Here is a 57048-nt window from a genome sequence, read left to right on the forward strand (position 1 = left end):
GAGCGTCATGCCGAGTGGCAAGGTCCGTGCGATCGCGCCGGATCTTTCTTCCAGCGCTTTGCCGAGCTCCAGGCCGTTCCAGCCCTGCTGCATCACCACGCCAAGCATAATGGCCGGTTCGCCATTGTGACGGATGAGATAGGTGGCCGGATCTTCATACCCGCGGCGAATCTCTGCAAAATCCGAGAGCTTGAGCGTGCGTCCGCCCGCGACGATCGGCGTGTCGGCGATAGCCTGGATGCTGTCGTAAGCACCATTAAAACGAATGAACACCTGCGGGCCGCGCGTATCGATCGACCCCGCCGGCGTCACGGTATTCTGCCGCTGCAAAGCGGCCGCGATATCCTGTGCCGAAATTCCGAGCGTGGCCAGTTTGGCAAAGGAGAATTCAACAAAGATCTGTTCGGGCCGTTCTCCGAGAATGTTGATCTTCTTTACGCCGGGCACATGCAGAAGGTCCTGCCGGATCACCTCTGCCTGACGCACAAGGTCGCGCATCGGCATGCCCTTGGCCTTTAGAGCATAGAGACCGAAGCTAACGTCGGAATATTCGTCGTTGACAAAGGGACCAAGAACGCCCTGGGGCAGGTCTGGCGCCTCGTCTCCAAGCTTCTTTCGTGCCTGATAGAACTCCTCCTCCACCGCTGTGGGCGGTGTACTGTCCTTCAGCGTGACGGTCAGAAAAGCGTATCCCGGCCGCGTGGTCGTCTCGACGCGGTCATACCATGTGAGCTCCTGGAGGCGCTTCTCAAGAGGCTCGGCGACAAGATCCTGCATCTCGCGCGCTGTCGCGCCCGGCCACACGGCTGTCACGGTCAGTGTCTTGATGGTGAACGAGGGGTCCTCCGCCCGTCCCAGCTTGGCGAAGGCATAGACGCCGGCTGCGGCAAGCAGGACGATGAAGAACAGCGTAACGGCTCTCTCGCGAACCGCGAGCGCGGATAGATTGAAGTTCATTGGTTGGCCGCCTCTGCTTGTTCTGTCGTGGTCCGGACGCTGGCGCCGTCCTGCAGGAGATGCGCTCCAAGAGCGACAATGGGCTCGCCTGCCTTGAGGCTGGAAACCACCGCGACCTCCTCACCCATCTTCTCGACCTTCACCTGGCGGAAGTGGACGGTCGATGTTTTTTCGTCAAAGATCCACACTCCAGTTCGGCTGCCGTCGTCAAAAACAGCGCCGACTGGCACCACCGCATGCGCCTGGCCGGTATCGTTGGAGATTTTGATGGTGACTGTCGCGCCGAGCGGGGCCGAGGCTGCGGCGCCATCCAGAACCCAGCGTGCTTCATAGGTGCGGGTTTGCGGATCGGCGGCATCCGAGATCTGCCGGAGCCGCGCCTTGTCTTGCCGGCTCTCGCTTCCATAGATGCTCGCCTCGGCCTCGTCCCCAATCTGCGGCCGAATGGATTCCGGTAGCCAGACCAGTGCCTCACGAGGCCCGGCCTGGGCGAGCCGGATGACTGTCTGCCCAGCCGCGACAACTTGGCCCGGCTCCCCAAGCGTTTCGACGACGGTGCCATCGGTATCGGCGATCAGCAGTGAGTAAGTCGCCGCGTTTTCGGCGACCCTGGCATCGGCTTCCGCTGCCGCGAGTTGCGCGGTTGCTGTGTCCAACGCAGCCTTTGCTTGCTCGTAACGCTGCGGAGAAGCGGCCGCCAACCCGTTTTTCACCAAGGCGGCGTAGCGTCTCTCGTCAGCTTGCGCCTGGGTCAAGACGGCTTGAGCCGCCGCGACCGCGTTGCGTTTCGCGGTAAGCGCCAGATTAAGATCGGTCTCGTCAATGCGCATCAAGGGCTGACCCGCCTTGACCTGCTGGCCAACGTCAACGTAGCGCTCAATGATCTTGCCGGGCACCCGAAATCCCAGATTACTTTGCACACGGGCGGCAATCGTACCGGTGAAGGTGCGCACAGTGGTATCTGGCCTCTTTGCATCCACCACACTGACGAGCGGCGGCACGACGCGGGGGTCTGCGGCTTGCGCTCTTCCTTCCGAAGATTCGGCAAGGAGAACGAACGCCGTGGCGCCAGCGGCCACCAATATGCCCACAGAGGCGAGGAGAATTTTGCGGTTCATGTCATTTGACCCTTGTTGACGGGTACAGCGGTTAATTTAGATTGCGATCTAACTCTAAATATGTTATAGATGTCAAGTGAAATCTAAATGGAGATCGATATGAGAGTCAGTCGGGCTCAGGCAGAGGCAAATCGCGAAGCAGTGATCAACGCGGCAAGCCGGCTCTTCCGGGAGCATGGATTCGATGGGATTGGGCTGAAAGACCTGATGAAGGGCGCCGGCCTCACCCAGGGCGCGTTCTACAAGCAATTCGCGTCGAAGGACGATCTTGCCGCCCTTGCATCGAGGCGGGCACTGGAAAGCGCCACGAGACGATGGTCGACCGCAGCCGCGGACGCCTCCGATCCGCTGGAAGCTGTCATGGCATTCTATCTCTCCAAGGATCACAAAGGAGAGAAGGCAGAGGGTTGCCCCCTTGTGGCGCTGGGAGCGGATGCTGCTCGGCAAAGCAGAGAGGTCAGGCGTCCGTTTGAGGATGGCATTCGAGCTCACTTCGAGGTGTTGGACGAACTGATGGGTGACGCCGACAGCGCAAGTCCCAGCGATAAGGCGATGGCGATACTGTCTTTGATGGTGGGTGCCGTTACGTTATCCCGCATCATCGAGGACGAGAGCCTGTCGCAAGGCGTGCTCGACGCAGCCAGTGGCGAAGTCAGGCGCATTGCGCATCGCGACGATGTTGCCTGAGAGCCATGTCGGGCTCCAGGCCCCCGACGCTGACATGGGCCGAGATGTGGCTGCCGCTTGTGCAGGATGAGAGCGTCTTAGGTCTTTGAGTAAGCTGCATGTTTGGAGAGCAGGCCCTGACCCATTGTCGGTCGAGACGCCGATTGCATGCCTATTTTAATGCGAATACAGGTGGAAAGCAGATGCGTCGCATCGTTGTCACAGGTATGGGAGCTGTCAGCCCCCTTGGAGCAAATGTCGATATTTCCTGGTCACGCCTTCTCGCGGGCCAAAGCGGTATTCGGCGACTGGGTGACGATGTGGTCGGAGACCTGCCCGCGAAAATAGGAGGCGTGGTCCCCTCACTGGACGAAGACCCTGAAGGAGGCTTCGATCCGGATACGATCATGCCGCCAAAGGATCAACGCAAGGTCGACCGGTTCATCATTTTCGCGCTGGCAGCCGCAGAAGAGGCGCTAACGCAAGCGAACTGGAAGCCGGCGTCGAATGAAGACAGGCTCAGAACAGCGACGATCATCGCGTCCGGCATCGGTGGCTTTCCGGCAATAACCGAGGCCGTCCGCACCGTCGATCAACGCGGGGTGCGCCGCCTCTCGCCCTTCACGATTCCGTCCTTTCTCGTCAATCTCGCAGCCGGGCAAGTCTCAATCCGCCATGGCTTCAAAGGCCCTCTCGGCGCGCCTGTGACGGCATGCGCTGCCGGCGTTCAGGCTATCGGCGATGCCGCCAGGCTTATTCGATCCAATGAAGCCGACATTGCCATATGCGGCGGAACGGAAGCCTGCATGAACATCGTCAGTCTGGGCGGTTTCGCCGCAGCGAGATCGCTGTCGACCGGTTTCAACGAAACGCCGAACAAGGCGTCGCGTCCTTTCGACACGTCGCGTGACGGCTTCGTTATGGGCGAAGGAGCGGGCATACTCGTGATCGAAGCACTGAGCCACGCTCTTGCTCGCGGCGCCACCCCGATTGCCGAACTTGTCGGATACGGCACGACAGCCGACGCCCACCACATCACCTCCGGTCCCGAGGACGGAAGCGGGGCGCGCAGGGCAATGGAGCTTGCCATCGCGCAAGCCGGCGTGGCCCCTCATGACGTCGGTCACCTGAACGCACATGCCACCTCGACACCGGTGGGAGATCTCGGAGAAATCAGGGCTATCAAGGGTCTATTCGGCAACGGAAATTCTGTCGCCGTCAGCGGAACGAAGTCGGCAACAGGACACCTGCTTGGCGCGGCCGGAGGCCTGGAAGCCATCTTCACGATTTTGGCGCTCAAGAACCAGGTCGCGCCACCGACCCTGAATTTGAATACACCGGATTCGGAGGCGAACGGCATCGATTTCGTCGCAAACGAAGCGCGCCGCGTGGACACTGAATACGCGATATCCAACGGCTTCGGTTTTGGAGGGGTCAATGCCAGCGCACTTTTTCGACGCTGGCCGACGGAAAGCAGTCGCCGGACACCCTCCAGCGGGTGATGGTTCATCACCACCTTCGCAGCATCATCAAACCTTTATCTTTGCCCAGGAGCTGGCCTTCCATGAAACCAACGGAGGTTACTATCCAGAACATAACACACCTCAAGCCCAGGATCGCCGTCATTGGCGTCGGTGGCGGCGGAGGTAATGCTGTCAACAATATGATCACACAGAATCTGGTCGGGGTAGAATTCACCGTTGCAAACACCGATGCCCAGGCTCTGTCGACGTCAAAGGCACCGCGGCTTATCCAGCTTGGCCTGGCGGTCACCGAAGGGCTTGGCGCCGGATCTCTGGCCGAGATCGGACAGGCGGCAGCGGAAGAATCGATCGACGAGATTATGGACCACCTGGCCGGAACGCACATGTGTTTTGTCACCGCGGGCATGGGAGGCGGCACTGGAACAGGCGCAGCGCCCGTCATCGCTCGGGCCACGCGGAAGGCGGGCATACTGACGGTCGGTGTCGTCACCATGCCATTCGCCTTCGAGGGTACACATCGAATGCGGACGGCACGGCAGGGGATCGAGCGTCTCAGCGAAAGCACCGACACGGTGATCGTAATTCCCAATCAGAACCTTTTCCGGATAGCCGATGCCAAGACAACCTTCGCCGACGCCTTTGAAATGGCCGATCGCGTTCTTCACGCGGGCGTCAGCTCCGTTGTCGATCTGATCGTCAAAGAAGGGTTGATCAATCTGGATTTCGCTGACGTAAGGTCGGTGATGCGCGATATGGGTCGAGCGGTGATGGGCACGGGCGAAGCGGCGGGGGACAGCCGCGCCAGAGTTGCTGCAGAGGCAGCGATTGCCAATCCGCTTTTCGATGACACGTCGGTCAGAGGAGCGAGGGGACTACTCGTCTCCATCTCCGGCGGGCCGGATATGACGCTTTTTGACGTCGACGAAGCAGCCACACGCGTCCGCGAGGAGGTCGACGCTGACGCAAACATCGTCGTCGGCGCGACTTTTAACGAAACACTTGAAGGGCGACTGAGGGTTTCTGTCGTTGCAACCGGGTTGCGGCAACCGGCAGAAGTGATCTCTCTTTCTGAACGGAGGGCATGACGCTCTTGATATCGCCGGGATGAAGCCGGAAGTCGTGTAGCATCCGGCTTTATTGCATTCGGTCATTGCAAGCGGAAGCTAAATTGTAAGGCCCGACTTTCGATCATTGCTATTGCCGAAGGTTCCAAATCAGACCTTTCGCCGGATCCGAATAACGCGCCGAATTTTTAGATTGCGCCCGAACTCTATATGTGATTTTGATGTCAATCATAATCTATTCTCTCATCCCGGGAATACAAATCATCCGCCGCTGAGCGATATCATGATGGCTAAGCGTGGCCTAGCTCGACATCGGGTGTCAAATTTCGCTAAGGACCAGCCGTGACCAACATGCGCAGCCCGAAAGACACTCCTGCCCTGAAAGTCTTGCCGAGAGCGCCCCTCGGCGTTCTGGATGGCCCGATCACCTCCACGTTGCTCAGGTTGGCATTGCCCACAATGGTGGTTCTTATAGTCCAGACCTTTGTCGGAATTGCAGAAACCTACTTCATCAGCTTTCTTGGCACGGAGGCCTTAGCAGGTGTTACCCTTGTCTTTCCGGTGCTCATGCTGATGCAGATGATGGCGAATGGCGGGATTGGAGGAGGAGTTTCTTCGGCCGTTGCGCGCGCCCTCGGGGCCAATCGCCAAGCCGATGCGGATGCGATTGTCTGGCATTCAATTGTCCTCGCCACGGTTCTTGGAGCCGTCCTCTCAGTCATTGCAATCCTGTTTGGACCGATGCTTTATCGGTCGATGGGCGGGACGGGAGCGACCCTTAAGGCCGCGCTTACCTATTCAGGAATGGTGTTCATAGGCTCCATTCCGATCTGGATCACTGCTCTGCTTCCGGCTGCCCTGCGCGGCGCAGGGAACGTGAATATTCCGGCGCTCGTGATCATCTCTGGCGCCGTTCTTCTGTTCGCCCTGTCGCCAGCTTTGATTTTCGGCTGGGGAACATTTCCGAAGCTCGGCGTTGCAGGCGGCGGTGCGGCAATCTTGATATATTACATCGTCGCAGCATTGGTGCTTTCGCTTTACCTGCGCTCGTCGGGTAGCCCGCTAAAGCTCAGGATCGTTCCACTGCAAGGTCGATTGTTCGCAGATATATTGGGCGTCGGCCTCCCATCCGCTGTTGGCACTGTTCAGGTCAATCTCACGGTCACTTTCGTGACGGCCGCCGTCGGCCACTTCGGCGCTGACGCTATCGCGGGGTTCGGCATTGCGTCGCGCCTTGATTATCTGCAGATCCCTATCATCTTCGGCCTTGGAACCGCCATCGTCACCATGGTCGGCATCAATATCGGAGCCAACCAGATCGAACGGGCGCGCCGCGTGACATGGGTTGGCGCAGCTATTGCTTTTGGCATCACGCAGACCATTGGCATTGTGGCCGCTCTGTTTCCAACGAAATGGATGAGCTTGTTCACATCCGACCCGCATGTACAGGAAATGGGTACCCTCTATCTACGAACGGTGGCTCCAGCCTATGGCGCAGTTGGATTAGGACTGGCACTCTATTTCGCCAGCCAGGGAGCAAAACGCGTGCGTCTCCCGGTCCTCGCGGGAACCGTAAGAATGATTGTGGCCGCTTTTGTCGGATGGGCTTCCGTTATCTGGTTTGGAGCAAGCCTCTCTTCCCTTTTCCAGATCGTGGCAGTTGCGGCCATCGCATACGGAGTGCTCACGGCCATTGCCGTGTTGCCGCGTCGGATGTTTTTCCGCGGCATGAAACTCGACAGTCAAACTGCGGTGTAGAGGCATGAAAGCACCCCTGAAGCATGTGATTGCGGCCATCGCACGAGCATCCACCACCGGCCCTATCCGGCTTTTTTGAAGATCGCACCAAGACAGATGGAATTTCGCCGCTGAGAACCTGCCGCCAACACATGCCACAGCAGTCAGCAAATTTGCCGGTGCTGCTGCGCCTGCGACAGGGAAACCGCTATATCGTCGCGGTTCAAACCACTGAGCGCACTGTCACATCGAAACTGTTCTGGAACGAGCTACAGGCACTGGCGGCAACAGGAATACCCAGTGAATTTTGGCCTTGCGTCAGGACCGAAGTGCTCGCGATGGTTCACAACGACGACCTGCCGCCAGGAGCACTTCTATTTGCCAGGAAAAATAGGCGCGGATATATCCTCAGCGTTGTAGCGTGGCTCGCAAACGGTATCGACCCTGTGATTTATGCATCGGTCGAAGAAGCTATTACGGCCTTGCATGCGAAAGGTGCCCCGAAGAAAGCCGGGGCAATCGCGCCTCGATAACTGCCCGGAAGACTACATCATCAGAAAGGTCCTGGCCATTACGCTGCTCACGCCGGATCTTGCCGCGTCGAGGCTCGCGCGTCACGGCGCATGAAGGCCCAGTCGATCAGTTCCGCCATTGATGGACCCAAGGCAATTCCCATCTCGCTCAGAGCGTACTCGACCCTAGGCGGAACCTGCGGATAAACCGTTCTCGTAACGATGCCATCTTTTTCGAGCTCTTTCAGTTGCTGAATGAGCATCTTCTGGTTCACGCCTTCAACGCGCTTTTCCAGTTCCGAGAAGCGAAGCGGCCCCTTTGCGCCGAAAAGCTGGCAGATGATGACGATCTTCCATTTTCCTTCGAGTACCTGCAGAGCGTCACGCGTCGCCGCAGCCCATATCAATTGCTGCTTGGGGTCGTCACAGCGCCAGTCTCGTTCGACAGCCATACTTACCTCTTGGTATGTTACCCACTTTTTAGTCGGTTCTTGCGGGGTATGGTAGCTACACCTATCATTCGGAGCAAGGCAAGTCCCCGCTCCTTTGGGATGGCTCGTCCCTGAGTTCTTAATGCAAGGAAACGACATGAAAATCGGAATCATCGGCGCAGGCAACATCGGCGCAACCCTGGCTCGCAAGCTGTCCGCAGCGGGTCATGAAATCAAGCTTGCGAACTCCAAGGGGCCTGAATCACTTCGTGAACTTGCTTTAGAGGCGGAAGCGACAGCCACAACCAAGGAAGAAGCAGTAAGGGACGTGGACGTCGTCATTCTTTCAGTGCCGTTCTCAGCCTATCGCGATCTTCGCCACCTGTTCGACAATGTTCCCGAGGATATCATCGTCGTAGACACATCCAATTATTACCCGTTCCGCGATGGAATGATCTCGGAGGTAGACAACGGCAAGGCAGAGGCAGTGTGGGTCAGCGAACAAATCAACCGAACTGTCATCAAGGCTTGGAATGCGGCACTTGCTACGACCCTTGCGGAAAAAGGAGTGGCGCGGTCCCAAACACAACGTATCGCCCTTCCGGTTGCAGGTGATGATCCCAAAAGCAAACTCGTCGTCATGAAGCTGGTCGAGGAAACGGGCTTCGATGCATTCGATGCCGGTTCGCTCACATCATCCTGGCGCCAACAGCCAGGTACACCTGCCTACTGCACTGAGTTGACGGCCGATCAGTTGGAATCAGCGCTCAAACGGGCTGATCAAGCTCGCGCGGCTCGCGACCGCGAAACGTTGATCACGGGTTTCATGGAGGCCGGCGGAAGCTTGACCCATGACGCCATTGTTGCTCGAAACCGCGCCGTCACTGCTTGAGGCACCAGCACCCCAGACCCGGAACCTGCCTTCGTTCACAGTGCGCACAATGGCGGGTAGATGCGAATTTGGGACTTAGTCGACTGGTAAGCTGCGAATGGGCTTCAGCCGATTGCTACGGCACCCCACATGGCCTTTCCCGAAAACGACCATTTCTGGCGAGCGCTCGGATGCTAAGTCTTCCTAGCCTGCATCAACAATGAACATGCGCGCTTCTTGCGCCTCGCCCCGTTCAATCTTGATCGGAGCGTATTCCGCCGACTGGTAGAACGCCAGGGCGTCGGAGACGGTCGCGAACTCGAAGATGCCGGCCATTGGTAATGGTTCGATGTTCCCCTCCAGGACCTGGACCACCGGACCAAAGTGAACAATACGACCGCCCGCAGCTTCCAGCGCCGCCCGGAAGCGCGGTGCCAGTGCGGCCTGCTTGGCCGCATCTTTGATGCGCAGATTGACGTGTACATACGCTGTCATGGAATGCTCCTCAATGGGAAGGAATAATGTTGCATTTCTCGCGCCCCTGTCACATCCGAGAAATGCATGTTCGGATCAGTTGCCATGGAAGACGGGCGGACGGCCTTCCGCTTGCGCGGCCAATCCTTCGATGAAGTCTTCGGTGCGATAGAGTGCGGCATATTGACCGCCAAGCTTCGAAAACGCTTCGGCATCACCAGAATCGACAGCAAAGTGTGCTGACGCGAGGGTCGTCGTCACGCCGAGCGGCGCACATGCTGAAATCTTATTGGCAATCTCAATCGCGCGATCAAAGGCATCTTGGGCCGTCTCGACGATCTCTTGCAGGGTACCCATCCGATACGCGTCTTCGGCAGTCCAATGATCTCCGGTGAGCATGTATCGCATCGCATTGCCCCAGCCGGCTTCGTGCACGAAGCGCACAGTCGATCCGCCACCAGGGAAGCGACCATGTGCGTTTTCATCCTGTCCGAAGTTGGTATCGGCCGCGGCGACCCGGAGGTCGGCAGAAAGAAACAGTTCGTGGGCCAAATTCCAAGTGTCACCATGAACTGCCGCAATCAACGGCTTTCTGCGCAGTGCTGGGCCGTAGTTAAGGGGATTCACGATGCGGGTCAGGCCCGCAAGGGGACCTCCGCTGTTAGCGACGGCCTTATATGCCTCGACATCGATGCCGCGTGAAAATCGCTCACCGTGGCCAAACAAGACCGCCGCTCGTAGCGACGGATCGTGATCATAACCGTAAAGCGCTTTCGCTAACGCCCGAAAGGTTTCTGGATCGATGCGATTTTCAGCGGCGGGGCGATTGAGACCAAGCAGCGCCACTTGGCCGCGGCGTTCGATCGTCAATTTGGTGCCAGATCCGACGCCGACCTCCTCGAGTGTCGTAGTCGTTTGTGCCTGCTGCATAACCTCAGTCGCTTGCGCGAATTGATCACGCTGGGCCGATTCTGCGCCAATGGCAGCGGTGGCCGCGGCGGTCACTGGGATGACGGCAGCTATCGTCGCCGTCGCCTTGATGAGATCGCGACGTCCGATGACAGGTTTGTTCTTCATTCGTTGACTCTCCGAGTTTGACCCTTCAAGCTCATTGGACGGCAGTGGAGGCTTCTTTGCTGCACACTGCTGACGAGGATGACCAAAAACATTGGCAGATACGAATAAGCGCTTGGTCAGTTCACTTGATTTTCCCTTGCTGACGCAAGCCCGTTAATGAAGGAACTCAAGAACCTGCTGCACGAACAGCTTGTGGTGCTGGAAGATGGCGCCATGACCTGTGCTCGGGAAAATGCTTACCCGTGCATTGGGCAGACGTTTTGCGAGCTCGAAAGAGTTCACGGTAGGCACCATGATGTCCTCGTCTCCGTTTGCGATGAAGACCGGATGCTTGATGGTGCTAAGATCGGTTGCTTCACTTGCCCCCCAATTGTCGATGGCAGCGATCTGCGCACCGATCGTCTCATTTCGGGCGGGTACATCGCGATGTTCCGTGCGCTCGTCCAGGCGTGCCAGGAATGAGTCGCCAGCAGCCTGCCCCTCGGCCGACTCGGTGAAAAACAGAAAGTGCTTAGGGTGCTTCCCCGTCTCTCCAGCCTTCTGGAAGGCATTTTGAATCAGAGCCCCAACACCCGATATGCCCTCCCCTCCAGCCGGGCCTGTTCCAGCAAGAATGATCTTGCGAACAAGATCAGGTTCGCGTTGGACGAAGGCCTGAGCAACGAAACCTCCAAGCGAAAAGCCTAAGAGGTCAATCTTCGCTAGCCCCAGCGCGTTCACAAAAGCAACAGCGTCCAGCGCCATCTCCTCGACAGTTGCGGGCGCATCGCCATCAGTTCCGCCCACGCCACGGTTATCGAAAAGAATAACGGGATGGCCGGCAGCAATTCCGTCAATCAACCGCGGATCCCAGTCATCCATAACGCCAGTCAGGTGATGAAGGAAAAGAACGGGCACACCGTCCGTCGGGCCAAGCGTGCGGTAAGCAAACTTAGTTCCGTTTACGTCAATTTCCTTGGTTTCAGCGGTCATAAAGGTCGTCATGGGTAGAACCTTTTTTTTCAAAACACATCGTTGCCAGCGGAATGCTGACTTTAAATAACGATCGTTATATAACGATCGTTATGCTATCTGGGCGCAATAGATGTCAAGGCGTGAATTGGGGCGACTAATGAGATATCCACCCGACCAGAAGGCGAAGGCGCGGGCCGCGATGGTGGCGGCTGGAGCAAAAGCTCTCCGACAGAAGGGATTTAATGGGATTGGAGTCGATGGACTTGCGTCTGCAGCAGGTGTGACATCGGGCGCCTTCTACTCGAACTTCGCCAACAAGGAGGCACTTTTAAAGGACATCATCGGGACTTGTCTTGGAGAGCCATTTGTCACTGCGGAGGGAACGGTTCTCGAACGGAGAGAGAAGCTAAAAGAATGGCTGGCCTTGTATTTCAGCGTTGGTCATCGAGACAATCCAGAAACTGGATGTGTAATGCCCACTCTGAGCGCAGATGTCGCCCGCGCGAACAAGGATGTTCGTGTCACCTATACAGGGCGAATCAAGGTCCTGGTGACAAAAATCGCCGAAGTCTTGGAAGGTGAAACTAACGACCGCGAACGGAAGGCGTGGAACATAATCGCTTTGATGATCGGTTCAGTTTCCACTGCGCGCGCTATGTCCGACCAAGAATGTGCAGAAGCCGTTCTTAATTTTGGCTTGGTGTCGGCAATGGCTCAAATCGGCGAGCCAAACCGAAGTCGTTTATAAGATGCACGAACTCATTGGGTCACTCCATTTCCTTCCGACGACTGCCTTACCCCAGCCGCCGTCATCGACGGCTCTGCCTTCTTCGCGCTTGTCGAGCTCTTCAGCTATTTGCAGAAATAGAAATGACAATCATCGGCATCACCGACGCAGCAATGCTGTCCATCATAGTGGGGTTTGGCAGTGCCCTCAGCTCGGCTTCGCAATTTTTTGGTTGAAATTAGCACGAGCCGCAAGTCAGTTCTCAGGAGATCAAATCTTGCGCGAACTGATACCGGGCGCTTGGTGCACGAAATCACCCTGCGAGACTTGATCCAGCATGAAGATTGCAAGGTCCTCGCGATTGACCGTCCACGAATGCTTCGTGTGGCCATATAGACCGATGTTGACATGCCTGGAGGCCGGACTGCTCTTCAAGACGGCCGCGCGGACCATGGTCCAATCCAGATTTGAGTACCGTATCGCCTTCGCCAGCCCAATGATGTCATCATAGGTACTGCGCATTGCGTATTTGATCACCATGGCGGGAAGCCAGATCTTCCAATCGGAACCATCCCTCGGATCGACGGCGGTACCGGTGGAAACGGCGATCAGTCGCGTTATGTCCTCCTGCCTCATGGCGGAAATGATCGCTTCTGTCGCACGAGTGATGGGGAGATCCTTGGGATGCGGAACGGATGTCGGTCCCAGGGCGGAGAGCACGGCATCAGAGCCACGAATGGCATCTCGCAGGAGCGCAGTATCGGACAAGTCCCCTCGAACTACCCGCACTCTTGGCTCCTCGAACGGAGTTGCCGAGCGAGCGAAGACGGTAACATCGAGACCACGCTTCAATGCCTCACCGATGAGATACTTGCCAGTTTTACCGGTGGCTCCGAATAGGGTGATTTTCATGGGTTCGGTCCTGTAGATCACCGTGCGCTGTCGATGATTGCGCCGCCGTCAGGCGTGAGGCTGTAGCCCGTAATGAATTGCGAATCCTTGCTGGCAAGGAACAGGACGACAGGGGCGATATCGCCCTCCGGCGAGCCGAAACGGGCAAGCGCATTGGTAGGCGGCGGAACGTCCTTACCCGCGGCACCCCAGGTGTCGGCGATCGGCAGAATGTTGTTCACCGTGATATTGTCCGCACCCCATTCGCGTGCTGCGGTCCGGGTGAGTGCGCGTACCGCCTCTTTGGCCATGTTGTACGGACCGTAACCACCCAATCCGATAGTGGCAGCCATCGAAGCAAAATTGATGACGCGCCCCGCCCCGCTTTGCTTGAGATAAGGATAGCAAGCCTGCATGAAGCGCAGACATGCGATTGGCCCTGTGTCGAAGTTGCGTTGCAATTGTTCGACCGAAAGATCCAGAACGGATGACAAGACCACAGAACCATCGAAGGCGTTGTTCACGAGAATGTCGATGCGACCATAGACGGCGATCACCTTGTCCACGGTAGCCCTGATCTGGTCGGCTTCACCGACATCGCAGATGACACCGAGCGCAGTGCCGCCGGCTTCCCGAATATCTTCCACAACGCGTTCCACGCCTTCGGACGTGCGTGAAAGCACCGCAACTGTGGCACCTTCTGCTGCAAAGAGTTTCGCGGTGGCGCGACCAATTCCGCGGCTTGCGCCTGTGACGATGGCAACTTTTCCATCAAGTCTGCCCATATTCATCTCCATCCATAGCTGGGGGTTTTCAGTTGTCGGAATGTCAGCGCTGTGCTGCCTGAACGTAGGGGGATCGCGCGGCGCGAGCCTCGTTTTGTGTGGCGAACGATGTGACCATGAGAATGAGACCAATAATGGCTGGCAGAGCTTCGAGCGGCTTGCGAACGCCGATATGCGCCAAGGCCGCTAACGTCAGATGAAAGAAGATGCCGGCATAGGCCAAATCGCTGAGAGGCACGCTGATGCGCCAGAGAATGGCGACTGGTGCAAGGATTTTGACGATGATCAGGAGTGGCACAAGATGAGATGCCTTGTATCCCAAGTCGCCAAGAGCCTTGCGGACCCAATCCCCTTTTGTCAGGTACATGGTCGCGGATGTCAGATAAAGCAGGGACAGAAGTGCCGTGCTTATCCAGTATGTGCTGTATTCAAGCATGATCTCTTCCTTGCCGCCGAACGGGCGGCAACATCACTTTGATTCGATTTTTGGTTAGCCTTGAGGGTCGCAAGCTCGTCGCGATCCCTGGTGCATGATTAGAAAATGTCGTCTAATATCGATTACCGCAAGTAGGATGAATTACTTGCTGCTAGTATGGAAAAGCAGACTATGGCCGATCAAGATGTCAATATGCATGAGGAGATGCGCCGGGCGTTCTCGCTGCTCTCGGGCAAGTGGAAGCTTGAAATCATGTGGTTGCTGAACCAGCGGGTCTACAGGTTCGGGGAACTGCGTAAGGCGATACCCGGCATCACCCAGCATATGCTGACGGCCCAACTGCGCGAGCTCGAAGCCGACGGTCTCGTATTACGCACCGTCTTTCCGGAGGTTCCGCCGCGCGTCGAATACGAGATTACAGAGAAGGCGCGCGGCCTTGGCCCCACGATGGAGGCGCTGACCGCGTGGTGGAGCGAGTATGGGAGGAGCGTGCCGGTGAGACCCAGTGCACGCGGGCGCAAGGCCAGAGATGCATAAGCTGCCTAGGCAACAAGTCACGTTATTTTTCGCCGATCTATAATGGCTGCGGCAGGATGGCCGGTTGCACGGCGCCCGAGCTCAGGCGAGTATGGAGTAGCGTATAGCGCCTGTTTCTCTCGTCAGCGTAAACGTCGCGGCGGAAGAGGCGATCGCGAACCTTCTCTTTGAAGGCGCATTTGTTGGAGAAGCTAAAGGCGTTCCTGTCGACTTCTAACGCATATGACATCTGACCATTCGACATAGACGACGCGGCTATCGTAGCCGGCGGCCGCGATGTCGGTCATGGCATAGTCGATGACGATCTCAAATTTGATATCGGGATATTTTTCCATGAAGGGGGCGAGTTTCGGCCAGAGTATGTAATCGACGGTAAAGTCGATCGCCGAGACGCGGAAGGTGCCCGCCGGTTTGTCTCTCAGTTCGCGCAGCGATTCCAGCTCGGCTTTGGTTTCATCGAGACGTGGGCCAGAGCCTGCAGCAAGCGCTCGCCGGCTTCGGTCGGCGATACACTCCGCGTCGTGCGGATCAGCACGCACCCTGAGCCGTTCTTCCAAAGCGCGAATGGTTTGGCTTAGCGTCAGCTGCGCGACGCCCAGTCTAGCTGCCAACCGCGTAAAATTTGCCACAAAACCGTAAATCATGCTCTTGATGAGATTTGAACCTAACCCATACCGATCTAGCGACGCGCCCGATTGGATCAGCATGCTAATTTGACGAATTCAGTGTCGCCGATGGCGATGCCGGACTTCTGCTTATGACAAAACAAAACTATAGGCGCCCCTCAAGCTGAGCGCCCTTAATTGCTTTTATATTTCTCGAGTAGCAAGGCGTCTGCTTAGCAGATCGTAACACCCTGCTGATCAAACAAATGAACAACCCCAAGATCAGGCTGCACGCGAATGATCGATCCGGCTTGCGCCGAAATCCGTTCACGAAATACGCAGGCGACGTTCTGATTGCCAAGCCTTGCCAGAACCATAGTCTCCGAGCCGGTTGGCTCGAGCACGACGACTTCAAGCGGAAGTCCATCATCAGCAAGACGAAGGTTTTCCGGTCTCACGCCATATGTCGTGGCAAAACCCGGACGTTCGGCCGGCGTCGGCAGCGCAATTCCGTCCTCGGTCGTGAAACCGGATGCGCTCATCGTACCTTTGATAAAATTCATGGAAGGTGAGCCGATGAAGCCAGCGACAAACATGTTCTTCGGATGGTCATACAGATCGAGCGGTGTGCCGATCTGCTCGATCGCGCCATCGCGCATCACGACGATCTTATCAGCCATGGTCATGGCTTCGACCTGATCGTGCGTGACGTAGATCGTCGTGGTTTTCAAGCGCTGATGCAATTCCTTGATTTCCGCGCGCATCTGGACGCGCAGCTTGGCGTCGAGGTTCGAGAGCGGTTCGTCGAACAGGAACACTTGCGGGTCTCGGACAATGGCGCGCCCCATGGCGACGCGCTGGCGCTGGCCACCGGAGAGCTGGCGCGGATAGCGGTCCAGCAGGTTCGTAAGGCTGAGAATTTCCGCTGCATGCTTGACCTTTGCCTTGATCTCCGCATCGGGAATCTTTTTCAGTCGAAGCGCAAACCCCATGTTCTCAGCCACCGTCTTGTGCGGGTAGAGAGCATAGCTCTGGAAAACCATGGCAATGTCGCGGTCTTTCGGCTGCAGATCGTTGACAACGCGGCCACCTATAGCGATCTCTCCAGACGAGATTTCTTCGAGGCCGGCGACCATCCGTAGAAGGGTGGATTTGCCGCAGCCCGAAGGTCCGACCAGCACGACAAACTCGCCGTCCTGAATATCGATGGAAACATTCTTGAGAACTTCGAGCGACGCATAACGCTTGCCCGCCTGCCTGATCTGTACGCGCGACATACGCTCCCCCTGGAAATATTATTCGGTCAGCCTTTAACAGCGCCCATGGTCATGACGTTGGTGATTTGTTTGTGCAGCATGAGGACCAGAATCAATGGCGGCGCGAGATAAGCGGTCGCCATTGCCATAATGCCGCCCCAGGCGACCCCGTCTTCATTGCTCATCGCGATGGCGATGATAACCGGAGCGGTGCGTGCGTCGTTTGACGTGAACACCAGTGGGAACAGATACTCGTTCCACGACCCGATCGCGACGACCAACGAGACTGCAGCGATCGCCGGTGTCAGCAACGGAAGAGTGATGCGGGTGAAGGCACCCACGCGCGAACATCCGTCAATCATCGCCGCCTCTTCGAGATCGATCGGGATATCGTCGACAAATGTCTTGATGAGCAAGGTCGCCATGCTTACGGCAAATGCCGCGCTGCACAGTACGAGCGGGGTGATCGTATCCAGCCAGCCCAATTCGTTAAAGACCGGGTAAAGCGGGATCACCACGATGATCGACGGAAACATCCGGATGAAGATCATCAAGAAGGCCGGTACTTTCAACCAGGGCTGGCGCAGGCGGGAAAACACGAAGGCCGAAGCGATGGCCATCACTAGCGTCAGCAGCGTCGTAAGGATTGTCACGATAACGCTGTTGAAGAAAGAGCCCCAGAAGCGCGGGAAGAGATTCGCAATATTCTGGTAGTTGGCGACCGTCGGTTCGGCGATCAGCCTGGGCGGATAAGACCAGATCAGGCCGCCTGGCTTGAAGGAACTACTGATCATGAAGACGATCGGGAAGAACGCCCAGATGACGGCAATGCAGAGAAGGATGAAGACAGCAATGCGTCCGGTGATATTTCCGCTCATCGTTCAGGCCTTGGTTTTGGGGAACATGTCGCGATAGGCGCGCCAGATGATCAATGCAGCCATCAGCATGGTCAAAGCCAGCATGACCCAGCCCACCGCAGCACCCATGCCGAACCGGAACGTGCCGAAGGCCGTCCGGTAAAGGTAATGGGATAACAGCGATGTGGAGGTCCCGGGGCCACCGCCAGTCATGGTCTGGATCGTGTCAAATTCGCGCACGGCAAAGATCGTTTCGAACAGTGCCATGATCGACAAAGCCGGCATGATGAAGGGCAGTTTGACATGCCAGAAGATCTGGAACGCCGTGGCGCCATCGATCTTGGCCGCTTCCTTCACCTCGGTCGGAATTCCGCGCAATGCGGCAAACAAAATGATGGCTATGAACGGAAAGCCGCGCCAGACGGCAACGATCACTACCGCCAGCATGGAGGTCAACGGCGTGGACATCCACGGTACTGCTGGCAGGCCGAGCGAGGTGATGACATAGTTGACCAGCCCGTAGGATGGGTCCAGTAGGTTCTTCCAGATCACCACGCCCACGACCGGGCTGATGGCAAAAGGCGCGATCAGCAGCGCCATCCAAAGCCTGCGAAGCGGCAGTTCATTGTCGAGAAGCAGCGCGATGCCAAGCGCCACAAGCAATTGCAGGCTGACCACGCCGATCACATAGCCGATGTTTCTCAGCAGAATGGCGTAGAAGACGGAGCTGTTGAACAGCGTGGTGAAGTTCTTCATCCCGATGAATTCGGCATCGATCCCCGGCGAATAATCGGTGAAGGCAGTCGCCAGCAGAGCGACGGCCGGAATGCCGATGAACAGCAGCATGAGCAACATGGGCGGCGTCACGGCCGTGGCTGCAATGACCGTCTCCGAGAACCGACGTCCTCTGGCAAAGGGTGAATGGGGGGTGGCGGTCGTGCCGTTCGTAACCATACCGGTCTTCCAGTTTAAAGAGAATGGCGAAGCAACGAAGCAACAGGGCTCACCAAAGCGCTTGACAAGAGAGCAGCGACGAGCGCAAGCCACTCCGGTAAACAGCCCGGGAAAACATCTCCCCCGGGCCACAGGCCTCGATCGACGCCTCTTCCGGCTTGCCGGTTAAGCCATACGATTAAAGGCTTCGATTATTCGTAGATGTCCTTGAGTTCGCCGGCGAGCGTGTCGAGCGTGTTTTTGGCGGGAGCACCGTTGACGACGATGTTCTGGACGGCAACAGCGATGGCGTCACTTGCTTCGCCGAGCCGCGGATTGCCCGGAAGGGGCGGCCGCGAAATGGCCAGTGTGTCGATGCCCACCTTGTTGGCGGCAATCGTTTCGCCAAGCTTTGCCAGCGGCGCCGCGCGACAAGGCTGGTTGCCGTTGGACATCATCATGGCCTCCGGCTTGGGGCCGGCCAGGTATTTGAGCAGTTCGTAAGCCTGTTCCTTGTTCTGAGAGCCCTTCAGAATGCCGGCACCCCAATAGAAGGACTGGCTACCGGCGTAATCGACACCGTTCTTGCGCAAGGAATCCTGGATCGGAACGTGGAAGGCAACCGTGCCACCCGGACCAAGTGCTTCGGTCGATTCGAATCGCGACGTGAAATTGTCATTGCTGACGACCATGGAGAGCCGGCCCTGCGTGAACATCTGGTCGGCATCGACGCTGGTCCAGTTCGGCGGCATGATGCCTTCTGCATAGAGCTTATGCAGGAACTCGGCAGCCTGTACCATCGCCGGGCTGTTGACGGCCACTTCACCCTTCTCAGTGATGATCGAGCCGCCGAACATGGCGCCGATTGTGGCGAAGCCGGAAGGCACCTGGTCACTGATGCCGCGAACTGCGAAACCATAGACCTTTTCGCCGCTCGGCTTGGTGAACGTGGCCTTCTTGGCCGCGTCATACAATTGTTCGGGGGTCTTCGGCTCGGCGCTGATGCCTTGCTCGGACATGTATTTCTTGTTGCCCCAGAAGATCCAGACGCCGCAGCGCAGCGGCACAAGATAATGCTGGTTCTTGATGGTGCCGGCTTCTACCGGCGGCTTTACCCAATCCTGCGGGAAGCCGGAAATGGCGTTGGCCGCCATGTACTTGTCGAGCGGCTCGAGAAATGCGGCAAGGCGCGGATTCGACATCAGTTGCGACACCATGATGACGTCTTCGGCCGACTTGTTGAGCGTTCCCAGACGCGGCAAGGCTTCAAGAATGCCGGGGCCGGTCTCGACATTGACGGCGACCTTCATGCCCTTTTCCTTTTCGAAATCGGCAAGTGCGTCGACGCCGGATTTGACGCCCACGCCACGCATCGACGATTCATGGATGTTGACGCCCACTACGGTAAGCTTCTTTTCCTGAGCAAGAGCCGTCGATGACAAGGCCGCCAACAGGGTGACGGCCAGAATTTGAATCCTACGCTTCACTTTGTCCTCCCAATACATTCAGACTTAGATTGACTGCCAATTCGTCTGTGAGTGCCCCCAACACCCTAGCGATCGCTCAAATCACCACATCAACTTTTCGACCGATCTAATTGTTTCTGACACTCTTGGATCGGTCTAAAAATGTCAACTTCTTTTTATTATCGACATAATTGACACTTGGAACGGTCTAAAATATCTCAATTATATGCTGCTGGAGGAAAGTTCGCTATGACATCAGAAACGCCCATCACGCTTGGAGCTGGTCGCCAGCTTCTGTTTGATGACTATCTGATCGCGTCGTCGCAGTTGTCACGTAAATTCCATCAGCCCAAGGTTCATCCGGCAACGCCTGTACTCAAACCGGAAACGGCGATCGAAATGAACGGCGGCTATTGTCCGGTCGCCTGCACCTTCCAGGACGGCGTCTTCTTCGATCCCGCCGACAATCTCTTCAAGATGACCTATCATGCCGGCTGGTTCGCCGCGACGGCGCTAGCCACCAGCCGCGACGGCATTCACTGGGATCGCCCGGTACTGCCGATCGATGGCATCACCAATCGCATCTTGCCGATCAGCTATCCGCGATTTCGAGATGGCGCAGGTTTCTGGCTGGACAGTTTCGCCACTGATCCAGCCGAACGCTTCAAGATGATGGTCTACTATCGTCACGGCTCTCATCCGAGCATGCCGTATGTCGATTACGACTTTGACGGCGTGAAAGAACAATATGGCGAGATCTACACTTCGCCGGATGCCATCAACTGGACGCCGCGCGGGCGAACCGGCTTGTGCGGTGACAATAGCAACTTTTATTACAACCCCTTCGATCGAAAATGGTATTATTCGCTGCGTGTCCACGCCGAACGCGGCCGCCAGCGAAACTACGTGGCGCATGAGGATTTCGTCGAGGGCCGCAACTGGACGGAAGAAGAGCGCAAGCCCCTGGTCGTTCCCGATGAGATCGACCATGCCAATCCTCTCGGTGTCGTACATTCCGAAATTTATAACTTCGACGCCGTGGCCTATGAAAGCGTGATGCTTGGCGTCTACGGCATGTTCCGGGGGCCGCAAAACCCTGAAAGCTTCTATAACGGCCTGCCCAAGATCACTGACCTCGAGATCGGCTTCAGCCGCGACGGGCTGAACTGGATCCGACCCAACCGCGGAGAACCATTCCTCAAGCCGTCACAGGTTCCGGGCCAATGGGATCGAGGATATCTGCACGCAACCGGCGGCGTTTGTCTGGTCGTCGGCGACGAACTTTATTTTTATGTGTCAGGCTTCTCGGGGATCTCTCCCAATCTTGGAACACATTCTTATGCAGGGGGTGCCGTTGCATTGGTTACCCTGCGCCGTGACGGATTTGCCTCCCTTCACGCGCAAGGCAGTGGAGAGATGGTCACCAAACCGCTGATTTTTTCCGGTAGTCATTTCTTTATCAATGCCGATGCCAATCAAGGCCAAATCAGAGTTGCCGTTTTGGGCGAAGACGGTCAGCCCCTGACCGGATACGGTCTTGAAGACTGTACGGCCATTACAGTGGATAAGGTGACATGCGCCGTTAACTGGACAGGCCGCGACCTCAGCGGGCTTGCAGGCAAGCCTGTCCGCTTTCAGTTCGCACTCGAGAACGCCCACCTTTACGCGCTCTGGGTCAGCTCATCCGAACGCGGCCAGAGCGGCGGTTATCTTGCAGCCGGCGGTCCCGGCTATTCTGGCGTCACCGACGAATGAGTTCTACCGCCTTACCGGCCAGGGGAGAATGCAGATGAACGACGAAATGGACCGCCGGATGACGATCGACGATGTCGCGAAAGCCGCAGGTGTTTCGCGTTCAACGGTCTCTCTCGTACTCAGAAACAGCGGCCTTGTGGCCGAGCGAACCAATATTGCCGTTCGCGAAGCTGCCGAACGCCTTGGCTACGTTTATAATCGTACTGCCGCCCTGCGCGCGCGCCTGAGCAACCTGGTCGGCATCATCATTCCCGATCTGACCAACCCGTTCTTCTCGGAATTGACCGCGGGCGTCGACCAAGTCTTAAACGAAGCTGGCTGGATTTCCCTTCTTGGCAATTCCTGGGAGTCGGGAGCCAGCCAGGAAAAGATCCTCCGACGAATGCACGAACACAATGTCGATGCCGTCATTGTCTGCCCCGCGACGGATGGCGACAATTCCGCGATCGAACAGTTGGCCCGACCCGACTTGCGCATCCTTCAAGTCCTTCGCCGTGTGGATGCAGACACCAGCTATCTCGGCATTGACTACGCAGATGGCGTGGCTTTTGCGGTCGAACACCTACACGCCCTGGGACATAAGGATATCGTGTTCCTCGGCGGTGAACGGGTGCATTCGGCTGCGGCTGAACGCCTTGCCGGATATCAGTCCTCGATGCGTGAGCGTGGCCTCGCGGCTAGACATATTCCCTGCGCCTTACGCAGATCAGCAGCCGTCGAAGCTGTTAGCGCGTTGTCGAATGCGGACAAGCTTCCAACGGCATTCATTTGCTTCAACGATGTCGTGGCGATGGGAGCAATGGCCGGACTGGAGCGCATCGGCAGGAAAGTCGGACAGGATGTCTCGGTTGTCGGTTTCGACAACGTCGCCGATGCGGCGTTTTCGATGCCCCCACTGACCACAGTAGATACCCATGCCCGTCAATTGGGAGAGACGGCAGCCAGACTCGTGCTGGAGAGTATTCGCCAAGGCCGATCAATGCAAATCACGACGATAACTCAACCATCTCTCGTCGTGCGCGGATCCACCGCCAAAGCCCCCGGCTTGCCCTGAAAGCCCGATCCCGACCGACTGCTTCCACACCGGCACATCCACAAAAATACACGAGCCAATTCGCTCAACCGATTCATTGGCAAACACATGAAACCCGATATTCTGCTAATCAAACCTTTAATGAAGCCCATCGAGGACGCGCTCGATGCCCGCTACACGGTCCATCGTCTCTGCGATACCGGCCAGGTCGATAGCCTGCAACAGGCAATGCCGGCCATCCGGGCCGTTGTGACCGGCGGTGGCCGCGGATTGTCAAACGAATGGATTGAAAAACTTCCGGCGCTTGGGGTGATTGCTATAAACGGCGTCGGCACCGACAAGGTCAATCTGCCCTTCGCGCGCGACCGCGGTATTCATGTCACCACTACGCCCGGGGTTCTGACTGACGACGTGGCAGATATGGGCCTGGCACTTTTGCTGGCCGTGCTGCGCAGAATTCCTCAAGGCGACAGTTTCGTAAAGGACGGTCTTTGGCCCGGTAAAGGCTTCCCTCTTGGAAGAAGCCCCAAGGGCAAGCGCGTGGGCATTTTAGGATTGGGGCTGATCGGTCGGGCATTCGCCCGCCGGGCAGAAGCATGCGGGATGGTGGTTCAATATTGGAATCGCTCCGAGATCACGGATGTCTCTTGGCGTTCTATGGAATCTCCGATCCTGCTCGCAAATGAAAGCGACATTCTGGTAGTCTGTGTCGCAGCAACTGCCTCCACGCACAACATCGTCAACAAAGAGGTGCTGCAAGCCTTAGGATGCGACGGCGTTCTCATCAATATTGCTCGCGGTAGCGTTGTGGATGAGGATGCCCTGCTTGCGGCACTCGACGAAGGCACGATCGCAGCAGCCGGCCTGGACGTGTTCGTTAATGAGCCTAACATCCGGCCGGACTTTTTTACGGCGCCCAATACCGTGTTGATGCCACATCAGGCGAGTGCGACATACGAGACCCGCATCGCGATGGGCAACATCGTTGTCGAAAATCTCGCTGCCTTTTTTGAAGGCCGCATTCCGCCAACCACAGTCAATTCCTAACAGAAATTCTCGCATCATCGTTGATGGCATATCCCTCGGAGGCAGAGATGAGCAGATCCGACCTCGATCATGTACCATCAATCATCGTGATGGGTGTCAGTGGTTGTGGTAAGTCGTCAGTCGGCCAGAAGCTCTCGGAACATCTCGGTCTCAGTTTCATCGAAGCCGATCAGCTTCATCTGCAAGCGAACATCGTCAAAATGTCTCAAGGTGTCGCGCTGACGGACGATGAGAGAGCACCGTGGCTGGACCTTATCGGGGACGCGATCAAACTATTGCAAGCCCGAGGTGAACACGTTGTTGTATCCTGCTCAGCATTGAAGCCGGGCTACCGAGATAGATTGAGGATGGCCTGCAATGGGCGCCTGTTCTTTGTCTACCTATCGGGCTCGAGAGAATTGCTGTGTGAGCATGGGGTAGACTGCGCTTCGACAACGATCTTAAGTTACGGTGAATTGGACCCGCCGGAGGACCACCCTTTTCCACATTTCGCTTTTCCGCTTTCCTGGCTTCGCATATCGGGGTGAACCCCTTGCTGTTTGGTGTCCGGCAAAAAACCGGCCAGCAACTAACTGTACAAGTCGTTCTTTCGACATCGGCGGGGCGGCTAAACGCATGATAGGCATCCATTTTGACGTCTTGATCGTGCCAATGCATGCTCATGCGAGCAATGACAGGGCGGGACCCTCCCCAAATAATTTCACATGAGAACATTTCCAGTCGATCTGAAGACAATGCAAATTCAAGGCAATCTGGCCTTGGTCGTAAAATGGTAGCCGACGGTTGGTCGAGTTGCTCCCACATACTGATCCGCTCGATATTTCGGGCGGGGGCCACCCGGCGATGAGCGCCACAAGCCACTTCGTCCCTGCCGCGATTTTCTTCTATATCAATGCCGCAAAGGATTGGTTGTTCAGGCAAATGAAAGTTTAACCCCTCTCCAAGCTCGCGTTCATCCGAAGCTGTAAAAGAGGGGGAGCAAGGCCTGTTCCCACAGGCACGCTTAGGCCGAACGGATCATGAATATCACATATTCGATTTCGTGTTCACGAGCGCCTGTCATGTGCGGAGGTGATTGATCGGAAACATCCTTACACGGCACATCTTACGTATTGAAAATAACGCGATTTTTGCCGGATCGCTTTGCCTGATAGAGCAACATGTCTGCTGAAGACAACGCTTGCGCAAAGTCGCGTGAGAGAAGGTTCACAAGATGCGTCGCACCTGCGCTGATAGTGACAGGAAACGGTCCTGTAGCTAATTCCAAGGGCATGCTTCCGATGTCTTCGACAAGCCGGTTACAGACGGACTTTAGGTCTGCCGGAGAAATATCCGATAGGATCAGCAAAAACTCCTCGCCGCCCCAACGGGCGGCAATGTCCGTCTTGTGGCGAACGAGTTTTCTGATTTTTGCCGAGACTGCCGCGAGAACTTCGTCGCCTACGTGATGCCCATGACGATCATTGATCTGTTTGAAGTTGTCGATATCGATAATAACGAGCCCAATCGGCATGCGGACGGCCGCCCGTTCGAATGCTTTTAATACGTAGTGTCGATTGTGGAGGCCAGTGAGCCGATCGGTTTCAGCATGCCGCTGGGCACCCTTTAGAAGACGATTGCGCTGGCTGACGAGGTCGCTCATGAAGATACTGAAAACTGCCACCATCGCCGTGTTCATTCTATGCGCAAAAAGCTCTGGGAAAAAAAGTGCTGGAGGCAGAAGCGAGTTGGCTGAGGTATAGAAATAAGCCTGTGTGACCGATGAAAAAATCATGAATCCGCCCGTCACCAATAGCGACCACAAGAACCCCAGGCGAGCAATGGCGATCAGGCATGGAATGATAGCGATCGATGTGATCGACAGCCATTGGGAAAAGGAAATGGCAACCTGAATTGCGGCCAGAAGCGCGATGAAAAGGACCGATTTAAGTTCCAGCGCTTTGATTCTAGCTTTCCATCCCGGATAAAAGCAGCCCACGACCATCATCGTGACGATGAGACATGTCGTTAACTGTTCATTGGTCCACTGAATGATGTTGAAACCGGAAAACTCTCCATGCAGCAGCATATTGAGTATCGTCCCGGCGATGATGCCGTGGACGAAAACAGATAATATAACGGGAAGGGCGATTATAGCCGTGCGTCTATAGGGCATAAGATATCCTATATATTTCAGACTTAATTGCATAAATTTGAAATAAAGTGGGATATATAGAGCATCCATTGAGCAATATAGGAGATTTGTTGAGAAATTAGGCAGGCCATAAACCAGTATCGTTGCGATACACCCGCTCGAGAAATACAGGAAAGCAAAGGCTAGGAATAATGGCGCACCCTGTTGTAGACGCCCGCGCCATTGCATTGCGAGTGTCGCGCCAAGGGCATTGCCGGGCCAAAATAGTACAGTCCCGGTGGACTTCACCATTTCCAAGGCGAGCCAATTTACCAGGCTGCATAAGACGAGAAAAACGGCTAGCTTTGCTCCAGTGCTCAATATCTCACCATCAGCTGATTTCGGTTCATGCCCAAGAATCTTGCCCAGTCAGACGATAGCGCTGCCATCGTACCTGATGGCGGCCAGATGATGCCCGATCATCACCCCTTCCGTTCCTGAAAATACCACATGAAAATGCACAAATCGGAAATTTCCCGATGAATTTTCGCCTGATTCAGTCGTGCAATATTTTCGAGATCGCAGGCTTAGGTAAATGAAGGAGCAGCTCTGACGCGCATGACGGCCGCCGGCTTGCTGCGAATTTCCTCGCGATCGCCGAAACGCTCATCTCCATGGCAAGACATCCGCAAATTCTGCTTCTGCTTGTCGCTCAGCATTGAGGGACGGCCGAAGATTTTAACGTATTTGAGGACGGATCGCGTCGGCTCGATCAGCAAGTCCCGCTCGAACTGTGCGACTGCATTGGGCACGTTCATGGTCACGGCACAGACCGAACCAGGGAGATCGGCACCGTCGAGCGCAAGGCAATACCCCAGGCCATTGCTCGCCCAGAGCAAGCAAGTTTCCGACAAGCCGGCATTTTGTAGTGCTCTTGATGAGGTTCGAATTGCTGGCCTAGGTATCACTCTCAGAGTATCGCAGATCAAGTGGTTGAAAAAAACGAATCTCAATTTCGAGGTTTACGAAAAAGTCACCGACTGCGATTGGCAGATATGTTTGTTAAGATGTGTTTCCAAGCCACTGCTTGGTGGACCTCGACCAGAACGGAATTCACACCCTCACGGAGATCGCGTGAGCGTTCCGGAGAATGTGGCCGGGGCCGCAGCAAACGTGATTGACGCGGTATTCTGTCCGGTCAGGACCATGGTTGCGGTTCCCTGCGATCCATCACCTTGAGCAACATAGTTAAACATTAGAGTATTGCCGCTAATCAGCCCGGTAAATGGCGTGTTGAAACCGCTCTTCCCATCGTGCCACGTGCCAGTCACGTTGGAACCTCGAGCGCTAACCACGATGTCCGTGGCATCGGAGACAAAAAGCCAACGGACATGTCCCGACCAGTGCCCCGGGAAACCGCCCTGACCCATCGCTTCTTTTGGAATTGCGGCTCGCGGACCGGGCTCTCCCTTGGACGCGTAGGCCGTGCACCTGCTGGCCCGAATATCCTGCTTCAAAATAGGCTTGCTGCCAAACAAGCTTTCGGTGTCAGCATTGCTGTTACTCAGTACGGTTTCATAGGGTGTCGAATTGACAAAATATTCGACCTTGGAGCACTTCCGTGCCGAGCTTCGCACCAACAGCTCTGCGCCATAACTCGGTGCTGAACCGCGGGTCCGCTCGAGTGTGATCGTCGGTGTACATTTACCAATTGGTCTGCCGAAATCGCAATCGCCAGCGTTTGCCCCCGTCGCGATACCACACGCAATTGCTGCCAGAACTAGCTTTGCTTCCATAAATTCCCCGACCGCCCGCTTTAGAACCATGTCTCCACGAAGCCGCATGGCACAACACATTGATCAATATATTGAAATCAAAGTATCCCGCACCATACAGGCTCAAAGTGACCGGAGGCATCCCCTAAATGGGGTATGGATGTCTATTACCATTACGATAGGAAGTTCAGGTTCCAACACGAGATGCAGGTTTCGAACTTGTCGGTTCTACCATGAGGCCCGTTGTTCTTCGAGCGTTCCGACAGGCGTAGTTGAGTAGCTGATCTGTTCTCTTCGATCCCGCCAGTTTTGAGATAATGCTGAACTTGAATAATCACCGCAGACGCATTGTTAGTAATCTTTCCACCATTATCGAGGAAGCGGCGTTCAACCCCGATCAATGGCAGGTTTTTGCCGACACGTTTTGCGAACTGATCCCTGGCGCAAAAACACTCTTCCTCGCCAACGATCGAGAGGCCTACCGTGATATACCTCTGGTTCATTCCGGTTTTGAAAACGACGCGATAAGGAAGTTTGCTGAACACTATGGTGCGATTAGCGGCTGGACACCGTTCAATCTCGCGCTTCCAGTGATGATGCCGCGCAGAACCGAGGACTATCTTCCGGCTTCCTCGTTCCATGACACCGAATTCTACACCGATTTTCTGCGACATCTGTCCGATAGCGACGCAGCCACGGCTATCAAACTCAGCGCCGATCACGAACGAAGTGCGGAATTTGTCGTGCACTATGCCGCACGGGATAACGAGCGGATCAACTCGGACGTTGAGCCGGTAATGCGAGCGCTGGCACCGGCTATGACGCATGCTCTGTCGATGCTGCGCATCCGCATGGCTGATGGAAAAAAAGCCCACCGCGCTAGCATTGCAGAAGCGATTCTCGATCCGGCTTTTATGCTTTCCTCCAAAGGTCGTGTACTGGCGACAAACAGCGCAGCACGCGTACTTGCAGACGAAGCCGTGCTGGTACGCGTAGCACCTGGTGACCACCTGCAGTTCCTATCCCCGCAAACGGCTGCAACCGTCACGGCACAAATGGCGAAGATCATGCGTGGACAGTTGCTGGCCGTCGGTCATGAAACCATACAAGCTCGCCATGCAGACGCTCTTTACTCGATTGCTGTCCATCCAATGGCGCTAGGTGCACGGATTGGTTTTGATCTGCTCGCAGCCGCGGAGCCCTGCATTTTGCTGATCATTCGTCCATTGCTCGCATTGGAGGCAAATGCTTCTGCGGTATTGCGCGGAACATTTGGATTGACCGCGGCGGAAGCGCGTTTGGCAATCGGATTGGCGAAAGGTGCTTCCTTGTCCGCAACGGCCATCTCTTTGGGAATTACCTACCAGACAAGCCGGTCGCAGTTGAAAGTCGTCTTCGCAAAACTTGGCGTGCACCGTCAAAGCGAGTTGGTCGCCGTCCTTCATCCCCTCATCAACGCCTTGTAGGGGTAGAACCCGCTCCGTCCTGTTGCGGAATTACAACGGACCTCAACGGCGATGCGCAATCGAGGAGCGAGACCCCTCAAATGTGGGATGCGGGTCCATCTCGATTTCCCGAACAATGATCATGCAAAACATCGGGTACGCCCCGTGCCGATGTCGGACGTCTTTTGGTGAATTAAGGATCAGCCATGACGAAAAATACCATTCTTGCAGCCGCTCTGCTTCTCTTTTCTCCAGTCGCTGGTCTTGCCGCTGACCTAAGCTCTCAGCCTGCCGAACCACCGGCCCCGACGGCTTCGCCGTTCACCTGGACCGGTTTCTATGTTGGCGGCTACGCTGGCGGTGCCTTCGCAACGAACAAGCTCAAAAGCTTTGGCGGATCGACGAGCGTTTCGCTGTCGCCGGACGGTTTCACCGGTGGTGGCTTGGTTGGCTTCAACTACCAAATCGGTTCGGTCGTTTTCGGTGGTGAAGGCGAATTTGGCTATGATGGCTGGGAGGCCGGCAAGAACTATCTCAACGCTCGCGGTGGCACGCGTCATGCCGAATCCGAAGGCTCTTATATCGGCCGTGTTCGTGGCCGCGTCGGCTATGCCTTGGACAATCTGCTCCTGTACACAGCTGGCGGTGTCTCCTTTGCTGACGACAAAGTGACGCAGACCAACAACTTCGTCGGTGTTTCCAATTCGATCACCAAGGACTTCGTGGGCTGGAATGTCGGCGCCGGAGCAGAATACGCGTTCACGCCGAACTGGATTGGACGATTGGAATACATCTACGACGGCTTCGGTAAGAAGACCTACGATTTTCAGTCATTGCCGGGCACCTTCGCCAACCGCAGGGTCGGCCTCGATCAGAACACGATCCGCGTCGCACTCTCTTATAAGTTCTAAGACCGGAGCCCAGCTGCAACTGGCTGGGCTTAGCAAACGTCGGACATCCCGCATGTTTCCATTAGGATTCGGGAATGCGGCGCGGCCGATTTCATTTTCAACGACAGGTAACACTTTCAATAGGGAGAGGACCCATGAAACCCATAATATTGTCGATCATCACAACCCTTCTCGTCGCCGGCGCAGCACCAACGACGCAGGCTGCATCCCCCGTGCTCCAGCTCAAGGAAACCAAATTCGACGGATGCAAGAAATTTACGACACGCGCGGGCAAGACCTGGAAGGCGGCCGGGAAAATCGTCGTGCAGGGAGCATCATGCCCCGCAGATTTCAAAGGAAAGCCGACAATCCGCGGTGAGATGCTGGACGCTCACTCGGTCAAATTGGCGAACGGCTCAATCTGCAGGTTCGACGACACCGGCAAAGGGCATTGCAGTTGACACCTTGCCGCTCACTATAGCGACGCATGTTGCGAATTTGCGCCGCCAGCAAAATCCTCCAGGCGCTGACAGGTACTCTTATAGTTCTGGTATAGTTCTGGCAGCGCTTGTGATCTCTCTGCTATCCGCGTTTGCTGATACGCCGGTATCGTAGGTAGTCCGTGCAGCCAAGCCTTCACCTACACTGGGGTTCGACGACTATACCGTCAAGAATAGCTCCGGTGACGCCATCGCCATCGACGGCTTCAACGAGGACCAGTTCCGTGTCAGCCTGGGTGCTGAGATCGCGCGCTCTTTCGTGCTGGAGAGCGGTAGCAAACTAACACCGAAGCTCGGCCTCACCGGTGGCTTCTCCGGCCTCGACGGCGCCGGCGCTTTCGGTGCCGTTACAGCCGGATTGCGGCTGCAGACCATGAACTTCTGGATGCTCGATACAAGCCTGCTCTTCAACATCGAGGGTGACGGGCAGAAATCCGTCGGTGCCAAGGTCGCTGCAGCCAAGAAGTTTTAAGCGATGCCTCAATGATCGCTCGCGATCGATGACATCTAAATGGGTTCAGGACAAGCAATTACGACAGGCTGAGGCGTGCGACGGTTCCTGCTGTGTTGGAGTGCAATGTGAATGTGCCGCCGAGAGCATCGGCTCGCGCTTTGATATTGACCAAGCCGCGCCCACCGCCCTTGGTGGCGGCAGTGGCATTATCGATGCCGATCCCGTCATCGATGACCAAGACCACACATGACGACAGGTCGGAATTCCTTGATACTTTATTTGGACACATAATCTTCAATGTTACGATCTTCGCTTGTCCATGCCGTACGGAATTTGTGATGCATTCCTGAATGATGCGGAGCACATGCAGCGTGGCCTCGGCAGAGAGCACAAGGTCTTCCGCCTCCGGGCCGATTTCCCAACGTGTTTCCACTCCGACCGCCGTCAAACGCGGGCCTAGTCGATAGCGAAGGTTGGCCAGAGCGTCGATCAGCGTCACAGTGCTTGGGCCGCGTGCATCGAGAAGCAGATGAAGCTCTTCCAGCGAGGCCCGTACGGCATCCTCAACTTCATGGGTAGAGATTTCGCCTTGTGTGAGACCGCTGAGGAGGAGTGATAGCCGTGTGCCCACGCCGTCATGCATATCGCGCATCAGCCGAAGCCGCTCCTCGGTACCGATGGCTTCGCGCTCCGTTACGCGTCTACTCTCATAGAGTACTTCAAGGTCCTGGCGTGCAGCAGCGACGCGTGCTTCTAGAACTTTGTTCACGCTGCTCAGCGCGGCCCTGGTTCTCGCCATATCGTCGGCGAGAAGGACGCTCGTAAGAATGAGGGTAACGGGAAAGCTCAGTGCCATCCACAGCATGCTTGAGAAGGATCCAACACCTCCGATCCAGAGAACGTCATGAACGGCCGGTCCGATCTGCCCCAACACGCCGCTCAAAAGAATGATCCGATGGAGCGTTGGTTTCGAGATTGCACGATATGTGAATACACCAACGCAAAACAGCCCGATAAGGAGCTCGGGAACATACCAGAGCCAAGGCGATAGAGCCATGAAGTGGTCGGTCGGAATGAGGAACAGCACGATCGATCCGGCGATTGTGAACATTGTCAGCGCAGCTTCGAACCTGGGCCAGCGACAATCGGAGAAACGCAGCAGAAATACCCAAATGAAGCCAAGTGACCAACCGAGACTGGCACTGACCAGTGGCCACCAATACTCGATCGACATCGGAAGAAAGTCGAGAAAACCGTGAAAATTACGCAACCCGAACAGGATAGAGCCGGCGCTGAATAAACCATAGTTGGCAGAGGCAGCAGGATCGCGGAGCCAACTGAACAATAATGGAATGGCAAGAACGATGACGGTAAGATTTGCGACGCCTAACAGATCGACCTGAAACAGCCAGCGCAGTCTATACGCTTGGTGAAGAGGATCCTTCGGACCAAAATAGCTCTCCGAAAGCCCGGCCCTGCTGTTGGCCACGCCGGTGACCGATATCACGATTTCGTTGTCGCCGGGATGGAGCGTCTCGGCGGGAATCGTGAGATAGAGAGGGCGATTCCAACGCCAGGAAGCACTATCACCACTTGGCGATTCAGCAAGCGACACGCCGTTGATCGTTACACCGCCCCGATTACTGACACGGGGAATGTAGAGGGCCCTGTCGGCAAGCGCGCCCTGCTCCACCTTTACATGGAAGCGGTAACGCCCGATTCCACCGAATCCTGGATGCGACTTGTTCCATGGATCAGGGAGTGTAGTCGGCATCTCCTGGGGCGTACCGCTGGAAGAGCGATCACTGCCCCCAATCTTGTCGTGGGGTAGCAAAGTAAGCTCGGGCGCTTCCAGCCGCCACTGATGCAATGCGTGTGACGGTATCATCCACACGATGACAAACGGCACAATCGCGACGACAGCGATGATGCTCACTACCATAGCGAAGTGCCAGTTGATGTGACTGCGGACGCCTACATTTGTCGTCATTCCCTTGCCGACCTATTCAGATGAGCCCGAGGAGAGATGCCTCGAACACAGCTTCACCGCGCGTGCTCACTTCGAGCTTCCTATAGATAGCCTTTGCATGGGAGCGTGTCGTGTGCGGCGAAAGATTGAGAAAGCGAGCAACTTCGACGAGCGTAAATCCCTTGGCAACGAGCTGAAGCACTTCCATCTCCCGTGGCGACAGTCTCGGATCTTGGGAACCGGTCGTTCCGGTACTTGAGTGCGATAATCGGATATCGCTCTTAGGATCCCGTGGAGTTGCCGCTCCTCTTTTTTGGACGGCGCCAAGAATGTGACGAGCTATTTTCGGATCGATTGGCGAATGCCCGGCCCGAAGGTCGTCGATGGCAGCACTCCATTGCTGGGGAGCGCTCTCCTTCAGGAGATATCCCGTGGCACCGGCAAAAATCGCCGCAACAACATTTCCCTCATCGGCAAAAACCGTTGCGACCAGGATATCAGCCTCAGGTTGATGCTGACGCGCCGCACGAATGGCTTCAATCCCAGATCCATCCGGTAGGCCGAGGTCGACGATCATCAAATCGAAGGCCTCCGTCTGAATACTGCGGAATGCCTGACGCAGATTGGCGCACCATGCGACAACATGATATTCAGGCTGAACGTAGACGATTGCCTGAATTGCCTGCTGCCAATACGGATCGTCTTCAACGACCAAAAGTCGCATCATTCCCTCCCTAGGGCTCGTCCGACATAAGCTGATCGAGACTTTCGCGCCGCCGCCACAGTATTTCAACGTAGAAATTTGCGAAAAACCAACCTCATTCACATTTCGCACGCATTTGAGGTACGGATTGGGCATGCTGAACCTCTCTACTTTTCGAAATGTCCATAAAACACTAGGAATAGAGGTCCCATGGCCGTAAGTCTGGCTGGCCCCAATGCAACAATTGTTACTGCTGTTGCAGAAGACTGCATCTGGGTGGCGACCATCGTCAGTCCGAGAATAGATAACATCATGAACGTTGTGCAAAGCAGTCTGAGCGACGACAAACAGGACGAGATTCGTCTTATCCTGTTTGTCGCGCTATACTGCGAAGCTGCTACGGCGCCTGTGGTTCCGGCGGACGACAACGACCTGCGTTCCAATCATTTTGTGGACAGTAGGTAAAGTTAACGCGTGCATTGTGAGACGTGTAGATGCCTGTGGTCCGGCCAGCTCCGACGGTGAAGCCGCCAAAATTCCCGTCGCTCGCCTTATATGAGCCGACTATCGCGTAAGGGCAGTTGTTTATAATAACTGACGGAGATCGACTCGTATCAGCACTGGCGCAAGCCAGTGCTGCGTTTGCGGTTGCGAACCCCGTAATAATCGAAAAGACAAATTGACAAACACGCATGATGATTCTGCTCCCTATCTTGCTTCAAGATCGACCTGCAGCTGAGCGGGTCTTGGCAAATATGGAACAAACCAATATGGGCTTCTCCCCCCGATTGCGGGATGTCCAAGCAAAAGATTATATGAACGACCTTTCTATATCCTCATCACGAGGATCAGAAGGCCTGTCCTGGCTGCCACGGTCACGCTAAGCGGAAATCGCGGGTGTCAACGTGCAGAAATGAGCGCGTACCGTATGCGAACATAGTATCCATCGGACATAGCAAGGTGTACATCTATGCTCTTGAACCAACTCAAACCAACAGCCGGTTAACTCTCTAAGACCCAAGGCTCTTATAAAAGCGGAACGTGGAGTAGAAGCAGGAAACGATCACATATCGTGTAGCTTGCCGGGATAGACCTGCGGAGGCGCTCCAATGTTCATGATTTTTGCATCTGCGTTGCCGAGTTGGGGCGTTAGAGGAAGCCGATGGAAATCCATGGAATAAAGATGATCAACATCAAAGCGAAGAACAACGCCAGAAGATGCGGCCAGACCTTGCCGATGACGTCGTCGGGTGAAACACGGCCAATGGCGCAGGCCAGATAGAATCCGACGCCGAAGGGCGGAGAGAACAGCCCAAAGCCCATCGCAAAAACCGCGACGATCGCATAATGCACTTCGTCGATACCGAGCAGCTTGGCGATCGGGAAAAGCAGCGGCCCAAACAGGACGATCGCCGGCACGCCTTCCAGGACGCTGCCCAGAATGATGAAACTCAGCGCGGAGATCAGCAGGAAGCTGATCTTTCCGCCGGGAACGCCTTGCATCAGGTCGACCAGATATTGCGAAAAGCCGGATTGCGTCAGCGCCCATCCCATGGCGGTCGCCGCACCGACGACGAGCAGGATGGAGCCCGATAGAGAGGCCGCATCGACCAGCATCGGATAAAGTCTGCGCCACTCCATCTTGCGATAGAAGAGAGCGCCGACGATGATCGAATAGATGATGCCGATCGTGGCGACTTCGGTGGCTGTTGCCACGCCCTCGACCACCGCCGTACGGATGACGATCGGCAGGCCGAGGCCGGGAATCGCAGCGAAGAACAGTTTCAGCTTGAGCTTGCTATCGACCTTTTTCGCATGGCTCATATCTTCGCCGCGCGTTTGGATGTAGACGACGACACAGAGCGCCAGCATGCCGATGAAGGCGGGAAGAAGGCCTGCGGTGAACAAGGCGGCGATCGACACGCCGGTGACCGAGCCGACCGTGATCAACACGATTGACGGCGGGATGGTCTCCGACATGACCGCAGACGCCGACAAGAGGGAGACCAGATCGCTTTCCCGATTGCCGCGCTTCTTCATTTCCGGAAACAGTGCCGGAGCGACGGCTGCCATGTCCGCAGCCTTGGCACCGGAAATACCCGAAACGAGATAGACCGCACCGAGCAGCACATATTGCAGGCCGCCACGCAGATGGCCGATCAGCGAGACGAGAAAGGCGATCATCGCCTGCGCTAGTCCGGCCATCTCGATGATGGCGCCCAGGAACACGAACATCGGCACGGCGAGCAGGATGATGTGCGACATGCCCTCGCTCATCCGGCCCGGCACGATGGAAAGCGGCACCCAGCTTGCGAAATTGAGATAGGCCGCGGTCGCCAGTACGAAGGCAAAGGCGATCGGCACGCCAAGAACAATAGCCACCAGCACAATGCCGAGGAAGAAGATCAGCAGGCTGTAATTGCCGATCTCGTCGAACCACGGCGTCGCCAGTTGGAAGAGGCCGAAGATGACAGCAAGAAGCACTAGGCTTGCAATCAACTGTACCGGCTTGCTCGACTGGATCATCTTATCGATCGCTGTGAGCAGCATCAGCACGACGCCCACGAGCATCGCGGCTTCGCGCCATGCTTCGCTGATCTGCAGGACAGGAGTCACGCTGATGACACGCTCCTCGACATGCTGCCATGTCGGCACCACCATCAAGAGCAGGAGCGCCGAGACGATCATCATCGCAAAGGCATTGGCGCGCTCTTGCCAGGGCGGCGAGAACTTACGGACGAAGGCCGTCAGCCGCATGTGCTGGCCGCGGCGTAGCGCCACCACCGAGCCCAGCATGGACAGCCAGATAAACAGGATCGTGGCAACTTCGTCGGACCAGACGAGCGGACTGTGAAGGGCATATCGAGCAAGCGTCGCCCAACCGAGCAGAATGACCTCCGCCAGAACCAGCAGCGCGGCGGTCGCCTCCACGGCATGGCCGAGCAGACTGTCGAAACGCTGAAACGCCCCACGCGGAGCAATCACCTCCGCACCAGCTGTCGCACCCATGATTGACCTCCCCAAAATCCGCCGATCCGAGCGGCGCGGCCTGCCTTTTCGCAAACCGGAACGTTTAGGCTGAGCGATACGCCTCCGCTATTTGCGGCGGGACGCACGCTTTACGGCAAAGCGAGCGTCCTATTCATCATCGGCCCGTTACAGCGTGCCGACGTCCTTTTCCAGGAGACCCCAGGCTTCGGCGCCGAAGCTTTCTTTCCACTTCGAATAAAAGCCGGCCTTGGCAAGCGCTTCGCGGAACGGCGCGGTCTCTACCTTGTTGAACTCGACACCCGTTGCCTTGATGTCGACCATGGCCTTTTCGTTGAGGTCCTTTACGTCGGCACGTTCGTTCACGGCTGCCGTGGTCAATTCTTCCTGGATAATCGCGCGCATCTCGGCCGGAATCGCCTGCCAGCGGCGATTGTTGCAGAAGATGTGGTGGCCATCCCAGATATGACCGGTCAGGGCGATATACTTCTGCACTTCGTAGAGCTTCGAACTCTGGATCAACGCCAGCGGATTTTCCTGACCGTCGACGACATGGGTCTGCAGAGCCGCATAAAGCTCGCCGAAATTGATCGGCGTCGGCGCCGCGCCCAGCGTCTGGAACAGCGTGACCCACAGCTGGTTGCCCGGGACGCGGATCTTCATGCCGTTGAGGTCTTGCGGTGCGGTAATCGGCTTGGCGCCGGTGGTGATGTTGCGATAGCCGTTGTCCAGCATTTTCGGGAAGACGAACAGGCCGGCATCAAGGAATGCCTTGCGGACATGATCGCCGAGTTCGCCATCCATCGCCTTCCAGACGTGGTCATAGGTCGGGAAGGCAAAGGCGACGGCGTTGATGCTGGCGACGGGAACGACCGTCTGGTTGACGCCGGAGGTCGACATGAGGTCGAGCGCGCCGCCACGAACTTGGGTGAACATATCCGCTTCGCCACCGAGCTGGCTATTCGGATAAACCTGAAGTTCCACCGCGCCTTTGGAGCGGGTTGCAATTGCCTTGGCGGCTTCGGTGATCCGGACGACGCCGGGATGGCTGGCCGGAAATGCCGTACCGTAGCGCAGCTTGACCTTCGCGGCGGCGCGGGACAGGCCCGGGGCCGACAACAGACCTGCGGCTGCGGCTCCAGCCGTCAGCATACCGAATGTTCTGCGAGATATGTTCATGCATTCCTCCCTTGAATATGTTGGCGAATCCGAATGTTGCCGATGTCCGCGCCAGCCTTTGCCACCCCGACGCTGCGGATCCGAAGCGCGTTACCGTGCCGGATGGTGCGGATACATGCTCGTGCCTGCTTCATTCTGTGCGGAACGAAGCGATGCGGCCTGTAAGACAATGAAACCGCGCCACTATCGCCGAGCGGAACGCAGCCTATTTCGATAGTCTGGCGATCGGCGACCGGTCCTCCGCCCATACCTCTCCTCGTCCCGCACCAGGATCACCTGTCGCGCGGTTTCCATCACCCCGATCGATCTCCATTGGCGATGGCTTGTAATGCTACCATGGTACAATGTCAATTACGATGTGGCGCGCATGCGCCCGAGGGCGGACGGGCTAGTTTTCCACGAGATCGCGACGCTGTTCGCTCAGTTTTCGCGCGGTACGAAGCACTTCGCGCAAGTGCGCCGCCATATCGTTGCCTGCCTTCTCGACATCACCTGATTCGATGGCGTCCACGATCGAGCGATGTTGGGTCAGCAGAACGCGCAGGTGACCGAGATCGGGCAGACTCAGATAGCGAACGCGATCCATCTGCAGCTTGACGGACTGGATGACACGCCAGCTTTTCGGCAGGCCGGCTTCCTCACAAAAACTTCGGTGGAAAGCTTCGTCAAGATCGAGAAAGAGGTCCAGCGCTTCGGTATTGACCGCCTTTTCCTGGTCGTAGAGATTGCTCTTGATCTCCGTCAGGAAGCGCCGCGAACAGCCGCCGGCAAGTCTGCGGCTGACCGCGACTTCCAGAGATTCCCGAATGAATTGAGCCTCTTCGACGTCACGAAGCCGGATCGGTGCCACAAAACTCCCGCGCTGTGGCAGGATGTCTATCAGCCCTTCGTCCGCAAGCCGGATCAGCGCTTCGCGAACCGGCGTCCGGCTGACGCCAAGTTGCAGGGAAAGCTCCTTTTCGCTCAACGCCTCCGACGGCAGCATGGACAGCGTCGTAATGGCCCGCCGCAGCCGCTCGTAGATTTGCGCTGCAATAGGCTGGCGAGGATTGATCGCCTGCAGGACCGTCGACGACGGCGTGCTCTGACGAAGCTCTTCGGCTTCTATCTGATTGGATCTCTTCGTCGCCATCGTTCCTGACCTCCGCTGTATGCAAACAATATGGCAATCGCACATTATTCGGCAATAATCCACAAGCTGGATTGACACTCTACCATGGTAGTATGTATTTCAATACCAGGCGCGACGAGAGGAACCGCATCCGTGCGAATGGTTTTGCCTGATATCCGTCCGAAGACAAGGACCGCGAGCGCCGATGACTGTGTGACGTGATCCAGGGAGGATGACACCATGAAATTCGGGTTACTCAAGACTGCAACTGCAACACTTCTGGCCGGTACAATCTTTTGCGGCGCTGCGATAGCGCAGGAAGGGGTGGCGAGCGGCGACACCAGCGGCAAGAAGATCGCCTTCAGCAATTCCTATGCCGGCAATTCGTTCCGCCAGGTGATGATCAAGAGCTTCGAGGCGATGGGCGCCAAGGCGAAGGCCGATGGTAAGATCGCCGGCACGGCCGTCGTCAGCTCCAACAATTCGGTTACCGAGCAGGCATCGCAGATACAGAACCTCATCCTGCAGGGTTACGACGCCATCATTGTCCTTGCCGGCTCGGACACGGCACTGAACGGCGCAATCAAGGACGCTTGCAACGCCGGCATCGTGGTTGTCGCCTTTGCCAGCGGCGTTACAGAACCCTGCGCATATGTGGTTGATTACAACCTGGACTCTTACGCCAAGGCTGAGCTGGATTACATCTCGAGCAAGCTCGGAGACAAGCCTGCCAACATCCTCGAAATCCGGGGCATGGCGGGTGACGGATTCGACAAGCGGCTAAACGAGGGCGTGACGAAGGCTTTGGCAGCCCATGCGAACTACAAGAGGGTTGGCGAGGTCTATGGCCAATGGACCGCGACCGTGGCCCAGAAAGAAGTATCCGGCATTCTTCCCTCGTTGCCGAAGATCGATGGCGTTCTGACACAGGGCGGTGATGGTTATGGCGCAGCGCAGGCCTTTAAGGCTGCGGGTCGCGAGCTTCCCATCATCATCATGGGCAACCGCCAGGACGAGCTAGCGCTCTGGAAGCAGGAGCATGATGCAACCGGCTACGAGACCTTCTCTCTCGGCGCAACGCCGTCCGTCTCACAGGTCGCCTTCTGGGTCGCACAGCAAGTCCTCGCCGGGAAGAACGTTCCGAAGTTCGTCGAAGTGCCCCTCCTGCAGATCCAGCAGCAAGATCTCGACGCCTGGCTGAAGACGGTTCCGGAAGGTGGCGTCGCCAATGCCGATTATCCGCAGGATCTCGTCGCCAAGATTATCGACGCCAACGTCAAGAAGGAACCGCTGCCCATGGTTCCGGCTCCGAAGTAGGCGACCAGCAATGCAGCCCTCCCAAGCCGCCGTGGATACTGCCGCAGGCCTCCTTATCGAGGCCCGCGGGATACGCAAGAGCTTCGGCGCCGTCCACGCGCTCGTCGGTGTCGATTTCAGTCTTGCCCTAGGCGAAGTCCTCGGACTGGTCGGCCATAACGGCGCCGGCAAGTCGACCCTGATGAACGTCATCTCCGGCGCGATCCAGCGAACGGAAGGGAAATTCATCTATAGTGGTCAGGCGGTGGATCGCTGGGGAGCCGCCGAAGCGCAAGCCGGCGGCTTGCGGTGCATTTTTCAGGAGCTATCGCTCTGCGCCAATCTTTCCGCCACTGAAAATGCGCGCATCATCCATCGCAGCCTGCGCGGCGTCGGCTGGCGGCACAAGGCGCGCAGGCTGATCACCAAGGCTTTGGACGATATCTTTCCGGGCCATGGAATCGATGTGGATACCAAGATCGCCGACCTTTCGATCGGCGAGCGGCAAATGGTCGAGATTGCCCGCGCCTTCACCAAAACGGTAGACAAGGTACGCTGCGTTATCCTTGACGAGCCCACTTCGGCTCTCGGGCACAAGCCGGCAGAGCAATTGCTGGCCTATATCAAGACGGCATCGATGCGTGGCGTCGCCTGCATTCTCATTACCCACCGCCTCAACGAAATCCTGGCCGTCTGCGACCGTGTGGTCGTGATGATGGATGGCGCGATCGTCGGAGACCGGCCGGCGGCCGGCCTGACGCGCTCCGATCTGGTCGGGATGATGGGCAATATCGAAACGCCACACGAGCGGAACGCTGCCCCCACGCGCAAAGCGACCCAAACCCTGGTCGTAAACCATGCCGGCATCGATGGCACGGATCTGCCGATCAAGGCGGCTCCCGGTGATATCATCGGTTTCGCTGGTCTCGATGGTCACGGGCAGCGCGAACGCCTGCGGGCCATTTATGCCGCTACCCGCAAGGTGCCCGTTGCCTTTGTCGCCGGAGACCGCGGCGTCGAAGGCGTCATGCCGCTTTGGTCGATCGCCGACAACCTGACGCTTCGGAGCCTCACCGCACTCCAGAAGGGCGGCTTCGTGCCGCCATCCGCCGCGCGTGCGCTCGCGCAGACCTGGTCGCAACGTCTCAAGGTCAAGGCGCCGTCAATCGATACGCCAATCCTGTCGCTCAGCGGCGGCAACCAGCAGAAAGTGCTGTTTGCCCGTGCGCTCGCGTCTGACGGCCAGGTCATCCTGCTCGATGACCCGATGCGCGGCGTCGATGTCGGCACCAAGCAGGAAGTCTACCAGCTCATTCGGGACGAGGCCGAACGCGGCCGGACCTTCATCTGGTACACGACCGAATTCGAAGAGCTGAGGAATTGCGACCGTCTCTACGTTTTCCGCGAAGGGCGCGCCGTCGCCGAAGTCGCTGGCGACGAGATCGATCACAACCGCATCCTCGAAGCATCGTTCGGAGGCGCGGATGGCTGAATTCGTCCATCCTCGGCAGAAGTGCAATCTTGCAAAGCGGCTTGCGCCCGCCTTGCAGGTCGGCCTTCCGGCCATCGCGCTCGTCGTCATGCTCACCGTGATCTTCTGGATTCGCCCGGCGGCGATGAGCTATTTCGGCTTCACGCTGCTGTTCAAGCTGGCCGTGCCGCTGATGTTTGCAGCGTTGGCACAGATGCTCGTCATCATGCTCGGCGACATCGACCTGTCGATCGGCTCCTTCGTCGGCTTCGTCACCTGCGTCACGGCGCTCTATCTCGACACGGCCCCGATGCTCGCAATCGCGATTTATATCGGAAGCATCTTCGTCTATGCCGGCGTCGGCCTTATCATCCATCTGCGGCAGTTGCCGTCGATCATCGTGACGCTCGGCATGTCGTTCATCTGGCTTGGCGTCGCGATCATCATCCTGCCCGCTCCGGGTGGCACCGCTCCCGCGTGGCTGTCCGGCTTGATGGCCTGGCGGCCGCCGCTCCTGCCTTTGCCGGTGCTGCTCGCCATCGCCGCCGCCCTCATCGGTCATTTCGTCATCAGCCGATCGTCTTACGGGGCTGTGCTGAGGGGCGCGGGCGGCAACCCCCGCGCCATCCAGCGCGCCGGCTGGTCGGTCACAGTGATCCGCGCCGCCGTCTATGCTGCTGCCGGCCTGCTCGGCCTCATTGCCGGCATCGTCCTGACCGGCCTGACGACCTCCGGCGATCCGAATATCGCACCGGCCTATACCCTCCTCGGTGTCGGCGCCGTCATCCTCGGTGGCGGTTCTTTCACCGGCGGCATCGTCTCTCCGGTCGGAACGGTCATCGGGGCACTGACGCTCGCGCTTGCCGGATCGCTCCTGAGCTTCCTGCAAGTGCCGCCGACATGGCAGATCGGCGCGCAAGGCGGCATCCTCTTCCTGGTGCTGGCCGGACGCATCCTGCTCTCGGACAAGAAATTATGAGCGGCTTTTCTCTGAAATCATGGACCTACGGCTTCATTGTCGCGCTTGTCATGTGGATCGCGACCATCGCCTATTCCGGCTTTGCAAGCGCGGTGCCGACCCTGTCTTCGGCGCTCGTCTTTGCTGCCTTCAGCGTCGTTGTCGGCACCGGTCAGATGTTGGTGATCGCGTCCGGTCCTGGAAACATCGACCTGTCCATGCCATCCGTGTTGACCCTGTCGGCCTATCTGTCGATGTCCGTCATGAGCGGCAGCAACGGCATGATCTTTCCGGGTCTTCTGGTCGCGCTGCTGGTCGGAGCACTGGCGGGTGCGGCAAACTTCCTGGCAATCACGATGCTGCGCCTGCCACCGATCATCGCGACGCTCGCCTGGAGCTTCGTTTTCCAGTCGCTCGCTTTCAATCTCGGCGGTGAAGCGACCTTGAAGCCTCCGGCAGCCCTTTCTGCCTTCACCTTCTGGTCGGTCGGAGGCATGCGGATCATGCCGATCGCGGCGATCGTGCTGACCATCGCCGTCGCCGTTATTCTGGCCCGCAGCGTCTGGGGCCGGCAGTTGCTTGCGGTCGGGCAGAGCGAACGGGCGGCACGCCTCGCAGGCGTACCGGTTATCCGCGTCCGATTGATCGCCTATATGTTCTGCGGCGCGACCGCGGCCCTTACCGGCTTCCTGCTTGCAGGTTTTTCAGGCGGCGCGGCGCTCAATATGGGCGATACTTATTTGCTGGAAGCGATCGCCGTCGTGGTCCTCGGCGGCACCAGCGTCGCCGGTGGCCAGGCCAACGCAGTCGGCATCTGGGGCGCGGCACTGTTCTTCAACCTCATGGCGACGATGCTCAACACCTTCCAGATGCAGGCCGGCGTGCGCTTCGTCCTCACCGGCGCGCTGATCATCCTCATCGTGGCACTCGTCCCGAAACCGAAGGCCGCGTGAGATGGACATCGCCACCCTGAAAAAGGCCTTCGGAAGCGACATGACGCTCGTGGATCTCACCCACGCGTTGACGCCGCAGATCCCCGTGTGGCCGACGCATCCATTCTTTTGCAAGGAAGTGATCGAGAGCTATGATCGCGGCGATCTTGCCTGCAACCATTCCCTCGGCATGAGCGAACATACCGGCACGCATTTTGATGCGCCGCTGCACTTCGTCAAAGGCGCCGCCGGGATCGGCGCAGTTCATCTGCAGACCTTTTTTGGACGCATGGCGAAGATCGACGCACGTGACTGCACGCCGAGGGAGGCCGTCAGCGTAAGGCGGATCAAGGCATTCGAAGCCGCCCATGGTGAAATCGACGCCGGCGATGCAGTGTTGTTCCACTTCGGCTGGGATCGCTTCTGGCACAATCCGGCGGACCATCCACGTTTCCTGAGCGACTGGCCCGGCTTGTCGCGCGAGGCGTGCGAATACCTGCTTAACCGCGGTATCCGGATAGCAGGCTCGGACTGCCTGTCGCTCGACTGTTTTGGCAGCACGGATTTCCCGGCCCATAGGCTGCTGCTCGGCGCGGGCGTCCTCATCGGCGAGAATTTCGCCCGCCTCGGCGACGTGCCGACCTTTTCGTTCCTAATCACCCTGCCGTTGCCGATCGCCGGCGGCACGGGCTCTCCTCTTCGCGCCGTCGCGGCCTTTGCCGCGAACAGTCAGTCGAACACCGCTGCGGCCCTGGCTTGAGCCTGGCCCATATAAGGAAGACAAGCATGAGACATATTTGGCGCTGGTTCGGTCCGATCGACAAGGTGAGCGTGCGCGATGCCGCCCAGGCCGGGGCTCAGGGCATCGTCAGCGCCCTGCATCATGTGCCGACCGGAAGCGCATGGACTTTCGAGGAAATCCGCAAGCGGCGGGACGAAATCCGCGCCGGCGGTCTGGAATGGGAACTCGTTGAAAGCATTCCCGTATCCGAAAGCATCAAGACCATGACTGGCGATTGGAAGGCCCATATCGAAGCCTGGAAAGAAAGCCTGCGCCAGCTGGCCAAGGCCGGCATCTCCACGGTCTGCTACAACTTCATGCCAGTGCTCGACTGGACCCGTACGGACCTGCGCTGGGAAACCGCCGACGGCGCCCGTGCCATGCGCTTCGATCTCGTTGATTTCATCGCTTTCGACATTCATATGCTGCAGCGGCCCGGTGCGCCGGACGACTATCCGGCTCGGCTGATCGAAGCCGCCAGGGAACGCTTCGCCGGCATGCCGCAGGAGAAGATCGCCGCCCTTTCGCGCAATATCGGCGCAGGCCTTCCAGGCTCGTCCGACGGCTACAGCATCGCCGAACTGCGCACCGCGCTGGCGCGCTATGACGGGATCAGTGCCGATGCGCTGCGCGACAACCTCATCGATTTCCTCTCCGAAGTCGTGCCGGTCGCGGAGGGACTCGACATGCGTCTTTGTGCACATGGCGACGATCCGCCATGGCCGCTCCTCGGCCTGCCGCGCATCCTCTCGACCGAGCAGGATTATGTCAGGGTTTTCGATGCCGTCGATCGCAACGCCAATGGCGTGACCTTCTGCACGGGATCGCTCGGCGCACGCCCGGACAATGATCTGCCCGTCATGGTGAAACGTCTCGCGCCGCGCATCCACTTCGCCCACCTGCGCAATGTTCGCCGTGAGACTGAAGGCTTCCCCTGCTCCTTCTTCGAGGACCAGCATCTCGACGGCAACACCGACATGATCGCAGTTATCGCCGCGCTGGTGAGCGAGGAACGCCGCCGCAAGGCTGAGGGCCGCGCCGATCATCAGATATTCATGCGCCCGGACCACGGCCAGGAAATCCTGGACGATCTGACGCGCGGCGCCCAGCCCGGCTATCCCGCCATCGGTCGGCTCAAGGGCCTTGCCGAACTGCGCGGCATCGAGCAGACACTGTCGCATCCCGCATTTGGAATGAACTGAGCGATGAACCGCCTCGGCAAGAACACCTCCCTCCCCTTGAGCGTCGAGCGCCCGTCCTTCGATCCCGCGGCGCTCAAGGTCGGCATCGTCCACATCGGCATCGGCGCCTTCCATCGCGCCCACCAGGCCGTCTACACGGATAAGGCTATCGATGCCCGGTCTGGTGATTGGGGCATCGCCGGCGCAAGCCTGAGGTCAGTCGACATCGTCGCCGACCTCAAGGCGCAGGACTACCGCTACAGCATCGTCAGCCGCGGCGCGGATGGCGACCAGGCCCGCATCGTCGGCTCGATTGTCGATGCCATTGCCGCGACCGAAGAGCGCGAACGCCTGCTCCAGCGGCTTTCCGACAACGGCACCCGCATCGTCACCCTGACGGTGAGCGAAAAGGCTTATGGCATCGATCCGGTATCCGGCGGGCTCAACCTGTCGCATGCCGCCATCGCCCACGACTTAACGCATCGCCAGGAGCCGGTCGGCGTGATCGGCATTCTCGTCGAAGCGCTTGCGCGCCGTATGACGCTCGGCCGCGACCCACTGACCGTTCTGTGCTGCGACAACCTGCCCGGTAACGGCCACATTGTCCGTCGTCTCGTCGCGGAAATGGCCGAACGCCGTGATCCCGAGTTGGCGGCCTGGATCGAGCGGGAAATCCGCTTTCCTTCCAGCATGGTCGACCGAATCGTGCCGGCCGCGACTGACGCAACACGTACGCTCGCCGCATCGCTCATCGGCGTGGAAGATCGCCTAGCGCTCGAAACCGAACCCTTCACCCAATGGGTGATCGAGGACGATTTCGCTGCGGGCCGTCCTGCCTGGGAAACCGGCGGCGCGATTTTCATCAAGGATGTCCATGCCTATGAGAAGATGAAGCTCCGGCTGCTAAACGGCTCCCATTCGCTGATCGCCTATCTCGGCCAGCTGAACGGGCTGGACTATGTTCGCGACGTCATGGCAATCCCCACGCACGTCGAACGGGTGCGACGGCACATGGAAGCGGTCTTGCCGACACTCGACGCGGTGCCGCAGATCGACCTCACCTCGTATCGCGAAGAACTCGTGGCCCGATTTTCGAACCCCGCCATCGCGCATCGGACCGCCCAGATCGCCATGGACGGCACACAGAAGATGCCTCAGCGCATTTTCGCGCCCGCCATGGAGCGGCTGGCGGCCGGCGGCGACGCCGCCGATTTTGCCGACGCTGTCGCATTATGGCTGACCTACGTGATCACGACTGAACACATCGACGATCCGCGCTCGTCCGATCTTAAATCGGCGGCAGCACTCGCTGCATCGGTTGGGTCGTCAGCACCGTTCTTCGATATCGCCGGCCTGTTTCCGGCGCCCCTCATCAATGACGACACTTGGCGTATGCGTGTCGACACCCGACTAGCTGCCCTGCGCGCCGCGTGACGCCGTACAAATGCCAAGACTTGCAAGAGGACAAAGACCATGGTGACGATTTCCGTTCGCGAACCGCATAGCCTCGTCGTCGACGACAGGCAGGCACCGCAACCAGGCCCCCGTGAAGTGGCCATCCACGTAAAGCGCGCCGGCATTTGCGGCTCGGACATGCACATCCTGCACGGCTCAAACCCCTTCGTGACCTATCCCCGCGTGATAGGCCACGAATTCGCAGGCGTCGTCGAGGCGCTCGGCGCCGGTGTCTCCTCGCTCGCGGTCGGCGACCACGTCGTCGCCGATCCGGTGATCTCCTGCGGCACCTGCCATCCCTGCCGCACCGGCCGTTCGAACGTCTGCGCAAAGCTCCAGGTGATCGGCGTCCACCGTGATGGCGGCTTCCGCTCCGTTGCGGTAGTCCCCGAGGCCAACGCCGTTAAGGTATCCCCAAAGCTGGGACTCGATGTTGCAGCGCTCGCAGAACCGCTTGCCGTCGCGGCAAACGTCTTGTGGCGGACGGAGTGCACCAAGGACGACGTCGTCCTGATCTATGGCGCCGGAACGGTCGGCATCACCGTGCTGCAGGTCGCCAAGATGCGTGGCGCCCGCTGCATCATCGCCGATATCGACGGCGACCGTCTGGAGCGCGCGAAAGAATTCGGCGCCGACGTCGTCATCCATTCGCGTGAACAGTCCGTTGCCGAAGTCGTGGCGCCGGAACTCGACGGTCTCGGCCCCTCGGTCGTCATCGACGGCGCTGGCATTCCGAGCCTGCTGGAAGAAGCGTGCCGCATCGCAGCTCCGGCGGGCCGCATCGGCTTGCTCGGCTTTTCGCCGGCACCCTGCAACATCAGCCAGCAGGAAATCGTTCGCAAGGAACTGACGCTGGTCGGCTCACGCCTCAACCGCCGTTTCATTCCCGAGGTTGTGACTTGGCTGGAATCGGGTGTACTTCGGCCAGAGGCAATGATCACCCAGAGTTTCGACGCCAGGGATGCGCGCGCCGCTTTCGACCTCGTAGAACAGCATCCGGAGCGGACGCTAAAGGTTCAGCTCGTTTTCGAGTGAGCACAATCGCCGAACTTGAAAGGTCATGACCTTAGACAGACGTTTCCTCTCGATCGGCGAAGGTTCATAGGAAACTTAGTTGGTTTAGCATGTTTATCTTGATTGAGATGCCTCCGGGAAAAATGAAAGGGCAAAGCGTAGGGCGGCGCTATGCACGTCGGGCTCTTGAAGGGATACGAACAGCCTCCCCGTTGCTTTCTGAGCGTTAAGCTATTGGTTTTGATTGATAACTAGCGGCAATACCTACCTGATGCGGACCGCCGCGATTTCATCGAGATTGACGAAGTCCATGGCGAGTTTCGAGCCTTCACGAAGATTCCCTTTAGCGCTCTTGGTGGGAATCCAACGTGTGAGCTACCGCCAGCTACGGATAGAGCGCACACACGCTTCTGGAGAATTCCCTGTTTCCGCTCATAGATGTGGGGATAGCGGCAGGTTTCGTCAGCCATTCTCACGTCGCGAAGGTCTACCGGGAGTTCATGGGTTGCACACCACAGCAAACGAGAGCCGGTCGGAAGCGAGACGGTGGAACGGTCGATTCATTTCGCGAACGTTCCCTGGCGATGTCGGCGGCGGCCTAGTTGTGGACGTCCGTTGAGTTTAGCAAGATTTTGACCCTGATTTTGATTTTTCGCTGACCCGCGTGAACGAATCCGGCGCCTTGAAAAGGTCGAGGGTTCGAATTTCCAGGCGGGTCAACGCCCAGCGGAAAACTTGATCAAGTCACCACACCAAACAGCAGGTTCCGATCAGTAGCGGTAGTAACGGTAATGGTGGTGGTGACGATGCTTGTACCAACCGCGATGATGGCCGCGCCAATAATGACTCCGGTAGCTCCGATGCGATCCCCAGTGGCGAGGCCGGTGATGTCGGGGGCCGTGCCAATGGCGACGGTGATGATAGCGGACCGTCTGAACGGATGATTGAATCTCAGGCTTCGTCATGTTCATCATCGGTGCTGCTGATGCAGCACCGGCACCAATCAACAGGCCAACACCCAGAAGCGACGCAAGCAGACTTTTAAAGATTTTCATAGCGAACCTCCGTCATTGTCGTCATCCTGAAACCGGATGGCTGAACGGGGCATGAATGGCTGCCTCTCCCACGTTCAAACAGGATTTTTTCGGCCAAGCATGGGCTCACGGCAAGCCTGGAGAAGAGCCAAACGGCGAGGTAAGAACCTGCTGGCTTATGGAATAACGACGGGTATCAAGCTTGGGCACAACGCGTCTAGCCCAAGCGGCTCTGCTGGGCCGAGGGCATTGTAGGGCACGGGCGATCGCCGAAGGCAAGATTTGTCACGCCACCCGTCACTTTGCCATTTCAAACCGAAAAACGTCATGTGATCGTTAGTTTTAGCCTATAAATTAGGGGCGATTTTCCGCTAACGATTTCAGTGACCATCCTCTTTGCCAAAAGGATTTCAAGACCGAATACCAATGGCGGCGATCCGTCCATGGACCTCATAAAGCTCTTCAGAACCTGTGGCGGGCACTAGAATTGCGATCCTGTTTGAAACGTTTGGCGCGACCGACCATCATCTTGGCAGCTGAAACCCATGCTCACCGGCCATTCTTGTGCGATTGACTCCGTATTCTCGATGGCCAGCTGCGATAGTTGACCGCTGCAAAGAAAATGGAACCAGGTTGTCGCGCAACAATGTCAGATCTTACTTCACTCGTTCCGATCATCATTGCATTATCGCTGTGTCTTTCAATTCTGCTCTTTCACGGTCTGACGGGTGTTCCACCAGTACCCTCCAGCTCGGCTGAGATTGCCGATGTCATCGAATTGCTGCGGAATGCGAATTTGCCGAAGGGCGCGATCATCTACGAGCTCGGAAGCGGTTGGGGCTCCGTGGTCATCGCACTTGCCCGCGCCTTTCCGGATGCAGAGATCCGCGGGATCGAGATTTCGCCCGTGCCATACTTGTTCTCCAAGCTGAGGATGCGCCGCTTCGAAAACGTGACCATCCGCTGGGGGAGTTTCTTCGACCGGGATATAAGTGATGCCGATGCCGTGACGTGTTATCTCATGATCGAGCCGATGCCAAAGGTCAGCAGCTTCCTCGACAAAACGCTCAAGGACGGAACACCAGTGGTTTCGTTGACATTCTGGTTTCGCGACCGGCAGATCGAAGCATCGCGCGAAGGACCAGGGCTGCGGGGCGGTGCAGCACTCTATTACTGGCCCGCCCGCAAGGTTTAAAAGCCTCCTGGCAGCGACCTATTTCAAGTCGCCGCCAGGATTGCGTCTGAGACGCGGACAAAGAAGGTATCCGAAAACTCGCGGCATTCAGAGAGAAGCGAATTCCCGCCTCTTCGGCTGACCCTGAGCTGCATTCGAGACGCTTTCCCATGCGTCCCAGGTTGCAAGACGCGCGACGTAGGCAGAGCGCACGACAGGAAGCCCTTCGGTGCCAAGGAACAATCTGAGCGGTGGTGTCTCCATGTCGACGATCTGCAGAACGGCATCCACCGTTGCCTCGGGATCGCCAAAAGCGATGTTGGCCGCATGGGCGAAGATGCTGGCCCTGAGATCCGCGTAGGCATCAAGACCTGCCGAGATTTTCAGAGACGTTTGGCTGGAGAAGCCGGTCGCATAGGCGCCGGGCTCCAGCATCGTGACCTTGATGCCAAAGCCGGCGACTTCTTGTGCAAGACTTTCGTGCATCGCCTCGAACGCCCATTTGGAGGCGTGATAGAACCCGATGATCGGGCTTGCGACCAGGCCGGCGACACTGGAAACGCCGATGATATGGCCGTTGCCCTGCTTGCGTAGCAGCGGCAGAGCGGCTTGGATCACGCGTAGCGTGCCGAAGAAGTTGGTTTCAAATTCCGCCTTGATGTCGGTTTCCGCTGTTTCCTCGACTGCACCGACCAGCGCGTAGCCGGCATTGTTCAGGATGACATCCAGTCTGCCGAAATGGCCATGTGCGCGCTCCACGACACCACGAACTTGATCGGCATCCGTGACATCAAGGGCGAGCGGCAGAACCGCACCGCCATACCGAACGGAGAGATCGGCGACACTTTCGAGCGAGCGTGCCGTCGCTGCGACCTTGTCACCGCGGTTGAGGGCAGCTTCCGCCCAGATACGACCGAACCCTCGTGAGGCGCCGGTGATCAACCAGACTTTGCCAGACATTCTAATCTCCTTGAATTGATTGCTTGCTTCGGATGCCCCGGCACCTTTTGGTACCGGCAAGGGCGTGCCGGCGCAGTCGCCAACGGCGCCAATCGGATTGCGACAGGCGCCAAAGGATTCCTGTGCTTCGATACTGGAAATTGGTTTCGTGGTTCGGCGCCAAGAACGGAGCGCGTCCACTCCGATCGGCATCAATGCAATGAAGGGATCACGGGCGCGTCCCGCCCGTTCAATTCGCGCCATTGCAGCGGCGTCAGCCCTTCCCAGTCGCGAAACGCACGATAGAAGGAGCTACGATCCTGATAGCCCAGCAAACATGCGACCTCGTCGATGTCGGTGGTCGGATTGGACAGAAGCTGGCGTCCGAGGTCTTGGCGGGCTTCCGACAGCAACTCGCGGAACGTCTTTCCCTCATCAGTGATGCGGCGCTGAAGCGTTCGTTCGCTCATGTTGAGGTCCTGGGCGACCTGCGACAGCTCCGGGCGACCGCTTGCCAAGCTTCGCTTCAGCACGACCTTGACCTGGTCGCCGATGGAGCTGCGGGCCTGCAATTCACCCATGGCCGCGGCAAGCGCGGGCGTCAGGATCTCCAGGAGCTCGGGGTTGTGCCCGGGAAATGGCCGGTCGAGATCGGAGGATTTCAGAACAAGCGTATTCCGGGGAGCACCGTATTTGATCGTGCATCCGAAGAAAGCTTGATAGAGATCGCTCTTCGGCCCCGCACGCATGAATTCGACCCGGACAGGTGTAATCGGCTGGTTGGTTCCTCGACGTCCAAGTTCAACCAGGAAAGCAAAGGCGACATCCGTGGCGATAGCCGGCTCCGGCTCGTTGGCGTAAATCCAGTCGCTCGTGATCGAGACTTCGCCTTTCTCTTCGCTGAAACTCAACTGCTCGGGGGTGCAGAGCCGCTTGAAGCGCGCGACGCGGTAGAGACCATCGCGATAGTCCCTGGCATGAAAGGCCGCAAGCGTCGACGGCGGATGAACGGCGGTATCGGCTTCGCGGACCAGCCGAAGCCCCAATGCAGGCTCCGGCACAAGCTCCTCAAGCGCCCGGAATGTGGCAAAGTACTGCGCCGTCGTCACCATGCCATTGTCGCTAAGGTGCAGCGTGGCGGGAAGCCGAGCCTGACGCAGGACCGCGGACGGCGGCAAGCCGATCCTTTCGACCGCACGCCAGAACGCCTGGGGAACCTTGCATTTATCCGCCGGTATTGCCGTCATCCGGATTAGCCTCTTGGGAACGCTCATAAAGGGATGCTGGGTTCCGTTGCTCGAAACTCTATCGCATCTGGCTCATGATGATACGATCGAACATGCGGTCGCCAAACCATTTGCGAATGGCGATCATCGGCTTGGCGTATTTGCCGGCAACATAGCGCGTGCGCGGTCTTTTGGCTGCCACCGCCGTCGACACGACATCGGCAATGACCTTCGGATTCGTACCACGGCCATGCCCATAGGCTTCCCTGGTCGTCTTGGCGACGGCCTGCGAGACCTTGGCGTAGGCACTCGCGGCCGAGCGCTTGATGAGGCCGTCGGCGACCACATCGCCGAATCCGGTCTCGATCAGGCCCGGCTCAACGATCACGACATTGATGCCGAAGGGTGCCAGCTCCAACCGCAGGCTGTCTGACCAGCCTTCGAGCGCATGCTTGGTGGCATGATACCAGGCGCCGAGCAGGGTGTAGATCTTGCCGCCCATCGACGTAATGTTGACGATGGTGCCGGAGCCTCTCTGGCGCATGGCAGGCAGCAAAAGCTGGGTCAGGCGAGCGGGACCGAAAACGTTGACCTCGAACTGGTATCTGGCCTCATCGAGCGGAATGTCCTCGACCGGCCCGTAAAGTCCGAAGCCGGCGTTGTTGACCAGAACATCGACGCCGCCGCTTTCCGTCAGGATTGTGTTAACGGCAGCCTGAATCTCATTGTCGGCGGAAATATCCATCTGCAGGCTGCGCGCGCCAATCTTCTCCAGATCACGCATCTTGTCGACGCTGCGAGCCGCCACGTAGACCCTGAAGCCGTCGGCGATGAGACGCTTGGCGATTTCCTTGCCCATACCGGAGGATGCACCGGTCACGAGTGCTGTTTTCTTGCGATTGTCGATCATGTTTGCCTCTCTGTTTGTGAGATTACAGATAAGGCCCCGCCAGCATAAGGTCATTGACGGAACATGCCATCACAGTTGCATATTGCGCCAATGAGGACCTTGATGGCGCCAAGAAAAATACCGTTCGAAGGAGCCGCGTCGTTCGTAGTCGGGGAGACAAGCCAGTAACGGTTCCGTCGCATCCTGGGAACGCAGGTCGGCTGTACTCAACAAATCGGGCGGATGCCGCCTCATGCGGCATCCGCCCGACGCCGAACCGGCGAGTTCCCAGCATGTGCGGGGGCGCTACTTATGCTGGAAACCCGTCGGCCGAACTCATGCCCGCAATCGCGGAGCTAGGCGCCAACGCGGTGGAAAGCTCGTGTCTGTCCGAGAGCGGATATGCCGATATAGCCGCGGAGATTCATTTTGCCGCCTTGCATGGTGATCTGGCAGTTATAGGTACGGCCAGAGGAGCCGTCGTAAAGCGAACCACCAGTCCAACTGCCATCGTTCCAATGGAGGCCGGTGATGAAGACGACATTCTTCATCGAGCGGGAGCGCAGGGCCGGATCCGGGTTTTTGCCGTCCTTCTTGAAGGTGACGTTATCGGCCTCCATCAGTTGATTGCCATAAAGCAGTCGCGCTCGGAATTCCGTTCCGGCCTTGAACATATCGAGCTTCACGCTTCCGTCGTCAGCCTGCCATGTGCCGACGATGGCGTCGGCCGGCGAAGCCTGCTGTGCATAAGCCGCCGGTACCGCAGCCAGTCCGATTGTTGCCACTGCTAGGAATATGGCTGATCGCCTTGAGACCTTTGACACGTTCATAGATGAAAACCTCTTGAATAAATCGATGTTGGTGCATCCGCGCAGAGAGACGAGAAGCCTCGCTCCGGCTTGCCATCTCTCTTGCGAGTACAGTACCGGCCGATTTGCACCGGCCTGGGGTAAGTCCGATGCTGCTTGTTGTCGCCGGACGCCAGAAAAGACTAATGGCCTCCAGGGCCTTCAGCAGTGACCGAACACGTCAATCCAGTTGCAACGTCCGCCAACGAGCAAGCTCTGCCGACCAGCGGTGATCCGATAGACCGCGGCTGGGGGGAGATTTCGAAAAATACGGTCAACCGACGTTGCGCTCAGATCGAGATGATCAAGAGCTGACGGGGGACAGGACACTTGCTCATATAGGTGAACTAGTAAAATGCGCCGCCGTGCCTCAAGTGCCGGAAAGCTCCGCCGAGGATAGAGAATGTTGAACGGCGTATCCTTAGCCAAGGAATAGTGTGTCGCGTTCATCCCTTGAGCACACCGCCAAAAGCAAACTTTGTCGCGTTAGACAGACGCTCTGCAGTTTTGACTCTGCCGTAAGCAGAGCTTACCGTTCGCGGCAGATTTTTCGACATTTACAATGGTTTTATAAAATTGGAGGCTGCGCACATAGAAGCCAATTCTTTGTGCCGTCAGCGCTCATATTGCGTCGTGCACCGTAAAGCTTCACATCGACAACGGGGTGCCGACATGACCAAGAAGCAGATGAAACTGGGGCTCTCCATGCGATACATGGGCTACCATGTCGGAGCCTGGAGGCACCGGGACACCATCAAGGGCGGGAACTCAATGCTCAAGTCCTTTCTCGGCGTCGCCCAGACGGCCGAGCGCGCGAAATTCGACATGCTCTTCTTGGCGGACGGCATCGGAGTTCGACTGGACGACAAGCCGAAAGGGTCGCTTTGCCGCTCCCATCATAACGTCGAGCTGGAGCCGCTGACACTGCTTTCAGCGTTAGCTGCGCTTACGCAAAATATCGGCCTCGTCGCCACTGCCTCGACCACCTACAACGAGCCTTTCCATATCGCCCGCAAGTACGGCTCGTTGGACCAGATAAGCGGCGGACGCGCCGCCTGGAACGTCGTGACCTCCTGGTCGGACCAGGAAGCGTGGAACTTCTCGATGAGCAAGCAGCTCGATTATGATACGCGCTATGAGCGTGCCGCGGAATTCGTCGATGTCGTCACGGGTCTCTGGGATAGCTGGGACGAGGACGCGTTCATCATCGATAAGGAAACAGGGGTCTTTTTCGACGACAGAAAAATGCATGTGCTCGATCACGTCGGAAAGCACTTTTCCGTACGCGGTCCGCTCAGCGTCCGCCGGTCGCCGCAGGGTCGGCCTATCCTGGTCCAGGCTGGCGTCTCCGAACCTGGCCAACAGATCGCCGCACAGCATTGCGACATGGTTTTCATGGCCAAGAACGATCTGAGATCCGCCCAGGACTACTACGGCTCCGTCAAGGATCGTCTCGAAGGATACGGACGCAAGCGCAGCGACCTTCTGATGATGCTAGGGCTCACTCCGATCGTCGGCCGCACGCGTGAAGAAGCGCAAGAGAAATACGAGGAGCTGGAATCGCTGATCGATCCGGTTGTCGGCCTACAACTCCTGTATCGTTCCTTCGGCGATCTCTCACACTTGCCGCTCGACGGCCCCGTTCCGAAGCCCGATCTCGAAAAGGTCGGCCTCAAGAGCAGCGCGCAGATGTACTACGATCTGGCCCAGAAGCAGAACCTGACGATCCGCCAGCTCTACAAGAAGCTCGGCATGGCGCAGGAACACAAGACGGTCGTCGGCACGGCCAAGGACGTTGCCGACGAAATGCAGAGCTGGTTCGAAGCGGGTGCCGCCGACGGCTTCAACATCACGCCGACGCACTTGCCACAGGGCATCGACGATTTCGCGGAACTGGTGCTGCCGGAGCTGCGCAAGCGCGGCCTCTTCCGCGAGGAGTACGAAGGCAGGACTCTTCGCGACAACCTGGGTCTTCCCGTTCCGGCAAGCCGCTACGAGCAGATCTCGGCCGGCAACGACAAGCTGATAGCAAGCTGACATCGAAGGAGTCTGAGACATGCACGGCATAGCCACACCAGACGCCGCACTTCCAGATCTCAAACAGCCGGTCGAAGAGGGCGACCCGGTGGAGGACGATCGCATGTTCCGAAGATGCCTCGGTCAATACGGAACAGGCATCGCCATCATAACCACCGAGACCGAGGGCCGCCGCGCCGCCGTCACGGTCAACTCGTTCTCATCGGTATCGCTCGATCCACCGCTAATCTTGTGGTCGATCGCGCGAACCTCCCGCAGCTTTTCGATCTTCACCGGCGGTGGATACTTTGCGGTCAACATCCTGTCGTCACGGCAGATGGACGTCTCTCGCCACTTCTCCAGCAAGCTCGAAGACAAGTTCGCCGACAGCGCGTGGACACTGGGAAAGTACGGTTCGCCACTGATCGACGGATGCCTGGCGCATCTGGAATGCGAGACAAACACGCTAGTTGAAGGTGGAGACCACGTCATCATCATCGGGCTTGTCAAGCGGGCACGCCGTTTCGAAGGAATGCCACTCCTCTTCTCCCAAGGGCAGTATAGCGTCCCGGAATCCCACCCCGAGACGTCCCCCACCCCGGAGGCAAGCGGCGCCGTGTCGGATACGACGTCCGAAGGCACCATCGTCTCGCAGATATTCGAGGCTCACAACCTACTTTCTTCCGTGTTCGACGAGCACCGCCGTGCCGAAGGCGTCGATATCTCCGTCGCTCGCGTTCTGGCCTGCCTTTACGACGCGAAGGGCCTGAAGTCCGATCAACTGGCCGCGGCCACCTATCTTGGCCAACGGGATACCGAGGACGCGATAACCGAGCTGGTTAGGCGCTCGCTGCTGGTGAACAATCAGGGACAGCTGTCGCTTACGCCCGAAGGAAGGAAGGTCCGGGAGGCAATCAAGAGGCGCTGGCAGGACTTCCAGCAGGCGCAGATTGCCGGTATTCCCGAAGCTGATCTCAAGAGCACGATCCGGGCACTGTCGAAGTTGATCGATCAAAACAAGACGATGCAGTAAT

At 57.6% G+C, this 57048-nt stretch carries 55 protein-coding genes (1 of these 55 cut by a window edge); 28 read left to right on the forward strand and 27 right to left on the reverse strand.

All coding sequences use genetic code 11. The annotated features are described in order from the left end of the window. Together ABOK31_RS29720 and ABOK31_RS29725 are read right to left on the reverse strand one after the other, a co-directional pair. Window positions 1-957, reverse strand: the start of a protein-coding gene (locus ABOK31_RS29720; protein ID WP_349962527.1) for an efflux RND transporter permease subunit. Its footprint begins 2154 nt before the window's first position; 957 of the gene's 3111 nt are visible here — the first part of the coding sequence; the start codon lies at window positions 955-957; its stop codon lies off the left edge, out of view. Beyond that, a complete protein-coding gene (locus tag ABOK31_RS29725; RefSeq protein WP_349962529.1) occupies window positions 954-2075 on the reverse strand; it encodes an efflux RND transporter periplasmic adaptor subunit in 1122 nt (373 codons plus the stop codon). The genes ABOK31_RS29720 and ABOK31_RS29725 overlap by 4 nt, the downstream gene beginning before the upstream one ends. A 99-nt stretch (window positions 2076-2174) precedes the next feature. Between ABOK31_RS29725 and ABOK31_RS29730 the strand changes: the two genes are divergently transcribed. From ABOK31_RS29730 to ABOK31_RS29750, 5 genes are all read left to right on the forward strand, one after another. Then, window positions 2175-2762 (forward strand): TetR/AcrR family transcriptional regulator, encoded by a 588-nt coding sequence (locus tag ABOK31_RS29730; RefSeq protein ID WP_349962531.1) that lies wholly within the window; start codon window positions 2175-2177, stop codon window positions 2760-2762. A 182-nt stretch (window positions 2763-2944) separates the two neighbouring features. Beyond that, the gene (fabF, locus tag ABOK31_RS29735) at window positions 2945-4243 is read left to right on the forward strand and encodes a beta-ketoacyl-ACP synthase II (RefSeq protein ID WP_349962533.1); all 1299 of its coding nucleotides are present in this window, start codon (window positions 2945-2947) and stop codon (window positions 4241-4243) included. A 62-nt stretch (window positions 4244-4305) separates the two neighbouring features. Further along, complete coding sequence (ftsZ, locus tag ABOK31_RS29740; protein ID WP_349962818.1) at window positions 4306-5310, forward strand: cell division protein FtsZ; 1005 nt, start codon at window positions 4306-4308, stop codon at window positions 5308-5310. 330 nt (window positions 5311-5640) lie between these two features. Further along, on the forward strand, window positions 5641-7047 hold the full coding sequence (locus ABOK31_RS29745; protein ID WP_349962820.1) for an MATE family efflux transporter: 1407 nt from the start codon (window positions 5641-5643) through the stop codon (window positions 7045-7047). Window positions 7048-7076: 29 nt separating this feature from the next. Then, complete coding sequence (locus tag ABOK31_RS29750) at window positions 7077-7559, forward strand: hypothetical protein (protein ID WP_349962535.1); 483 nt, start codon at window positions 7077-7079, stop codon at window positions 7557-7559. Between the two features lie 47 nt (window positions 7560-7606). Here the strand turns inward: ABOK31_RS29750 and ABOK31_RS29755 are convergent, their stop codons facing one another. Then, on the reverse strand, window positions 7607-7990 hold the full coding sequence (locus tag ABOK31_RS29755; protein ID WP_349962537.1) for a helix-turn-helix domain-containing protein: 384 nt from the start codon (window positions 7988-7990) through the stop codon (window positions 7607-7609). A 136-nt stretch (window positions 7991-8126) separates the two neighbouring features. On the opposite strand from ABOK31_RS29755, the gene ABOK31_RS29760 reads away from it, so the two are divergent. Continuing rightward, on the forward strand, window positions 8127-8861 hold the full coding sequence (locus ABOK31_RS29760; RefSeq protein ID WP_349962539.1) for an NAD(P)-binding domain-containing protein: 735 nt from the start codon (window positions 8127-8129) through the stop codon (window positions 8859-8861). Window positions 8862-9044: 183 nt separating this feature from the next. Here the strand turns inward: ABOK31_RS29760 and ABOK31_RS29765 are convergent, their stop codons facing one another. From ABOK31_RS29765 to ABOK31_RS29775, 3 genes are all read right to left on the reverse strand, one after another. Continuing rightward, on the reverse strand, window positions 9045-9335 hold the full coding sequence (locus ABOK31_RS29765) for a DUF1330 domain-containing protein (RefSeq protein ID WP_349962541.1): 291 nt from the start codon (window positions 9333-9335) through the stop codon (window positions 9045-9047). A 75-nt stretch (window positions 9336-9410) separates the two neighbouring features. After that, window positions 9411-10391, reverse strand: coding sequence for an enoyl-CoA hydratase-related protein (locus tag ABOK31_RS29770; RefSeq protein WP_349962542.1), 981 nt, complete (start codon window positions 10389-10391; stop codon window positions 9411-9413). A gap of 153 nt (window positions 10392-10544) precedes the next feature. Continuing rightward, on the reverse strand, window positions 10545-11375 hold the full coding sequence (locus ABOK31_RS29775) for an alpha/beta hydrolase (RefSeq protein ID WP_349962544.1): 831 nt from the start codon (window positions 11373-11375) through the stop codon (window positions 10545-10547). A gap of 127 nt (window positions 11376-11502) precedes the next feature. Here ABOK31_RS29775 and ABOK31_RS29780 point away from each other — a divergent pair, with 127 nt between their 5' ends. Further along, entirely contained in the window at window positions 11503-12093 is a 591-nt protein-coding gene (locus ABOK31_RS29780) for a TetR/AcrR family transcriptional regulator (protein WP_349962545.1), read from the forward strand. Window positions 12094-12342: 249 nt separating this feature from the next. Here ABOK31_RS29780 and ABOK31_RS29785 read toward each other — a convergent pair whose 3' ends face one another. From ABOK31_RS29785 to ABOK31_RS29795, 3 genes are read right to left on the reverse strand one after another with little or no spacing between them, the layout of a single operon-like run. After that, window positions 12343-12984: an NAD(P)H-binding protein gene (locus tag ABOK31_RS29785; RefSeq protein WP_349962547.1), complete on the reverse strand. Its 642-nt coding sequence runs from the start codon at window positions 12982-12984 to the stop codon at window positions 12343-12345. A gap of 17 nt (window positions 12985-13001) precedes the next feature. Beyond that, on the reverse strand, window positions 13002-13748 hold the full coding sequence (locus ABOK31_RS29790; RefSeq protein WP_174172576.1) for an SDR family oxidoreductase: 747 nt from the start codon (window positions 13746-13748) through the stop codon (window positions 13002-13004). 43 nt (window positions 13749-13791) lie between these two features. Then, entirely contained in the window at window positions 13792-14184 is a 393-nt protein-coding gene (locus ABOK31_RS29795; RefSeq protein ID WP_174172577.1) for a DoxX family protein, read from the reverse strand. Window positions 14185-14340: 156 nt separating this feature from the next. On the opposite strand from ABOK31_RS29795, the gene ABOK31_RS29800 reads away from it, so the two are divergent. Next, window positions 14341-14721 carry a helix-turn-helix domain-containing protein gene (locus ABOK31_RS29800; RefSeq protein ID WP_174172578.1) on the forward strand — a complete coding sequence of 127 codons (381 nt, stop codon included), beginning with the start codon at window positions 14341-14343 and terminating at the stop codon, window positions 14719-14721. Between the two features lie 191 nt (window positions 14722-14912). On the opposite strand, the gene ABOK31_RS29805 is transcribed toward ABOK31_RS29800, so the two are convergent. The 5 genes from ABOK31_RS29805 to ABOK31_RS29825 form a co-directional block, all read right to left on the reverse strand. Then, on the reverse strand, window positions 14913-15428 hold the full coding sequence (locus ABOK31_RS29805; RefSeq protein WP_349962548.1) for a hypothetical protein: 516 nt from the start codon (window positions 15426-15428) through the stop codon (window positions 14913-14915). A 131-nt stretch (window positions 15429-15559) separates the two neighbouring features. After that, window positions 15560-16603 (reverse strand): sn-glycerol-3-phosphate ABC transporter ATP-binding protein UgpC, encoded by a 1044-nt coding sequence (gene ugpC / locus ABOK31_RS29810; protein WP_349962550.1) that lies wholly within the window; start codon window positions 16601-16603, stop codon window positions 15560-15562. Window positions 16604-16629: 26 nt separating this feature from the next. Beyond that, window positions 16630-17376, reverse strand: a complete 747-nt coding sequence (locus tag ABOK31_RS29815; protein WP_349962551.1) for a carbohydrate ABC transporter permease — start codon at window positions 17374-17376, stop codon at window positions 16630-16632. 87 nt (window positions 17377-17463) lie between these two features. After that, window positions 17464-18393 (reverse strand): sugar ABC transporter permease, encoded by a 930-nt coding sequence (locus ABOK31_RS29820; protein WP_349962552.1) that lies wholly within the window; start codon window positions 18391-18393, stop codon window positions 17464-17466. Window positions 18394-18584: 191 nt separating this feature from the next. Further along, window positions 18585-19859: an extracellular solute-binding protein gene (locus tag ABOK31_RS29825; RefSeq protein WP_349962554.1), complete on the reverse strand. Its 1275-nt coding sequence runs from the start codon at window positions 19857-19859 to the stop codon at window positions 18585-18587. 177 nt (window positions 19860-20036) lie between these two features. On the opposite strand from ABOK31_RS29825, the gene ABOK31_RS29830 reads away from it, so the two are divergent. From ABOK31_RS29830 to ABOK31_RS29845, 4 genes are all read left to right on the forward strand, one after another. Next, complete coding sequence (locus tag ABOK31_RS29830) at window positions 20037-21593, forward strand: hypothetical protein (RefSeq protein WP_349962556.1); 1557 nt, start codon at window positions 20037-20039, stop codon at window positions 21591-21593. Window positions 21594-21627: 34 nt separating this feature from the next. Next, window positions 21628-22647 carry a LacI family DNA-binding transcriptional regulator gene (locus tag ABOK31_RS29835; RefSeq protein ID WP_349962558.1) on the forward strand — a complete coding sequence of 340 codons (1020 nt, stop codon included), beginning with the start codon at window positions 21628-21630 and terminating at the stop codon, window positions 22645-22647. 87 nt (window positions 22648-22734) lie between these two features. After that, window positions 22735-23673: a 2-hydroxyacid dehydrogenase gene (locus tag ABOK31_RS29840; protein WP_349962560.1), complete on the forward strand. Its 939-nt coding sequence runs from the start codon at window positions 22735-22737 to the stop codon at window positions 23671-23673. A 47-nt stretch (window positions 23674-23720) separates the two neighbouring features. Beyond that, complete coding sequence (locus ABOK31_RS29845) at window positions 23721-24200, forward strand: gluconokinase, GntK/IdnK-type (protein WP_349962562.1); 480 nt, start codon at window positions 23721-23723, stop codon at window positions 24198-24200. Window positions 24201-24778: 578 nt separating this feature from the next. Here ABOK31_RS29845 and ABOK31_RS29850 read toward each other — a convergent pair. From ABOK31_RS29850 to ABOK31_RS29860, 3 genes are all read right to left on the reverse strand, one after another. Further along, a complete protein-coding gene (locus tag ABOK31_RS29850) occupies window positions 24779-25828 on the reverse strand; it encodes a GGDEF domain-containing protein (protein ID WP_349962563.1) in 1050 nt (349 codons plus the stop codon). 545 nt (window positions 25829-26373) lie between these two features. Next, a complete protein-coding gene (locus tag ABOK31_RS29855; protein ID WP_349962565.1) occupies window positions 26374-26685 on the reverse strand; it encodes a hypothetical protein in 312 nt (103 codons plus the stop codon). A gap of 222 nt (window positions 26686-26907) precedes the next feature. Continuing rightward, the gene (locus ABOK31_RS29860; RefSeq protein ID WP_349962567.1) at window positions 26908-27582 is read right to left on the reverse strand and encodes a hypothetical protein; all 675 of its coding nucleotides are present in this window, start codon (window positions 27580-27582) and stop codon (window positions 26908-26910) included. 296 nt (window positions 27583-27878) lie between these two features. On the opposite strand from ABOK31_RS29860, the gene ABOK31_RS29865 reads away from it, so the two are divergent. From ABOK31_RS29865 to ABOK31_RS29880, 4 genes are all read left to right on the forward strand, one after another. Then, on the forward strand, window positions 27879-29027 hold the full coding sequence (locus ABOK31_RS29865) for a helix-turn-helix transcriptional regulator (RefSeq protein ID WP_349962569.1): 1149 nt from the start codon (window positions 27879-27881) through the stop codon (window positions 29025-29027). A 185-nt stretch (window positions 29028-29212) separates the two neighbouring features. Continuing rightward, window positions 29213-29917 (forward strand): outer membrane protein, encoded by a 705-nt coding sequence (locus ABOK31_RS29870; protein WP_349962571.1) that lies wholly within the window; start codon window positions 29213-29215, stop codon window positions 29915-29917. A gap of 149 nt (window positions 29918-30066) precedes the next feature. Next, window positions 30067-30357, forward strand: coding sequence for a hypothetical protein (locus tag ABOK31_RS29875; protein WP_349962573.1), 291 nt, complete (start codon window positions 30067-30069; stop codon window positions 30355-30357). A gap of 298 nt (window positions 30358-30655) precedes the next feature. Beyond that, window positions 30656-30868 carry a hypothetical protein gene (locus tag ABOK31_RS29880; RefSeq protein ID WP_349962575.1) on the forward strand — a complete coding sequence of 71 codons (213 nt, stop codon included), beginning with the start codon at window positions 30656-30658 and terminating at the stop codon, window positions 30866-30868. 58 nt (window positions 30869-30926) lie between these two features. Here the strand turns inward: ABOK31_RS29880 and ABOK31_RS29885 are convergent, their stop codons facing one another. Both ABOK31_RS29885 and ABOK31_RS29890 read right to left on the reverse strand, forming a co-directional pair. Continuing rightward, window positions 30927-32840, reverse strand: coding sequence for an ATP-binding protein (locus tag ABOK31_RS29885; RefSeq protein WP_349962576.1), 1914 nt, complete (start codon window positions 32838-32840; stop codon window positions 30927-30929). 16 nt (window positions 32841-32856) lie between these two features. Continuing rightward, on the reverse strand, window positions 32857-33678 hold the full coding sequence (locus ABOK31_RS29890) for a response regulator transcription factor (protein WP_349962578.1): 822 nt from the start codon (window positions 33676-33678) through the stop codon (window positions 32857-32859). A gap of 54 nt (window positions 33679-33732) precedes the next feature. Between ABOK31_RS29890 and ABOK31_RS29895 the strand changes: the two genes are divergently transcribed. Further along, a complete protein-coding gene (locus tag ABOK31_RS29895) occupies window positions 33733-33987 on the forward strand; it encodes a hypothetical protein (protein ID WP_349962580.1) in 255 nt (84 codons plus the stop codon). Window positions 33988-34671: 684 nt separating this feature from the next. On the opposite strand, the gene ABOK31_RS29900 is transcribed toward ABOK31_RS29895, so the two are convergent. The 3 genes from ABOK31_RS29900 to ABOK31_RS29910 form a co-directional block, all read right to left on the reverse strand. Further along, window positions 34672-36531, reverse strand: coding sequence for a TRAP transporter large permease subunit (locus ABOK31_RS29900; RefSeq protein ID WP_349962582.1), 1860 nt, complete (start codon window positions 36529-36531; stop codon window positions 34672-34674). Between the two features lie 147 nt (window positions 36532-36678). Continuing rightward, window positions 36679-37689, reverse strand: a complete 1011-nt coding sequence (locus ABOK31_RS29905; protein ID WP_349962583.1) for a TRAP transporter substrate-binding protein — start codon at window positions 37687-37689, stop codon at window positions 36679-36681. A 388-nt stretch (window positions 37690-38077) separates the two neighbouring features. After that, on the reverse strand, window positions 38078-38821 hold the full coding sequence (locus tag ABOK31_RS29910) for a GntR family transcriptional regulator (RefSeq protein WP_075857240.1): 744 nt from the start codon (window positions 38819-38821) through the stop codon (window positions 38078-38080). A gap of 219 nt (window positions 38822-39040) precedes the next feature. Between ABOK31_RS29910 and ABOK31_RS29915 the strand changes: the two genes are divergently transcribed. Genes ABOK31_RS29915 through ABOK31_RS29950 form a run of 8 tightly spaced genes read left to right on the forward strand, consistent with a single transcriptional unit; the run spans window position 39041 to window position 47909 of the window. Continuing rightward, complete coding sequence (locus tag ABOK31_RS29915; protein ID WP_349962584.1) at window positions 39041-40117, forward strand: ABC transporter substrate-binding protein; 1077 nt, start codon at window positions 39041-39043, stop codon at window positions 40115-40117. Window positions 40118-40127: 10 nt separating this feature from the next. After that, window positions 40128-41588, forward strand: a complete 1461-nt coding sequence (locus tag ABOK31_RS29920; RefSeq protein ID WP_349962586.1) for a sugar ABC transporter ATP-binding protein — start codon at window positions 40128-40130, stop codon at window positions 41586-41588. Further along, window positions 41581-42546 (forward strand): ABC transporter permease, encoded by a 966-nt coding sequence (locus ABOK31_RS29925; RefSeq protein WP_349962588.1) that lies wholly within the window; start codon window positions 41581-41583, stop codon window positions 42544-42546. The genes ABOK31_RS29920 and ABOK31_RS29925 overlap by 8 nt, the downstream gene beginning before the upstream one ends. Further along, entirely contained in the window at window positions 42543-43478 is a 936-nt protein-coding gene (locus tag ABOK31_RS29930) for an ABC transporter permease (RefSeq protein WP_349962590.1), read from the forward strand. Before ABOK31_RS29925 ends, ABOK31_RS29930 begins: the two co-directional genes overlap by 4 nt. A 1-nt stretch (window position 43479) precedes the next feature. Beyond that, window positions 43480-44217, forward strand: a complete 738-nt coding sequence (locus ABOK31_RS29935) for a cyclase family protein (RefSeq protein ID WP_349962592.1) — start codon at window positions 43480-43482, stop codon at window positions 44215-44217. Window positions 44218-44243: 26 nt separating this feature from the next. After that, complete coding sequence (gene uxuA, locus ABOK31_RS29940; RefSeq protein WP_349962594.1) at window positions 44244-45440, forward strand: mannonate dehydratase; 1197 nt, start codon at window positions 44244-44246, stop codon at window positions 45438-45440. Between the two features lie 3 nt (window positions 45441-45443). Continuing rightward, window positions 45444-46853, forward strand: coding sequence for a mannitol dehydrogenase family protein (locus ABOK31_RS29945; RefSeq protein ID WP_349962595.1), 1410 nt, complete (start codon window positions 45444-45446; stop codon window positions 46851-46853). A gap of 39 nt (window positions 46854-46892) precedes the next feature. Next, entirely contained in the window at window positions 46893-47909 is a 1017-nt protein-coding gene (locus tag ABOK31_RS29950; RefSeq protein WP_349962597.1) for a Zn-dependent oxidoreductase, read from the forward strand. Window positions 47910-48658: 749 nt separating this feature from the next. Here ABOK31_RS29950 and ABOK31_RS29955 read toward each other — a convergent pair. Beyond that, the gene (locus tag ABOK31_RS29955) at window positions 48659-48943 is read right to left on the reverse strand and encodes a hypothetical protein (protein ID WP_349962599.1); all 285 of its coding nucleotides are present in this window, start codon (window positions 48941-48943) and stop codon (window positions 48659-48661) included. A 625-nt stretch (window positions 48944-49568) separates the two neighbouring features. On the opposite strand from ABOK31_RS29955, the gene ABOK31_RS29960 reads away from it, so the two are divergent. After that, a complete protein-coding gene (locus ABOK31_RS29960) occupies window positions 49569-50117 on the forward strand; it encodes a class I SAM-dependent methyltransferase (RefSeq protein ID WP_349962601.1) in 549 nt (182 codons plus the stop codon). A gap of 87 nt (window positions 50118-50204) precedes the next feature. On the opposite strand, the gene ABOK31_RS29965 is transcribed toward ABOK31_RS29960, so the two are convergent. The 4 genes from ABOK31_RS29965 to ABOK31_RS29980 all read right to left on the reverse strand — a co-directional run bounded on the left by ABOK31_RS29965 (window position 50205) and on the right by ABOK31_RS29980 (window position 53980). Next, window positions 50205-51056: an SDR family NAD(P)-dependent oxidoreductase gene (locus ABOK31_RS29965; RefSeq protein WP_349962602.1), complete on the reverse strand. Its 852-nt coding sequence runs from the start codon at window positions 51054-51056 to the stop codon at window positions 50205-50207. Window positions 51057-51247: 191 nt separating this feature from the next. Beyond that, complete coding sequence (locus ABOK31_RS29970; protein WP_349962604.1) at window positions 51248-52282, reverse strand: AraC family transcriptional regulator ligand-binding domain-containing protein; 1035 nt, start codon at window positions 52280-52282, stop codon at window positions 51248-51250. A 58-nt stretch (window positions 52283-52340) separates the two neighbouring features. Continuing rightward, window positions 52341-53171 carry an oxidoreductase gene (locus ABOK31_RS29975; RefSeq protein WP_349962606.1) on the reverse strand — a complete coding sequence of 277 codons (831 nt, stop codon included), beginning with the start codon at window positions 53169-53171 and terminating at the stop codon, window positions 52341-52343. Window positions 53172-53506: 335 nt separating this feature from the next. Beyond that, window positions 53507-53980 carry a DUF2147 domain-containing protein gene (locus ABOK31_RS29980; RefSeq protein WP_349962608.1) on the reverse strand — a complete coding sequence of 158 codons (474 nt, stop codon included), beginning with the start codon at window positions 53978-53980 and terminating at the stop codon, window positions 53507-53509. Window positions 53981-54670: 690 nt separating this feature from the next. Between ABOK31_RS29980 and ABOK31_RS29985 the strand changes: the two genes are divergently transcribed. Together ABOK31_RS29985 and ABOK31_RS29990 are read left to right on the forward strand one after the other, a co-directional pair. Then, window positions 54671-56035 (forward strand): LLM class flavin-dependent oxidoreductase, encoded by a 1365-nt coding sequence (locus ABOK31_RS29985; RefSeq protein ID WP_349962610.1) that lies wholly within the window; start codon window positions 54671-54673, stop codon window positions 56033-56035. A 19-nt stretch (window positions 56036-56054) separates the two neighbouring features. After that, window positions 56055-57047 carry a flavin reductase gene (locus ABOK31_RS29990; protein WP_349962611.1) on the forward strand — a complete coding sequence of 331 codons (993 nt, stop codon included), beginning with the start codon at window positions 56055-56057 and terminating at the stop codon, window positions 57045-57047. Window position 57048: the final 1 nt, after the last annotated feature.

Origin of the sequence: Rhizobium sp. ZPR4 (genome assembly GCF_040215725.1) — a bacterium.
GTDB classification, from domain to species: Bacteria; Pseudomonadota; Alphaproteobacteria; order Rhizobiales; family Rhizobiaceae; genus Rhizobium; species Rhizobium rhizogenes_D.

Bases quoted from the DNA above. Each gene is read 5' to 3' on its own strand.
- ABOK31_RS29725 (WP_349962529.1), bottom strand. From the start codon at position 2,075: ATGAACCGCAAAATTCTCCTCGCCTCTGTGGGCATATTGGTGGCCGCT.
- ABOK31_RS29730 (WP_349962531.1), top strand. From the start codon at position 2,175: ATGAGAGTCAGTCGGGCTCAGGCAGAGGCAAATCGCGAAGCAGTGATC.
- fabF (WP_349962533.1), top strand. From the start codon at position 2,945: ATGCGTCGCATCGTTGTCACAGGTATGGGAGCTGTCAGCCCCCTTGGA.
- ftsZ (WP_349962818.1), top strand. From the start codon at position 4,306: ATGAAACCAACGGAGGTTACTATCCAGAACATAACACACCTCAAGCCC.
- ABOK31_RS29745 (WP_349962820.1), top strand. From the start codon at position 5,641: ATGCGCAGCCCGAAAGACACTCCTGCCCTGAAAGTCTTGCCGAGAGCG.
- ABOK31_RS29755 (WP_349962537.1), bottom strand. From the start codon at position 7,990: ATGGCTGTCGAACGAGACTGGCGCTGTGACGACCCCAAGCAGCAATTG.
- ABOK31_RS29760 (WP_349962539.1), top strand. From the start codon at position 8,127: ATGAAAATCGGAATCATCGGCGCAGGCAACATCGGCGCAACCCTGGCT.
- ABOK31_RS29765 (WP_349962541.1), bottom strand. From the start codon at position 9,335: ATGACAGCGTATGTACACGTCAATCTGCGCATCAAAGATGCGGCCAAG.
- ABOK31_RS29770 (WP_349962542.1), bottom strand. From the start codon at position 10,391: ATGAAGAACAAACCTGTCATCGGACGTCGCGATCTCATCAAGGCGACG.
- ABOK31_RS29775 (WP_349962544.1), bottom strand. From the start codon at position 11,375: ATGACGACCTTTATGACCGCTGAAACCAAGGAAATTGACGTAAACGGA.
- ABOK31_RS29780 (WP_349962545.1), top strand. From the start codon at position 11,503: ATGAGATATCCACCCGACCAGAAGGCGAAGGCGCGGGCCGCGATGGTG.
- ABOK31_RS29785 (WP_349962547.1), bottom strand. From the start codon at position 12,984: ATGAAAATCACCCTATTCGGAGCCACCGGTAAAACTGGCAAGTATCTC.
- ABOK31_RS29790 (WP_174172576.1), bottom strand. From the start codon at position 13,748: ATGGGCAGACTTGATGGAAAAGTTGCCATCGTCACAGGCGCAAGCCGC.
- ABOK31_RS29795 (WP_174172577.1), bottom strand. From the start codon at position 14,184: ATGCTTGAATACAGCACATACTGGATAAGCACGGCACTTCTGTCCCTG.
- ABOK31_RS29800 (WP_174172578.1), top strand. From the start codon at position 14,341: ATGGAAAAGCAGACTATGGCCGATCAAGATGTCAATATGCATGAGGAG.
- ABOK31_RS29805 (WP_349962548.1), bottom strand. From the start codon at position 15,428: ATGCTGATCCAATCGGGCGCGTCGCTAGATCGGTATGGGTTAGGTTCA.
- ugpC (WP_349962550.1), bottom strand. From the start codon at position 16,603: ATGTCGCGCGTACAGATCAGGCAGGCGGGCAAGCGTTATGCGTCGCTC.
- ABOK31_RS29815 (WP_349962551.1), bottom strand. From the start codon at position 17,376: ATGATCAGTAGTTCCTTCAAGCCAGGCGGCCTGATCTGGTCTTATCCG.
- ABOK31_RS29820 (WP_349962552.1), bottom strand. From the start codon at position 18,393: ATGGTTACGAACGGCACGACCGCCACCCCCCATTCACCCTTTGCCAGA.
- ABOK31_RS29835 (WP_349962558.1), top strand. From the start codon at position 21,628: ATGAACGACGAAATGGACCGCCGGATGACGATCGACGATGTCGCGAAA.
- ABOK31_RS29840 (WP_349962560.1), top strand. From the start codon at position 22,735: ATGAAACCCGATATTCTGCTAATCAAACCTTTAATGAAGCCCATCGAG.
- ABOK31_RS29845 (WP_349962562.1), top strand. From the start codon at position 23,721: ATGAGCAGATCCGACCTCGATCATGTACCATCAATCATCGTGATGGGT.
- ABOK31_RS29850 (WP_349962563.1), bottom strand. From the start codon at position 25,828: ATGCCCTATAGACGCACGGCTATAATCGCCCTTCCCGTTATATTATCT.
- ABOK31_RS29860 (WP_349962567.1), bottom strand. From the start codon at position 27,582: ATGGAAGCAAAGCTAGTTCTGGCAGCAATTGCGTGTGGTATCGCGACG.
- ABOK31_RS29865 (WP_349962569.1), top strand. From the start codon at position 27,879: ATGCTGAACTTGAATAATCACCGCAGACGCATTGTTAGTAATCTTTCC.
- ABOK31_RS29870 (WP_349962571.1), top strand. From the start codon at position 29,213: ATGACGAAAAATACCATTCTTGCAGCCGCTCTGCTTCTCTTTTCTCCA.
- ABOK31_RS29885 (WP_349962576.1), bottom strand. From the start codon at position 32,840: ATGACGACAAATGTAGGCGTCCGCAGTCACATCAACTGGCACTTCGCT.
- ABOK31_RS29890 (WP_349962578.1), bottom strand. From the start codon at position 33,678: ATGCCCAATCCGTACCTCAAATGCGTGCGAAATGTGAATGAGGTTGGT.
- ABOK31_RS29895 (WP_349962580.1), top strand. From the start codon at position 33,733: ATGGCCGTAAGTCTGGCTGGCCCCAATGCAACAATTGTTACTGCTGTT.
- ABOK31_RS29900 (WP_349962582.1), bottom strand. From the start codon at position 36,531: ATGGGTGCGACAGCTGGTGCGGAGGTGATTGCTCCGCGTGGGGCGTTT.
- ABOK31_RS29905 (WP_349962583.1), bottom strand. From the start codon at position 37,689: ATGAACATATCTCGCAGAACATTCGGTATGCTGACGGCTGGAGCCGCA.
- ABOK31_RS29910 (WP_075857240.1), bottom strand. From the start codon at position 38,821: ATGGCGACGAAGAGATCCAATCAGATAGAAGCCGAAGAGCTTCGTCAG.
- ABOK31_RS29915 (WP_349962584.1), top strand. From the start codon at position 39,041: ATGAAATTCGGGTTACTCAAGACTGCAACTGCAACACTTCTGGCCGGT.
- ABOK31_RS29920 (WP_349962586.1), top strand. From the start codon at position 40,128: ATGCAGCCCTCCCAAGCCGCCGTGGATACTGCCGCAGGCCTCCTTATC.
- ABOK31_RS29925 (WP_349962588.1), top strand. From the start codon at position 41,581: ATGGCTGAATTCGTCCATCCTCGGCAGAAGTGCAATCTTGCAAAGCGG.
- ABOK31_RS29930 (WP_349962590.1), top strand. From the start codon at position 42,543: ATGAGCGGCTTTTCTCTGAAATCATGGACCTACGGCTTCATTGTCGCG.
- ABOK31_RS29935 (WP_349962592.1), top strand. From the start codon at position 43,480: ATGGACATCGCCACCCTGAAAAAGGCCTTCGGAAGCGACATGACGCTC.
- uxuA (WP_349962594.1), top strand. From the start codon at position 44,244: ATGAGACATATTTGGCGCTGGTTCGGTCCGATCGACAAGGTGAGCGTG.
- ABOK31_RS29945 (WP_349962595.1), top strand. From the start codon at position 45,444: ATGAACCGCCTCGGCAAGAACACCTCCCTCCCCTTGAGCGTCGAGCGC.
- ABOK31_RS29950 (WP_349962597.1), top strand. From the start codon at position 46,893: ATGGTGACGATTTCCGTTCGCGAACCGCATAGCCTCGTCGTCGACGAC.
- ABOK31_RS29955 (WP_349962599.1), bottom strand. From the start codon at position 48,943: ATGAAAATCTTTAAAAGTCTGCTTGCGTCGCTTCTGGGTGTTGGCCTG.
- ABOK31_RS29960 (WP_349962601.1), top strand. From the start codon at position 49,569: ATGTCAGATCTTACTTCACTCGTTCCGATCATCATTGCATTATCGCTG.
- ABOK31_RS29965 (WP_349962602.1), bottom strand. From the start codon at position 51,056: ATGTCTGGCAAAGTCTGGTTGATCACCGGCGCCTCACGAGGGTTCGGT.
- ABOK31_RS29970 (WP_349962604.1), bottom strand. From the start codon at position 52,282: ATGACGGCAATACCGGCGGATAAATGCAAGGTTCCCCAGGCGTTCTGG.
- ABOK31_RS29975 (WP_349962606.1), bottom strand. From the start codon at position 53,171: ATGATCGACAATCGCAAGAAAACAGCACTCGTGACCGGTGCATCCTCC.
- ABOK31_RS29980 (WP_349962608.1), bottom strand. From the start codon at position 53,980: ATGAACGTGTCAAAGGTCTCAAGGCGATCAGCCATATTCCTAGCAGTG.
- ABOK31_RS29985 (WP_349962610.1), top strand. From the start codon at position 54,671: ATGACCAAGAAGCAGATGAAACTGGGGCTCTCCATGCGATACATGGGC.
- ABOK31_RS29990 (WP_349962611.1), top strand. From the start codon at position 56,055: ATGCACGGCATAGCCACACCAGACGCCGCACTTCCAGATCTCAAACAG.